The sequence below is a fragment of the Neobacillus drentensis NBRC 102427 genome, assembly GCF_001591445.1.
GTDB classification, from domain to species: domain Bacteria; phylum Bacillota; class Bacilli; order Bacillales; family Cytobacillaceae; genus Neobacillus; species Neobacillus drentensis.
Window position 1 is genome coordinate 1 of record NZ_BCUX01000035.1, and the last position, 49,951, is coordinate 49,951.

The window sequence follows — 49,951 nt, forward strand, 5'->3', positions numbered from 1 at the left end:
TCATGCTTTTGTGTTTTTAGAATGGTCGTTCTCGTATATGAGTCTTGCCTTACTTAAAGCTCTCTCAATGAAGGGATCATGCTTTTGTGCTTTTTAGAATGACCATTCCCATATAGTGAGACTTGCCTATGTCCAAAACTTCTCCTTAAGGAAATCATTACTTGCGTAGTTTTGAGTTGGAAGACATTTTGTTGTACCAAAATTAAATAATAAAAGGAGCACATAAAAATGAAAATTTCTGAACAAGTCGCATTTGTCACCGGCGCGAACCGAGGTTTTGGACGCCATTTAGCACTTGAACTTCTATCCAGAGGAGCTAAAGTTTATGCTGGTGCAAGAAATCCGGAGTCCATTGACATTCCCGGTGTAATTCCTGTAAAGCTTGATATTACCAACCCTCAAGAGGTAGCTGCAGCCGCAATGGTCGCTAAGGATGTTACGCTTTTGATCAACAATGCAGGATCGTCTACAGGTGCTTCTTTGATTGACGGAGATCTCGATAAAATACATTTGGAGTTTAATACGCATTTCTTTGGCACACTATCCATGGTTCGTACTTTTGCACCGATTCTAGCAAATAATGGGGGAGGATCGATTCTGAATATTCTTTCCGCATTATCTTGGGTTAGTTCGGGCACTGTTGGCGCGTATACGGCTGCAAAGGCGGCAGAGTGGGCATTGACGAACGACCTACGTTTAAATCTCTATCCTCAAAATGTGAGAGTAGCTGGATTACATGTAGGCTTCATGGAGACAGACATGACGTCGAGCTTAGAAGTTCCCAAATCCAACCCTGAGGATATCGCAAAAATTGCTATTGATGGATTAGAATCCGACAGCTTTGAAATTGTTGCTGATGACGTGAGCCGAAAGATCCAAAGAGATTTTGCAGGTGGTGTACCAGCGATATACCCACATCTCTCCTAATACAAATTACTAATACAGTGATTTGTCCAAGATTTCAAACAAAAGGTAAAAGGACACACGTATACAAAGGGTAACATAATTTGAAGAGGAGTGTACAAAAATGGATAAATTGTGGAGCAAAACGAAAATTGGAAATTTGGAATTACCTCATCGTTTAGCGATGGCACCAATGACACGTAGTAGAGCGCTAGAAGATGGTACACCGGGAGAACTAAGTTCCCTTTATTATGCTCAAAGAGCATCTATGGGATTAATTATTAGTGAAGGTACACAACCTTCTGATGATGGACAAGGTTACTTATGGACACCTGGCATCTATACTGAAAAGCATATTGAAGGGTGGAAAAAGGTTACGGATGCGGTGCATGAAACAGGTGGATTTATGTATATCCAATTAATGCATGTCGGTCGTATTTCGCACCCTGACAATACACCACATCATCGTCAAGCAGTTGCACCATCTGCGATCGCACCCGGTGTAGAAATGTTTACTGCTAAAGGGATGCAGGAAATACCCGTTCCACGTGAGTTAAGTGAAGAAGATATTCAAACGACAATTGCAGACTTCCGAAAAGCAGCATCTGCAGCTATTGAAGCAGGAGCTGATGGCGTTGAAATTCATGGAGCAAATGGTTATCTAATTAATCAATTTATCGGAGTGAATTCCAATAAACGAACGGATAAATACGGTGGATCAATAGAGAATCGTGCTCGCTTTGCTATCGAAATAACGAAAGCAATCGTTGAAGAAATTGGAGCAGAAAGAACAGGCTTTCGTATTTCACCAGGGACACCTCTTGGTGGGATTGAAGAAGGTGAACAAGGTCCTGAAGTTTATCTCCATCTTGTAAAAGAATTAGCTCAATTCAACTTAGCTTACCTTCATGTTATGCATTTAGGAAACGAAACACTGCTCCATGAAATTCGTTCAATTTGGTCAAATCCATTATTAGTCAATCGAGCTGGTCGAGCTCTAGCAGATATTAGTGTAGATATTGATAATGGCGTTGCTGATACGGTACCAGTCGGTGTATGGTCATTAGCTAATCCGGATTTAGTAGAACGTCTCAAAAAAGGGTTTCCTTTGAATGAAGCAGACCGTACAACATTCTTTGGTGGTAACGGAAGCGTGGGTTATACGGATTATCCTACGATGAAAGAATTAACATCTCAAGAGGGGTAAGTATAGCTTATAGGGTGAAGAATTAGAAATTGTGGGAAACAGCTGTCCTGGTAATTAATATAATAAAAGTTTGTGCCGATTTTTTGGCACAAACTGAAAATCAGTGCTTAACGCATGAATTACGTGTATTTGCAGGCGTTTGGTGCATTCTTGGCTATAACCCTTTCAAGCACTGGTTTTTATTTTGATTCACCTACATTCAACGCTAGAGATTGCATTTCATGAAAAGGTACCAAAAATTGTAAAAGAAGAGGATGGAAAAATGAGAGCTGCTCAAATGCAGAAATATTCAAAAGAAATTCAAGTGGAATTGAATGATGTTGATATACCAGAAATTAATAGCCGAGAGGTACTCGTTAAAGTAAAAGCAGCAGGTGTTAATCCATTAGATATCCTTATTTTAAATGGGACTATTCGAATGATTTCTGATTATGCTTTACCAGTAACTTTAGGAAATGAACTATCTGGTGTTATTGAGGCTGTTGGAAAAGATGTTAAGAACTTCCGCGTTGGTGACCACATATATACGAGGTTACCGGTTAATCAAATTGGAGCTTTTGCTGAATATGCGGCTGTCAATGAAGATGCTATATCGATTATGCCTAAAAATCTATCTTTTATTGAAGCAGCAGCTGTTCCTCTTACTGCTTTAACTGCTTATCAAGCATTGAATGACGTACTCGATGCTGAGCCTAACAAAAAGTTATTTATTCCTGGAGGAACAGGTGGATTTGGTGCAATGGCAATCCCTATCGCCAAGTCAATGGGGTTATATGTTATTACAAGTGGTAGTGAAAGAGGCAGATCACGTACACTGTCGATTGGAGCTGATAGATTTATTAATTATAACGAAGAAAATTATGCCGATGATCTATCTAATATAGATTATGTTATCGACACTTTGGGAGTAAAAGAGATAAAAGCAGAACTTGGTATTTTAAAACCTCAAGGGAAATTAGTATCGTTGAAAGCAGTCCCAAATTATCGTTTTGCAGTGGAGAATAATTTTCCAATGTGGAAAAGATTATTGTTTGGATTAGTGGGTGCTCAAGTAGATTTTTTAGCACGTAAAAATAAAAATGAATATCACTTTTTATTCGTTCAAGCAAGTGGCAGTCAATTACAAGAAATCACTAATCTTGTTGAAAAAGAAAATATCACGCCTTCAATAGATTCAATATATAATTTTACTGACATTAACGAAGGGTTAATTAAAGTTTCTACTGGACACTCACAAGGTAAAGTTATTATAACCTTCTAAACAAAAATTATAGTTGTTAAACTATAAGGGGCTTTCCTTTTATAGATGTAGCTGCCAATAGGGTGGCTTTTTTATTTTATGTTGTAACAGGTGCACCATTCCTGTAATAAAAAAGTGGAATATAAAGTTTGTGATGAAATGTACTTAAAGTAACGGGGGCGATACTTCAAGAAGGAAATCGCCTTTTTCCTTTTCGCAGAAGAAAGATTGTGAAAGTTTGTACTTAAGCTATCGAGCAGGTTAGTTCAAGAAAAAAACACAAAAAGTGTCAATGCCGAGGACTGAAAATGTTATAATTTAGTAAAGGTGTGGTTGTATGAAAGATGAAAATCAACCTTTTAATAATGTAATAGACCATTTTAACGAGATTGAAGGAAACGCTGGTAATCCTGCCAATACTAAAATAAACAAGTTGCCAAAACCATTAAAATACTTCGGATACTTTATGATTGGTTTTATTTCATTATCCATTCTATTAGTGTTCATTTTAAATTTATTTAATTAACTGATACTGAGCTTGGCTGCCATTCTAGGCGGCTTTTTTTTATTAAGCTAACTGGGCAGGTTAGCTTAAGAAGACTTTAATATTTTTACACTTGTTGTGTTTGGGTGCTAAAATAAACAAGGACAACATTGACTACAGCATCAAAATAGAGGTGTAAGAATGAAATTAGATGAGTTTACAATTGGACAAGTGTTTCAAACTAAATCATTAAAATTAACAAAAGAAGATATTATGAGGTTTGCAGGTGAATTTGACCCTCAATATATGCATTTGGATGAGGAAAAAGCAAATCAAGGAAAGTTTGATGGAATTATTGCTTCTGGTATACATACGTTAGCCATTTCTTTCAAACTTTGGGTTGAAGAAGGTTTCTACGGTGAGGATGTCATTGCTGGAACACGGATGAATAATATTAAATTTATTAAGCCTGTGTATCCTGAAGATGAATTACATTTAAACGTTGAAGTAATTGATAAGAAAGCAACAAAAGATGAAACAGGTATCCTCACTGTATCGTTATCTACCTTTAACGATAGAGATGAAAAAGTTTTTGAGGGTGACCTGTCCGTATTGATAAAGCGATAAAGAATAATCGAATGTCTCTCACTAATTTAAGCAAGGATCATACTACGTTACTTAAGGAGTGGTAAAAAATAAAAACGAGAGAGGAAGCTATTAATTACTGTTTGAATTTGGAAAACACATATGAAGACTATCCATTTAAAGATAAGAATTGGACATTAATGCGACATAAAGAAAGTAAGAAAGTCTTTGCCTGGATTTTCAATAGAGAAGAACATATTTGGATTAATCTGAAGTGTGAGGCAGGTTGGTTGGACTTCTATCGTCAGAATTACCCTTCAATAGTTCCAGCTTTCCATCTTAATAAAGAACATTGGAATTCTCTTATTCTAGACGGTACCATTCCAGAGGAAGTTATAACTGACCTGATTAGACGAAGCTATAATTTAACGAATCAAAAAAAGTAATTATCCATTACTAATTGATAAACTTAAAAAATAATTATTTGATTTTAAATGGTTTGCTCTTTTGCAACCCTTTTATATTCAGTAAGTTTGTGAAAAATTTCACTTAAGCTAACGGGTGCGATTGTTCAATAAGGGCAGTAGCTTTCCTTGTTCCACTAACGGGGCAGTTTAGTTGAATAAGTATTCAAAGAATTCTATTAAAAAAACCAACAATAACAGACATTGAAGTGGTAATATTTAATAAAAACGGGGTCGTAGGATGAAATTGAAAAGTGCGGTAATTACTATTATATTTTTTATCTTTCTTGGAGGTTGTAGTGATACGGAAGAACCAAAAATTCAAGATAAAAACCTGGAAGAAGCATCGATGAATTTTGAGATGAACAATGTTAAACCTTTTTTACAACGCATTAGCCCATTAGTTGAATCAGGTTTTTCAACAGAAGAAATTAACCAAGTACAAGAAAAGTTAGAAAAAATGGAACCCGATGATGAGTATGAGATTGGTAGATTCGATATAGTTTATCGAGACAAAAAGACGCCTCTTATCATAAAGGCTTTTATCGATAGTCCTGAAGCACCTGATGTTTATATCTTTACAGAACCTGATTTAGCTAACCAGATACAAGAAGAAATGATTAAGTTTGCAGATGAATTGGAAGCTGGTAATTGAAAACTATGACCTACCTTCTTCAACTAAACCAGCTAATAGTTTGTCAACATTTTTCAATAAAAACTTATAATATTTCATGCTATACTAAATATGTGCATGCCAAATAACCTTCCTTATTTATACTTTTGGAAGGTTTTGTGTTATTTAAATATATTTTTCATTTAGGCTAAATCTTGGAAAGTTGTATTATTTTTTAAAAGTGCATATATCCATTGTAAGAGCTTATTAGCACATGCTATTACAGCTACTTTATAGGGCTTTCCTTCCTCACGTTTCTTCTCATAGAACCCACGTAACCTCTTATTACGCGGGATGATATCATCAGTCGTTTTCTTTTTGCGACAATCACGAATGGCACATCGAACAGCCATATATAGGGCATGCCGTAATCTACTTGATCCTCTTTTAGTTATCCTGTTAACCGTTCCTTTGAATCTACCAGATTCAAAGATACTTGGGTCAATTCCTGCAAATGCAACGAGCTTTTTTGGGTGATTAAACCGATCAATCTCACTAATTTCAGAAAAAATCGTTGCCGCGATTTTTTCTCCGATACCTGGGATTGATTGAATAATCTTATATTCTTCAATTTCTTTTGCCAGAGCATCTATCTCGTCTTCAAGCTTAGATAGGTGCTTTTGGTATTCTAGAAGCATCTCTATATACATTTCTAGGGTTAGAATATGGCTCTGATACAGGGTTTTCTGAAAGGGATTTTGAACTGCGGCAGCTATAAGTTCCTTTGCCTTTGTATTAGTCCATTTACTAGAACGACTTTTACATAGTTCGTCAATCTTAGTGGCTATTGTTTCTTCACTAACTGCTAAGACATCTTCAGAAGTAGGATATTCTAATAAAGTAAGTAAAGAAACCACTGAATATAAGTCCCCAAAAACTCCTCGATATTCAGGGAATACTTGATCAAGCACTGCTTGAAATTGAAGTTTCGTTTGTACATAAATACCTGTTATATTTTCGTGTTGTCTTGTTAGATTACGAAGGTTTAAGAGTTGAATCCCACGTTTTTTATATGGTTCTAACTCCTCTTTATAGTACAGCTGGCAAAGATGATTCGCATCGATTACATCTGTCTTTACCTTTCGTAAGCTTGAGCTCTTTGCCCGATAAGAAATAAGTGGGTTAACGATAATAAGTAAATAACCTCTATCCTCAAAATACTGTACAACAGGTGTATGATAATGTCCCGTAGATTCTAAAACGACCGGAGGTCGTATCCCTGTTACGCTTTCTACTTCTTTAAGAAATTGGTGTAAGGTATCTAGTCCCTCAAGGGTATGTGCTACTTTAAAACTTCCTTTGTATGGGATTTTTTTATCCAAGAAAGCTTGAACCTGACTTTCCTTTTGCTACATCCAGACCAACCACTGGATTCATTATTTATCTCCTCCAAAATAAAATTACCGGTACCCCTAATCCTTCTTGCAGTATCATAGCTTCGCTTGTTATACGAGATCAAAGTCCCAACCAGCCTCAATCATGTTTCTACAAGTAGGGGGCGAACTGTTTAGTTGACGGGATCTAAGCCCCACGGGTGCTTCCGTTCTACCCAGGCTACCGTTATAATAAAACCAAATAAAAAAAGGTCAACCAGAAATATCTGGCTGACCTTATAATACGAACGGGTGCTTTAGTTTAATAAGAATCAGGTATTTCTAATAAAGAAAACTTGCCAATAATGTGGCAAGTTTTGATTTTTATTAGCCATTACCAATACCAAAACTACTGTCATTTCGGCACAAATTTTTAGAAAAGCACCTCAAAAAGGAACCCTTTACGGTAAGATAAGCGCCTTTTAATTTACCCAATTCCTGATTTTTACAGCCCAACGGTAAGATAAACGCCTTTTAATTTACCTCACCCTCGATTTTCACAGCCCTAGGGTAAGATAAACGCCTTTTATCTTACCCAACTCACGATTTCCTCTGCCCTGCGGTAAGATAAACTCTCTTTTCTATCGTTAGTAAACCTTATCACCGTTAAAGATGGAATTCTTAACGACCACATAATCTACATTCCGGATGGCTGCTAATTTATTTCCTCCCGCGTAAGAAATAGAAGATTGGAGGTCTTGCTCCATTTCAATTAATGTTTCTTTCAAAGAGCCTTTGTACTCAACAAACATTTTTTTGCCTTCTACATTTCTCTTTTCCCCTTTTTGAAATTCCGAGGCAGATCCAAAGTATTCTTTATAACACTTACCATCCTTCTCGATGGTTTCACCTGGAGATTCTTCATGTCCAGCAAATAAGGAACCAATCATCACCAAGGCTGCCCCGAAACGAATCGACTTGGCGATATCCCCATGGGTGCGGATCCCTCCGTCCGCAATAATTGGCTTACTTGCCGCCTTTGCACACCATCGCAATGCAGCTAATTGCCATCCGCCCGTCCCAAATCCAGTCTTAATCTTAGTGATACAGACCTTCCCTGGTCCAATCCCAACTTTGGTCGCATCCGCACCCGCATGCTCTAATTCTCTGACTGCTTCAGGAGTTCCGACATTTCCTGCAATCACAAAACTGGAAGGTATGTACTTCTTAATATGCTGAATCATTTTGATAACTGCATTGGAATGGCCATGGGCGATATCAATCGTTATGAATTCGGGTGAAATCTGTTCTTCTGCTAATTGTTGGATGAATCGGTACTCTTCCTCTTTAACCCCAACACTAATCGAGGCCAATAAACCACGGGATTTCATATCTTTGATAAAAGATAATCGCTTATTTGGTTCAAAGCGATGCATGATATAAAAGTAACCATTCTCCGCTAAGTAAATGGCAATCTTTTCGTCAATAATCGTCTGCATATTTGCAGGCACCACCGGCAGCTTAAAGGTATGCCCGCCTAAAGCTACAGTGGTATCACACTCCGAGCGGCTATTTACGACACTTTTTGCCGGAATCAATTGAATGTCTTCATAATCAAATACATTTTCCATTATTGTCCTCCCCGAAAACAAACCGTTGCAAGGATAGGGTTTTCGGTTTCAGTTGGTCTTATGCATACACCTAATTTAATATTCAAAACCAAAGGGATTTTTCAAAAGATAGTGGAAATAGATAGGAGAGGGGATTTAATCCCCTGGTAAAAAGGAGTGGAGAAGACAATGAAATCGAGAGAGGATTATCCATATATTTACTTTTTCGCGGAGCCAAATGTCGTTTTTGTTTATAAAATTGAAGGGGATAGCTATGTCACTGTATCAAATTTGTCGGAGGAAGGGAATTGGGAAACGTATGAGCTCAGTCTATCTGATGAATTTGAGAACTTTAATCATGAAGCAAATATAGCCCTTGAAGGTAGGGGTTATTTTCTCCGCCAGGACGATATCAACTTTATGGCCGGAAAAATCAATCGACTGATTCAAAGTCAGCGAAAAAGAAAAGCCCTTTCATACGAGGAAAAGGGAGCGGTCCATCTTGTTTCTTCCGAATCAACCGCTGGCGCATTAAGATTTGGACTAGACCGGCCAAAGACAGTGATTGCTTTCCACGCTCTTTTTTCCATTGGACCAGTATGGAAGATGGATCAAAAGATCGGCCAAGACTCTCGTCACGAATGGTTGAACGAGAATATTAATATGGAGCAGGCTGAATATGAATTCGAAAATAATTTTTCCAAGACGCTGTTAGAAATAGAGGATATTCCCGAGTTTATGCCTATTTATATTTGGACGGCCAATAATGGCAATGAACAAACGGGTCTCCGTTTTATCCTTCATTTATTAAAAGAGAAAGATAATGATATTTTTTTGATTAATACGACTGAACTTTATCATCAAAAGATCGACCCCGAGAATGAAATGCTCTACTCCAGTATGCTTCATCCCGATCAGTTAAAACTGCTACTAGAACAAGCACAATCTGCAAATCCATTGTCGTATCAGGAACGAATCCAGCTCCAAAGAGAATGGGAAGATCTGGCGCAAACGAAAGATGTCCTTCGCCTATGGAAGAATGGCCGAGTTACCAATGTGACTGAAGATTATTTTGATGCTCTCATCCTAAAGACAATTGACCATTTACATAAGGAGCAGCAAACCAAAGATTTTATTAGGACGGGAAAAGTAATTGGTGAAACGATGCACCAGATGGACGAAATGGTGGGTGACTGGTATCTGGAATATCGAATCAGGCATTTAATTTATAACGGATTCCTGGAGCTAAAAGGGGTACCTAGATCGATGCGGCATTACCGAGTAAAATTACGCGAAAAATAGTTAAGGTGCTGCTTTTATCACTTATTTCTAAAAGGTTGTTTAATTTAACAATTCGCTCAATGAAATAATAATTCGCCCGAAGAGATAAATCGATAAATAATAAAGCTAAATAAAATAGACAGCAAAATCTTGTTCCTTATCAATTTTTTATAAAAGAGTATGAAGTAAGATAAAGTCATACGAAATCAAGGAGGAATGAGAAAATGACGAAAGCAGTTTTTCAATTAGAACCATTAACATGTCCATCATGTATTAAAAAGATAGAAACAACGCTCAATAAAACTACCGGAGTGGAATCTACACGAGTGCTATTTAATACAAGTAAGGTGAAAATAGAATTTGATGAAGTTCAGGTGAAAGCAAGTAAAATAGAGGAAACTATAAAAAAATTAGGATATCCGGTTCTTTCATCAAAAGTTTCTTAATGGGGGGAATAAATGATGGAGACCATTAACAAACATAAAAACCATATCACCGCTATCTCATTTGGTTTGCTCTTGATTGGTTTTTTAGCGAGTATCATGGGAAGTGGTGAAATTAGCGATCTTGCGCTAATCATTGCTACTATTCTAGCAAGCATCCCCATTTTCGTGAAAGCTTACCAAGCATTGAGAATGAAAGCTTTTAGTATTGATTTATTAGTAAGTATCGCCGTACTGGGCGCGGTTTACCTCCAAGACTATACCGAATCGTCTGTGGTCACATTTCTCTTCTTGTTTGGTGACTATTTAGAAGCACGTACATTAGAGAAAACACGCTCTTCATTAAAAGAACTGGTTGATATGGCCCCACAAGAAGCCACGGTCATACGAGGAGGGGAAGCCGTGATCATCCCAGTCGAAGCAGTAGTGGCAGGGGACCAAGTGATTGTTCGTTCAGGGGGGAAGGTTCCAGTTGATGGAAGGATTCTTTCTGGGCAAGCAGCTTTAAATGAAGCTGCGATAACGGGCGAATCTATCCCGGCAACGAAAAGAGCGGATGACCGCGTTTTTAGTAGTACAATGGTAGATAATGGATATATTGAAATTATCGCTGAAAAGGTAGGAAATGACACCACTTTTGCAAAAATTATTGAACTCGTCGAAGAAGCACAGGAGTCAAAAACGAAAACTGAAAAGTTCCTTGATAAGTTTTCAAGTATATATACACCTGCAATCGTTATCTTGTCTATTTTAGTTTATGTGATCACAAGGGATCTAAGATTGGCGATCACCTTTCTAGTAATTGCATGTCCGGGTGCCTTAGTCATCGGTGCACCAGTTTCAAGTGTCGCTGGGATCGGAAATGGCGCAAAAAATGGGGTCCTTGTGAAAGGAGGGGAAATCATCGATACCTTCTCCAAAGTAGATATGATTATTTTTGATAAAACAGGAACACTAACAAAAGGGAAGCCCGAAGTAACAGCTATTAAGACGTTTACTAAAAGGTCAGAAAATGAACTTTTGGGATTGGTTGCTCGAGCCGAGACCATTTCTGAACACCATTTAGGGCAAACCATTGTGAAAGAAGCACTGGCAAGACGGTTACATGTTCCTTTGAATAGTGCACCAGTAATGGGCGAAGTCGTTAAGGGAAGTGGAATCCTCGCAACCATTAATGGCCATACCCTAGCTGTAGGGAACCGTAGATTGATGGATAGTAACCATATACCCCTTTCACAAGAGGCTGCCGAGTATGCGGAAGGTCAAGAAAAAGCAGGAAATACGGCTATTTTTGCAGCAGTTGACGGTGAGTTGGAGGGGATTATCTCGATTGCCGATCAAATTCGAGAGGATGCCCACGCAGCCCTAAAAGCTATGAGAAACAGTGGAATAAAGAAGATGATCATGTTAACGGGTGATAACCGACATACGGCGGAATTGGTAGCCAGGAAATTAGGATTGGATGACTATTTTGCCGAGTTAACTCCAGAAGATAAAGCCAATTATGTAAAAAAACAAAAAGAAGCAGGTCATGTGGTTGCTATGGCAGGTGATGGAATAAATGACGCACCAGCTATTGCGGTGGCCGATATAGGTCTAGCGATGGGCGAGGGTGGAACGGATGTAGCAATGGAAACAGCGGACATTGTTCTTATGGCAGATAAATTAATGCAAATGTCGCATGCGTACTCTTTATCCAAAGCAACGATGCGAAATATGAAACAAAATACCACTCTTGCTGTCTTGACTGTAGTTGTTTTACTAATTGGCGTTTTGATTGGGTCCGTCCACTTGGCCGCTGGTATGTTCATCCATGAAGCAAGTGTATTACTAGTAATTTTGAATGCGATGAGATTAATTCGCTTTAATAATAGAAGAACAAAAGAGTCTAGGAAGGTACCTGTTATCCATCCATATGAAATCTAAAAGCAAGGAGTGAAGGAAATGGTCGAAACGAATTCCAATCACTGTAACAATACCGATTCCAAAGGAACACATAAAGTGTGTGTTTCTTTGGTGCCGATTTTTAATCATTTAGAAGAAAAACAAATGAACGAGATCATGATGACGACAAACTCCGTTTCTTACAAAAAAGGAGAAACTGTTTACCAAGCCGGGGACAAATCAGACTCTCTTTATATTGTAAACAAAGGGAAAATAAGAATTTACCGGTTAGCTGAATCAGGAAAAGAGCAGTTGGTACGTATTCTCAATCCGGGCGATTTTACGGGAGAACTGGCTTTATTTAATGAAGCCCTTCACGAATCTTTTGCTGAAGCAATGGAAGAGACCCAAGTTTGTATGATCAATCGTTCAGACTTACAGGAGTTTCTATTAAAATACCCTTCTATTTCATTGAAAATATTAGCGGAGTTTTCAAATCGATTGGAGCAGTCAGAAAAACAAACGACTCGATTTGCAACCGAGAAAGTAGACACAAGAATTGCTCTGTTCTTAGTAGAATGCCTGCCGAGTGGAGGCCAATCACAAGAGGTTAAACTACCGATGAGTAGAAAAGATTTAGCCTCTTATTTGGGGACGACGCCCGAAACGATCAGCCGCAGGTTAGCTGACTTAGAAGCAGCGGGTTTAATCAAACAAAAACCGCACAAAATCATTGAAATATTAGATTTAGATGGACTGCTCCTTGTGTAAAGGAGCTTTTATTTTGGCTATCCGGCGCCTTTTATTGTCGGACGGCGCTTTGAACTTCAGTCAATGGAAAAATAAAATATGACTTAGGGCGAACAGTGGCTGTAACTGTTCGCCTATTTTCCTTTCTTTTAATCGAATTTGTAAATAGGAAGTCAATTGGCATTGAAATGAAAGTGTTTGATTGTTAGACTAAATTAGAACTTAATCCTATTTTTAAAAGGGGATACATCGATGATAAACGAAGATAATGAATTGAATTTAGTAAATATAGCGATTGAGAATGCTCCTGCCTGGTTAAATGATGACCTAGAATCTATCGCAAAAAAGGAGAAAACCAAACTCAGAATAAGCTTTGTGATTTCCGAACTTTATTCGAGATATACATTTAGCTATCGGCATATTACAGCATCTATGAATCAAAGTTCAGAATGGTCCACGACTGCCCGCGAAAGATTGAACTTCATTGATAACAATATTGACTTGATTCAGTACATGATCAAGAGGATGGAAGAATAATAAAAAAGCTGGTTTCCTTTCTGAACTTAGGAAAAACCAGCCTTTTTATTTGCTCAAACATGTAAAATCTGTTTAACCATTTGGATAGGGTCAGACTCCCATTAAGGTGAGGTAGTGGTAGTCTGCCCTTTTTTTGAAAATTTTAATTCTAGTTTTTCGCTTAAGAAAGTGGAGCCAAGTACCAGGATGCCGCCAATCATTTGTATCCATGTCATGCCTTCATGTAAGAAAAGCGCGGCGATGATTACGGCTGAAATCGGATCAATATAACTAAGCACAGCAATCGTTTGCCCTTTGAGCTCTCGAATCGATGTAAAATATAAAAAATAAGCCAACCCGGTATGCACAATACCAAGGATTAAGATAAAAATAATCGAAGTAGAGTTTAAACCAGTAAAATGAAGATTTCCCTGCCAAAGGATATAGGGAAGCAGGACCAAAGCGGCTGCCATTAATTGCACTAACGTGGTTTCAAACCCGGATAAATTTTTGATGAATTTGTTCATTAAAATCACACTTGCATATAATGCGGCCGCTACAAGACCATAGAGAATACCTGCGATATGATTCTGCGAACTGTCAGTACTACCCGATCCAGGATTAACGATTAAAAATAGACCAATCATTGCGGTGATGATGCAAAAAACTTTTACACTCGTTAGTTTTTCTTTCAGAACCCAAGGTGCTAAAATCATCACAAAGATTGGCGCAAAGTAATAGCTAATGGTGGCATTGGATATCGACGTAAACCGATAGGCTTCAAATAAACATATCCAATTAAGGCCAATCGCCGCCCCTGATAATAACAGCAGCAGGGCATTATCTTTTAATGCTTGATAAGATGGCTTTTGTTTGACAAGGAAACTAACAATCAGCAGAAAGAGACTTCCGATTACCCCTCGTAAGAATGCAATTTCACTTGAAGATAGATCAATCTTTTTGACAAAAACGCCAATGCTTCCAAAAATAAGCATGGTCATGATAAGTCTCATTTTCCCTTTCAAGTCGATTTCCCCCTATTTCTTAATCCAAAAACAAAATGAATTATGTACTTTTATCTGCCTATTAAAAAAGCAAAACTCCTTTATAAAAGAGCTTCCTCTTAAGACAACATATTACCATTATACAAACGGAAGTAGGTGGAATAAAACTCCTCTTTTTAAATAATTGGACAGGTTTAGGTTGTTTGCCTTTACACATAAAGGACTTGCTTCATATTTTAAGAGTAAGTTCATTTATGAAGGAGGATTTACATGCAATTAGATTATCAGCAAGCGCTTCGTTTAAAGGGGCAAATGATAAAGTTTAAAAATAGCCAAGGGGAATGGTCCATTGGAAGAGTTGTAAAGGTAAAAAATGATGGTCTTGAGATTGAAGAATTAAATTCTTCAAGTGCTAATGATGGATACGGATTTGGCTTTTTTAATCGGAGACCGTTTTTTAGACCGCCATTTTTTAGAAGATCATTTTTTAGACCCCCTGTTTTCTTCCCATTTGTTGGATTTGGATTCTCACCTTTCTTCTTTTAATATCTAAAAAAAACATTGGGAGCTAAATCCCAATGTTTTTACTTTCTAAAGAGATGGACTCGACTTTAGTTTTAGGCATTTTAACATTCCCCGTCATAATTCCACCTAAAATAAGAACAACTCCGAGCCATTGTGACAGGCTTACGTCCTCGGCTAGGACAAGTGATGACAAAATAACAGCAACGGGGAGTTCTGAGGCTGTTAATATGGTTCCAAGTCCTGGGCCGATATGCTTCATTCCTATTGAAAATAAAAGCGGCGGCAAGGCTACTCCAAATAACCCAAGGAACAATCCATACGGTGCTACTCCCATTAAAACGGGTAAATGGATTAAATCCGTTGGCGTGAAAAACAAGAAAACAGTAATCAGACCACCAGTGGAGAGCAGAGCGCTTTTCTGTACAGGAGGTGTATCTTTTTCCACCGATCCGCTAACAAAGATGAGAGCGGTATACGTTAATGCAGAAAGCAGTCCCCAAACTGTCCCCCGCCATGATATTTCGACGCCACCTTCAGCAATAACGCCTGCTGCTAGAATGGAGCCAATGATTAGAATACCAATCGAAACTATTTTCCCGTTGCTTGGTATTTTTTTATAAACAATCCACTCAAAAAAAGTGCCAATCCATACAAATTGAAATAAAAAGATGATCGCAAGTGAAGCATCAAGAGTTTGCAGTGACTGATAATAAAATACACCTGTTAAACCAAGTGGGATTCCTGATAAAAGTAATTTACCTATTTTAGATAGCGTCAGTTTTTTCTTTTTCGAAAAAAGAGCGACCACCCATATGAGCAGGGTCCCAAGTAAGTATTGAGATCCTGTTACCTGTGTCACGGTAAAACCGGCCGAGTAAGCAAGCTTTACAAAGGTTGATAATACTCCGTAACAGCATCCTCCTAAAAAAACGATGAGTGCGTACTGCCAAATTTTCATTTTTTCTACTCCTTTCAGTCCATAAAAAAAGCCACACAGCTCTCATGTGAAAGCTGTGTGGCGAAAATAGAGATACCTCTAGAAAAGTCCACGAACAAATAAATTTTGATATTTAATTTAACTTTGTTACTTTAAAACAAATGAAAATGAATGTCAATGAAAATTTCTCTCAAAATAGATCGTCCCTATTGAACGGTCTATTTTGTTATGCCTTCCTAAAAGCCATACCTTCCTTTGTTATAAACATGAATAACGTAAATTGTATGAAATGGATGATTTCAATTCATATTAAATGAAAGGAGGCATCAAGGAAATGAATTTTACTTGGTTATTTGGGCTATTATTATTATCTCAGCAAGTGAATATGCCAGACGGTTTATTAATCACTAACAACGGGCACCCTTTATCGGTTGTTAATTGTACTGATTTATCGATTAACTTACCTGGTCTACCTATTATTAATACAGAAAAATTAAATAAATGTATGGATCAAATTGATAAACATGTTTCGAAAATGCCTAAAAATGCAATGAAAGATGAGTCCGGAAAAATTATACCCGAACAAGTTGGTAATCGCTTATATCGTCAAAGGTTTACAGAAAAAGTTTTTTCTTATTATTTTAACAATGGTTCGTCTAAAATAGAGGTCCCCTTACTTTCCATTTATCCTAGAGTTGACAGTGAATTACTTGGAAATATCCAAAATGAAAAAATTGGAAAATATGTAACATCCTTCAACGCGTCTAACAAAGGACGAACCAATAACATTTATCTTGCAACAGAGGCTATTAATAATTTTGTTCTTTTCCCAGGTGAAATATTTTCCTTCAATAAAGTTGTTGGAAAAAGAACAGCAGGAAAAGGATACTTGCCTGCACCTGTGATCCTAAGAGGAGAATTAGCAAAAGATATTGGCGGTGGAATCTGTCAGGTATCATCTACCCTATTTAATGCAGTAGATAATGCCGGATTAGAAGTTACTCAGCGTTCCTCACACAGCAAAAAGGTAACATACATTCCACCTGGGCGGGATGCCACCGTTAGTTGGAATGGACCAGATTTTGTTTTTAAAAATAAATACAATCAACCAATTCTAATACAATCAAAAACAGAAGGAAACAAGTTAACCATCGAGATATATTCTTCAGATGTCATTAACTATATTCCTAAAAAAGTGCCACACCTTCCTTATGATCAAAATCACCTACCCAAGTAAAGTTACTTGGGTCAATCTTCATATAATAAAGTAAGATTGTTTTTATCTTTTGCACATAAAGGCCCCTAAAACTGGAAAACTATATAAAAGTTGGGGGTGGTTTAAATTGAAGAAAAGAATCGTCAAGACGCTTTTTAAGAAATTCAATACAGAACCACAATTTCAGGAACAGTCCAATACAAAGGATATTGAACGAAAAAAACAAGATATTAGCAGCAATTATGATCAAAATATACAGACATTTAAGTCCATGTTCAGTGTGCCTAAAAATACGGATATCAAAGTTCGCGAGTTTACCATCCGTGCACTCAATCGCCGTGCCTTTATTATTTTCATCAGTACAATGGTTGACGTACAAAGAATTCAGGAAAGCATAGTGGAACCGCTGCTTGAAAATGAGCTGACTACAGGGAAAATAAGAGATATCGTTTCATTCCCAATCGAAAGTACAGCCACCATTATTGGGGAGATTACGGAATTTATAACTGGCGGGATGACGGCACTTTTTATAGATGGAGATAACCAATGCCATTTATTTGAAACAACCAATATTCCCGGACGTTCCATAGAGAAGTCAGATAATGAAGTGATTGTAAAAGGGGCAAAGGAAGCCTTTAACGAAAGAGTCATTGATAATATTGCCTTACTCCGTAAAAAAATAAAAAACGAAAATCTGATCGTGGAGTCTCAGGTTATTTCAAAGCGATCAAGAAACGATGTATTTCTTGTCTATCAAAAGGATCTTGCAAATGATGAACTACTTCAAACCATAATAGATAAGTTAACTTCGCTTGATACCGATAGGATTCTCGATTTAAGTATCCTGGAGCAATATTTAGAAGAACGACCATGGTCGCTATTTCCAACAATACTATATACCGAACGTCCTGACCGTGCCGCCTCATTCATTGAGGAGGGTCACATTGTTATACTCATGTCCAATTCACCAAGCTGCTTGATCCTGCCGGCAACCTTTTGGTCCTTAATGCATTCACCGGAGGATCATTACTTGCGTGTACCGTATGGTAATTTTATTCGGTTATTGCGACTACTTGCTTTTATTGTCGCTGTTTTTTCCTCTTCTTTTTATATTGCAATCACAAACTATCATGTAGGAATGATTCCACCAGATTTGTTAATGGCGTTCGCAGGAACGAGGGAACGAGTTCCTTTTCCATCCATTATTGAAATCTTTATGATGGAATTAGCTTTTGAATTGATTCGGGAAGCTGGATTACGTGTGCCATCCCCTATTGGTCCAACCATCGGGATTGTAGGTGCCTTAATTCTAGGTCAAGCTGCCGTTCAAGCGAATATCATTAGCCCAATTGTCATTATTGTCATTGCCTTAAGTGGCTTGAGCTCATTTATTATTAGTGACTTAAGCATGAATTTTGCGGTTCGCATCACACGCCTTTTGTTAATACTTTCGGCAGGTTTTCTAGGCGTTTATGGGTTGACTGCCTTTTGTATGGCCATTCTCTTTTATTTAGTTTCAATAAAGTCATTTGGGACACCTTACTTTGCTCCGATGACACCGCATTTCTTCTCTTCAAAGGATCTTATAGTTCGTCATCTTCCAATAAAAGAAAGGTTTCGCCCTGGTTACTTAAAACCAAAGGATATGGTTAAACAAAGAAAGGAATAAAAATATATGAAGCAGCAGCTTGGAAAACTTGGCCTTCGTGAATATATTTCCATAGCTATTTTAATGGTAGGTGCAAAGGCGACGGAAGATACACCAATCCATCTATTTAGTAAAGTACAGAACGCATCATGGATGATTCCGATCCTATCAGCAGGGATATTTTTTATTCCGCTCTTTTTATTACTAAAAACCATGACGCTGTTCCAAGACAAAGATTTATTTTCCGTTATTCAAAAATTGCTTGGAAAATACCTTGGTTTTATGGTATGCCTGCTTATCTTTTTGATTAGTTCCTATGCCATTTCGTTTGATACAAGGTCCTATGCAAATATTATCCGAACGTTTTATTTTACAACCACACCGAATCTCATTATCTATGCCCTCTTAATGGTCGTTTGCACATATGGTGCTAGAAAAGGGATCCAGCATATCGGCTCGGTTGCTTACCTTGTCATTTACCTGTCCGTGTTCTCTTTGTGGTTTGCTTTAGTTTTATGTACTCAAAAAAGTACATTTCAAGCTATATTTCCAATCTGGGGCCCTGGTAAATTAGAAATTTTGAAGCAAAGCTCTCAAAAGTTGACTCTTTTTGCTGACTTTTTTCTGTTTACCATGTTGATTCCATTTCTTACATCCATTAAACAATATAAAAAAGGTACGTGGTTTGCCTTTGTATATGTCAGTCTCCAAATTAGTGTGGCAATTCTTATTTACATATGTTTGTTTGATGTAGGTATGGACGGATTAGCTTATCCGTTCCATACAGCTATTCGTTTTATTTCAATTGGTTCCTTCCTGCCAAATGTTGAAATCATCTTTTTTGTCACATGGTTAATGTCTGCTTTTATTCGCTTTACTGCATTTCTCTATCTAAATAGCCTTATGTTCGGTCACCTTTTTAAAATAAAAGACTTTGAATACGTCATTCCATCACTTGCGACCATTTATTTATTGATTGGAAGTATACCTGAAGCAGCAGTTAATGCGAGCACAGAATTCAAAGCGTTATCCCTAAATATATCCGGTCCTGCGTTTGCTGCGATTTCGATCATTTTATGGTTAGCGGCACTGTTAAAAGGAGAATTTAAACGTGAAAAAAACAGGAACAGTATGTAATTTATTAATGTTTCTATTTATTGTTTGCCTATTAACAGGCTGTTGGGATAAAGAGGAATTGGAAGATAAAGCCTATGTGATTGGGTTGGGAATTGATCATTCAAATCATAAAGGACAAATAAAAGTGACGTTGTTACTTGCTAATCCTGAAGTTGGGAGTATGCAAGGCGGCGGTGGTTCGACAGAAAAGCCTAGAGAAATCATCACTTTTGATGCTAATGATTTCATTGCAGCGAAAGGGACGGCCAATGCGATTATTTCACGCAATATTAGTTACGAATTATTAAAAATCATTGTTGTTTCGGAGGAATACGCAAAAGGCTCCGGTTTTCTTACGACTGTTTCCGATGTTCAAAAGGATAAAGAGATTCGACTTGATGGTCATTTAGCGGTATCGAAAGAAAATGCAAGTGAGTTTTTTTTGAAAAATCGTCCAAAAATGGAAACAAGACCACATAAGTACTTTCAATATATGATTAATCATGGGATTGAAAATGGTTTGATTCCAGATTCGACCTTATTTCGTTTTTTTAACACAACCTATAGAGAGACTGAACTCTATTTGGCGATGTACGTATCCGCCGAAAAGAATAAGCATCCTAAAGTACAACGGGAAGATGAATACATGGCGGGTCAAGTGAATGCAACTGGTGAGCTTGATGATACCCAATTTATGGGCGCAGCGGTTTTCAGGAATGGCGTGATGATTGGGAAACTCAACGGTCAAGAAACACGTATAGTTAATATTCTTGATGATACCACGAATATCAAAGATATATTGATCGATTTACCAGATCCTTTTTCGAATAAAAAGAAACAGATCTCGGCTAGAATCTTAAAAACAAAAAGTAATAAAGTAAAAATGAACGTGAAGAGTGCCAGGTTAAAGATTGATATCACAGTACCTTTAAAGATTGAAATTATGTCAAACCCATCCATGGTCGACTTTGCGGAGAAGAAGAACCAACATATAGTAAAAAGACAAATAATTAATCATCTCAAAAAAGTAAATGAAAAGTTTTTTAAAAAAACCCAAACGAAATTAAAAGGTGTACCATATCCCTTATCCATGTATGCACGAAGGTATTTTGGAACCATTCAGGAATATAAAAAATTCAATTGGCGAAAATCGTACGTAAATGCTGATATACGTGTGCACCCCAATATTCAAATTATTGATTATGGGAAACAAACAAAATCACTGAAAAGGTAGGGTAGAAGGATGGGTCTTTTTATTTATGTTAGTCTATTTAGTATTATTGCCTATACTTTTGGATTGGCTGTCTCCTTATGGAAGGGCAAACAAAAGATGAGTGCAGTGGCCGTTTTATTCCTAACCCTTTGTATAGTCATCCTGCCTTTCTTCTCGATATTATAAACTGCGAACGGTGTCAGGCACCGTTCGCAATTCGCTGATTGTAAGTAATAGATATATATTTAAGGGAGCATCTGGTGCTCTTCCTAAGGTACCGGCTCCGCCTACGCCTAATACCATGATAGCCACGCGTGCTATCCCCTCTAACATGTACTATAACGCTTGATTATTAATAAATTATTACCTTGATATTAATATTAGTTAACTTTCCACGTTTCTAAGATCAAATAGCTGATGATTGATCGCAACGGTATGCGGATAGACATCTTTGTACACCTGATAGAATTCTTTATAGCGCTGAACATTTTCTGGTTTTGGTTCATAGACTTTATCGGCTTTTATGAACAACTCTGCACATTCTTGAAGAGAAGAGAACCAATTCAACCCGGCTGCAGCAATCATTGCGGCCCCCATACCTGGTCCTTGTTCATTTTGCTGCTTTACGACTCTTGCATTAAAGACATCGGCTTGAATTTGCAACCATAATTCACTCTTCGCACCGCCGCCAATCGAAATGACGGTGTCGATGGTCTTGCCATAGTTGCGGAAGATTTCGACACTCTCATTAATCGAGAAAACAATTCCTTCCATAACCGCCCGAGTAAAGTCACCTTTTTGGTGAGAGCCATCAATTCCAGTAAAAGTTCCTCTGATTTTTGCATCCGCATAGGGAGTGCGTTCACCAACCAAGAAGGGAGTGAAAATCAGTCCATTTGCTCCGATTGTTGATTGGGCGGCCTCGTCTAGCAGACTGTCGAATGATTGATCCTTGGCGAAGGTGTCCTTAAACCAAGTTAAGCTATAACCGGCTGCAAGGGTGACGCCCATCGTATAGTAGGAGTCCTTTTTTCCATGATTGAAAAGATGAACCTTCCCACCGTAGTTTTTATTTTTATCGTTCTCATAGGAAAGGAACACACCGGATGTTCCGATACTGCAAAGGGCTGTTCCTTCGGATAAAATACCTGCTCCAATCGCACCGCAGGCATTGTCAGCTCCGCCTGCAAACACTTTTGTTGCTGAAGATAAACCAGTAAGTTCTGCAATCTCTGGTAAAAGCGTTCCGACGTAGTCCTCAGTTTCCACTAATGGAGGACAAATGGTGGAAGGGATTTCGAACGTCCGGAGGATATCGGCGCTCCACGACTTGTTAACGATATCTAACATCAGCGTACCAGCGGCATCTGAGTAATCCATGTTTATTTTTCCCGTTAAACGATAGCGGAGATAATCCTTTGGAAGTAGAAATACGTTTGTCTTTTCTAGATTTTCAGGTTCATTCTCTTTTACCCAAAGAATCTTTGGAAAAGTAAAGCCCTCTAGCGCAGGATTCTTGGTAATTTCAAGCAGCTTGCCGCCTAATTGCTGATCTATTTTTTTACATTGTGGCGTGGTTCGGGTGTCATTCCATAGAATCGCATTTCTAATTACTTGATGATTTTCATCGAGTAAAACTAACCCATGCATTTGGCCGGAAAAACTAATTCCCTCAATAGCATCAGGGGGTATGTTTGATTCAGTTGCCAACTGTTGTAAGGCAGCGATAGTTTTTTCAACCCAATCTTCAGGATCTTGTTCGCTATACCCGGGCTGCTGTTGGATTAACGGATAGTCTTTTGAAACTGAATAATTGACGATGCCTTCTTGGTCAACGAGTAGCACTTTAACGGAGCTAGTCCCTAAATCTACTCCAATTACATATTTCATAATGATTCCCTCACTTTTTTATTAAATTTTGCCTTCTATAAACAAACGCCATCCTTCATTTTTTACAAAGGATAGCGTCTAATACTAATTTAAGCTGCTTTTTTCCAAGTCCCTTCCATTTCCTCCAAAGTTTTTCCTTTCGTTTCAGGCACGAACTTCCAAACGAAGATGGCAGAAAGAACACTCATTACTCCGTAAAAACCATAGGTTACAGTGCCGCTATATTCCATCATCATTGGATACGTTGAGGAAATAAGATAGTTAGCGGCCCACTGTGCTGCGACTGCAATCGCAACGGCACGTCCACGAATATTATTGAGGAAGATTTCAGAAATCAAAACCCAACAGATTGGACCCCAAGACATCATAAAGGAAGCAGTATACACGATAATGAAAATTAAAGTACTTACTCCGATTAATTAAAATAGGCTAGACTAGAAACCCCAAACATACCAATAGCCATTCCGACAGAACCAATAGTTAATAATGGTTTACGGCCCCATTTATCGACAGTCATAATCGCTACCAGAGTGAAAACCACGTTGATTAATCCCATAACGGTTGTCTGTAACATCGAAGCATCTTTCCCGGCACCCATGCTTTCAAATATCCTTGGTGCATAATACAAAGCCACATTAATTCCAACAAACTGTTGAAATACCGAAAGCAAGATTCCAATCACGATCACTGTTTTTCCGTATGTAAATAGTTTCTCAGAAGAAGCATCTACTGTTTGTTTAATTTGTTGTAAAATTGACTTTGCTGCGGCAGAGCCATTAATTTTTGTAAGAATAGCAAGGGCCTTATCATCTTGATTTTTCAAAGATAAATAGCGAGGTGTTTCAGGTACCATTAGTAAAAATAACCCAAACAATAGATTTAGTTAACAACATCTACAGCTATCTTAGTGATACTCCAAACTGGATTCGCTGATTGAACCTCGAAATTCGCCGATTGGATGCAAGGATTCGCCGATAGAACCTCAAAATTCGCTGATTGAATGCAAAAATTCGCCGATTGACCCTCAAGATTCGTTTATTGATCCCAAAGATATGCTCATTGAAGAGATATATCGATAAATAATCAAAAATACATAAATGCCGGAATGTATTTTTCACAAAATATCGTTTTTTATGAGTAATTACAACGAAACAGGCAATAAAAAGAGTGCAACTCCGTCTTAAAGAGGTGCACTCCTAGTTAGTTTTCGTATGTACCAAGCTAGTAAGTAATAGATCTATATATTTAAGGGAGCATCTGTTTATCGGGTGCTCTTCCTAAGGTATCGGCTCCGCCTACGCCTAATACCATGATAGCCACGCGTGCTATCCCCTCTAATAGGTACTATAACGCTAAATTATTAATAAACTATGAACTGGATGTTAACCATTAATTAATATTAATATAGGTTATACTGGCCTAAAAACTAATCAAACATTTGATTAGTATAATATCCACTTATTCTAAAGGAATCCAAATTTCCGAGTAGTAATCAGGACCCCAAGGATCTCCTGCAAAATAGACTTCTAAATCAGGTGCGCCCGCATGCTTGTAATCGTTCGATGGAAACCAGTCAGAGTAGATTTGTTTCCATGCATTCTGGATTGCCTCAGGCATGGGGCCATGAACTTCAAATACACCCCACTTGGAAGCTGGTATCTCGAGATTCAATAAACCTTCCGGAGTATCACCGTTATATTCCGTAGCAATCCAGTAATCCATTAATTCTGACTGTGCGTCTTGTTTAACAATACATACCCCAAGGACGCCCTTAATTTCTCCGTTATTCAACTTAAATAATAAGTCATTGGTTCCATCTGCATGAACATCAGCCCACATTTTTGGGATCTCAATTAAGTTCGCTCCATTGACACATGATATCTCACGTTTGATCCCAACCACTTGGAAACTTTCTCTTTCGATAATTTTGTATTTCATCGGTACTGCTCCTCTCCGTGTTATTATCCAGTCCAACACAAATATTTTTTAAAACGGGTAGACCTGATAAGTTAGAATACCAACAATGATTCCTGTAATCAATCCAAAAAATACTTCTGCAGGTTGATGCCCTAACAGTTCTTTCAGCTTTTCTCTGGATTCTGTTTTCTTCAACTTCGGGTTTTTTAAAGTATCAATTAAAAGATTGAAATCGGCTAATAATGTATTTAAAACCTCTGCATGATAGCCTGCATGTCTTCGAACTCCAGTCGCATCATGCATGACAATTAGTGAAACAATCACAGAAATCGCAAATTCATTCGAATGGAGTCCTGAAGTTAATCCAATCGCTGTGGTTAATGAAATAATTGTTGCTGTATGTGAACTAGGCATGCCGCCAGTGCTAAACATCAAGTTCCATTTTAATTCCCCTGAAGCAATATAATGTATCGGGATTTTTACGAATTGGGCAATAAACATGCCTAAAAGGGCTGCTAAAATGGGATAGGATAAAAACATATAAACCTCCTGATTTGGGTTTGTCCTTTGAACTTAAACTACTATTACACAATTTTACCAAATCATACGGAAGCTCGCTATATTTTCCACATGAGGCCTTAAAGGGGAAGAAGCCTCAAACCAAAAATAAGTTTCACCTTTTTGTCAAATATGAGTGGACATTTCTAAAATGAAACCGCTATAATTAAATTATGAAACAACGTACCACGATGTGGAACAAAAAAGAAAACGGATAGCAGTTAAATATAAGGAGATGTATATTGTGGAAACAAGGTACTCAACACACCCAGATTATGCAAAAACATTTACAACAGAAGAACTTCGTAAGCATTATCTAATCGAAGAGTTATTCCTACCAGGTGAAATTAAGCTCGTCTATACAATGGAAGACCGCGCCATCGTTGGCGGCATCACCCCTATGGGAGAGACGGTTTCATTAAAGGGCTATGACGAAATTAAAGCAGATTACTTCTTAGAAAGAAGAGAAGTGGGGATTTTCAATGTAGGTGGAACTGGGAAAATCACTGTCGATGGTAAGACTTATGATATGGAAAACAAAGATTGCTTGTATGTGGGATTAGGGAAAAGAGAATTGCTTTTCAAAAGTGAATCAACCGTAAGTCCAGCAAAGTACTATCTATTCTCAGCGCCAGCGCATAAAGAGTATCCGGTCCAACACGTAGCGTTTAAGGATATTGAGGGTGAACGATTAGGAACGCTTGAAAATGCAAATGATCGAGTGATTCGCCGCATGATTCATAAAGAAGGTATCCAAAGCTGCCAAGTGGTTATGGGTCTGACGCAATTAAATACGGGAAGCGTTTGGAACTCGATGCCAACACATACGCACAACCGTCGAATGGAAGTTTACCTATACATTGATTTAGATGAAAATGCAAGAATGTTCCATATGATGGGTGAACCAACCGAAACTCGTCATCTTGTGATGAAGAACGAACAAGCAGTTATTTCTCCACCATGGTCGATCCATTGTGGCGGAGCAACTAGCAATTATACTTTTATCTGGGCAATGGCTGGAGAAAATAAAACCTACAATGACATGGATCAAGTAACCATGGACCAATTGAGATAATTTGTAAGCGTGTACCATGTAGGCAGCTAAATGGAAAGAAAAATATTAACGAAGAGGTGCATATAAAATGAGTTTAAGAGATTTTTCATTAGATTTTTTTAAGTTAACAGATAAGGTTGCGATCGTGACAGGAGGAAATACAGGTCTTGGTCAAGGATATGCGGTTGCACTAGCTAAAGCGGGAGCCGATTTATTTATTGTTTCTTATGATAGCACATGGGATGAAACACGAGAGCTGATCGAAGAAACCGGAAGAAAAGTATATTTCCACCAAGCAGACTTAACAAAAAGAGAAAACTTACAAACGATTGTTGATACATGTCTAAGCGTTTATGGGAAAATTGATATTTTAGTGAATAATGCCGGAACGATCCGCCGCAGCCCATTACTCGAGTATAAAGAGGAAGACTGGAACGCGGTAATGGAAATTAACTTAAACGCTGTTTACCTTCTGAGCCAAGCTGTTGCCAAAGTAATGGTTGAGCAAGAAAGCGGAAAAATCATCAATATCTGTTCGATGTTATCTTTCCAAGGTGGTAAATTTGTTCCTCCATACACAGCAAGTAAGAGTGCAGTAGCAGGTCTTACCAAAGCCTTTGCCAATGAATTAGGTCAATATAATGTTCAAATCAATGCGATTGCACCGGGCTACGTTGCAACAGCAAATACAGCTCCAATTCGTGCCGATGAAGGACGCAGTGAAGAAATTCTTTCCCGGATCCCTGCTGGACGCTGGGCAAATCCTGCTGATCTAATGGGAGTAGTAGTCTTCTTATCTAGTCAAGCCTCCGACTACATGAATGGTCATATTCTCGCAGTTGATGGCGGTTGGTTAGCACGCTAATACCATTTCACCCGGAAGGATTTGATCTCGTTGATTATTGGCAGATTAAATGACTTAGTCGAAAGCAATACTGTAGCTGAAAAATTGCAATCACAATTACTTTTCTTAAAAGAAGCTGATTTTTCTCAAGCTACTGCAGGACGTCATGAAATTAATGAAGATTTGTTCTTTTTCTTGAACGAATATGAAACAAAAGAGGCAGAAGATTGCTTTTGGGAAGCGCACCAAAAATATCTAGACTTTCACTTTATTTTAGAAGGTAAAGAAAACATTGCTGTTGACCATATTGAGAATCAGAGAGTAATAGAAGCATACAACGCAGAGAAGGATGCCATCTTTTTTGAAGGCAAAGTAAATTCTGTTATTACCATGAACCCTGGAGATGTCATGATCTGTTTTCCTGAAGATTCACATATGGCTGGAGTTATCGCTGAAGAAGCACAAAAGGTTAGAAAAGTTGTCCTCAAGGTAGCCATTTAATTTTGATAAAAATACTTATGTAGACTTGAAAGGTAGGTATTTAACAATGAATATTATGAAGTCAATTAAAAAAATCCCTGGCGGTTTAATGCTGGTTCCTTTATTGCTAGGAGCACTTGTCCATACTTTTACTCCCGGTGCAGGTGAATATTTCGGGGGATTTACGAATGGATTGATATCGGGTACAGTTCCAATTTTAGCAGTATGGTTTTTCTGTATGGGGGCAAGTATCAATATTAAAGCATCAGGTAAGGTTTTATTAAAGTCAGGAACACTTGTCATAACAAAGATAGCGGTTGCATGGATTGTTGCCTCGATTGCGATGCAATTCTTACCAGTTGATGGAATACAAACAGGTATATTTGCTGGATTTACAGTTCTTGCTCTAGTAGCTGCAATGGATATGACCAATGGTGGTCTTTATGCTTCTATTATGCAGCAATACGGTTCAAAAGAAGATGCGGGTGCATTCGTCTTAATGTCCCTTGAATCAGGTCCGTTAGTAACGATGTTGATTTTAGGTAGTACGGGAGTTGCTGTGTTTGAACCGCAAGCGTTTGTTGGAGCAGTATTACCATTCCTAATTGGTTTTGCTCTTGGTAACCTTGATCCTGATTTACGTGAATTCTTCAGTAGGGCAACAGAAACAATGATTCCATTCTTTGGTTTTGCTTTAGGGAACACGATTGACTTGGCAGTCATTGGAAAAACGGGCCTTAGTGGTATATTACTAGGTGTTTTCGTAATCATTATTACAGGTGTTCCATTAATACTAGCTGATAAATTTATCGGAAAAGGGAATGGTACAGCAGGACTAGCTGCATCAAGTACAGCTGGGGCTGCAGTAGCAAACCCAATGCTTATTGCCGAAATGAAACCGGAACTTCTTAATGCCGCTCAATCTGCTACTGCTATGGTGGCAACGTCAGTAATTGTAACTTCGATATTGGTTCCTATATTGACAGCCTATTACTCTAATTACATGAAAAAGAAAAACAAAGAGCACGGACCGAGTGGACATGAAGAACATAAAGCAACTGCTTGATAATAAAATCAAGGGAGACATATTCATCATATGTCTCTCTTTCCATTAATAGGAGGATCGATCACTATGAGTAGAATTATTACTGTGGGAGAACCGATGGCACTGTTTGTAGCGGAACAAGAAGGTTCATTGGAAAACGTAGGGCGTTTTGACCGTTTTGTGGCAGGTGCCGAGGTCAACTTCTCCATCGGTATGTCTCGTTTAGGACATCCAGTTACGTATATAACCAAATTGGGAATGGACCCATTTGGAAAAAATATCGAAAAATTTCTTAAGCAAAATGCAATTGATACCACGTATGTGACCTATGATGTGAACTATTTAACAGGTATGCAGTGGAAGGAAAGGGTCGTAAGCGGTGATCCAGAAGTATTTTCGGCAAGAAAGAATTCTGCTGCTTCCCATATGGATTTGGAAACAATCGCTAACTTAAATTGGGATGGCTTTGACCATATTCATTTAACAGGGATTCCCCCAGCATTATCGGCCGGTTGCCGTGAGATGGTCTATGAACTGATGAAAGAGGCACGGGCGAGAGGTGTGCAAATCTCTTATGATCCTAACTTGCGCCCGGGTCTTTGGCCAGACAAACAAGAGATGGCTCAAGTCATTAATGACCTGGCTTGTCGTGCCGATATTGTTCTTCCCGGCATCGAAGAAGGGAAGCTTTTAACAGGTAAACAGGACGTTCAAGAAATTGCTGATTACTATCACGCGGCTGGGGTAAAAACGGTCGTAATCAAGCTCGGGGCAAAGGGTGCGTTCACAAGCTCCGAAGGCGAGCAATTCTACACCGAGGGTTTCCGTGTAGAAAAAGTGGTTGACACGGTCGGTGCTGGTGATGGGTTTGCTGTCGGAGTGGTCAGCGGAATATTGGAAGGAATGCCGATCAAGGAAGCAGTAAAACGGGGAGCAGCAATTGGTGCACTTGCTGTTATGTCACCAGGGGATAACGACGGATTACCGGATAGAGACAGTTTGGCTGCTTTTATAGAAGACTCTTTGGTCAAGCTTTAACACATGGCGAAATGAAAAAAAGTAAAGAAAAACCATTTTATGGTTTTCTTTACTTTTGTATTTCAATGGAACCGCTGTAACCTAAATTTCTAGAGATGACCAAACTATACTGTTTCATTTTTTCAATTAAAGTATCGTTGATCACTTCCATCGTTATTCGATTTATTGGGCCAGAAATACTAAAGCTAGCAATAATCTTTCCTTTATGATCAAAGATTGGAGCAGCAATACATCTTAAAAATTCTTCATTCTCGACGTTATCTAATGCATAGCCTTGGCTTTTAACTTTTTCAATTTCTTCTAATAAATCTTCTTTAGAAGTGATCGTGGATGGCGTCTTAGGAATGAAGCTCATATTTGAAATGATTTCGTTTGCCTCTTCTTGAGTCATACCTGAAAGTAATATTTTTCCTACTCCTGTACAATACATGGGAGCTCGGCTGCCAATGCGGGAATACATGCGAACGGTTTGTGAACTTTCAATTTTATCGATATAGACCACTTCACCACGGTCCTCGGTGCATAAATGAACGGTTTCGTTGACTTCTCGTGATAATTTTTCTAAAAAGGGTTTTGAAACAGTTACAACATCGGTGTTATTTAAAAGATTTCTAGAAAGAAAGAGGACTTGTAATCCAAGTTTATATTTGTCAGTTTCTTCATCTTTTGTAACATAATTCATATTCGATAACGTAGCTAACAGTCTATGAAGGGTACCTTTGGTTAGTCCAATCTGCTCCGAAAGCCGTGTTATTTGGATGCCATCTGGATATTCAGAAAGCTTGTTTAATATAGTGAGAGCTCTTTCAAGTGATTGAACATTAGACATCGTTTTCTACCTCTTTTTAATAGTTTTCATTTTACATTTTTGAAACACTGTTCTACTACATGATACGGTATGAGAAATCTTTTGTAAATCTTTTGTAAATTTTTAATGCAAATCAAAACTATTTAAAAATAATTTTTCAAAAAATAATTGAAAGAAAGAAGTGACCAATAGGATGAAAAAAATTAATACGTTAACGAAAATTGCAGAATGTGGAGTCGTTGCCGTTGTAAGGGCAGACTCGAAGGAAGAGGCAATAAATATTTCGGAAGCCTGTGTAAAGGGTGGTATTCAAGGGATTGAAGTGACTTTCACGGTAAATGGCGCAGATGAAGTTATTAAAGAATTAGCCAATGTTTATCAAAATAATAACGAGGTGGTTATTGGAGCAGGAACAGTTCTGGATGCAACTACAGCTCGAATTGCGATTTTGGCGGGTGCGCAGTTTGTTGTAAGTCCAACCTTTGACCAAGATACAGCAACACTTTGTAACCTCTATCAAATACCATATATGCCAGGCTGCATGACAATCACCGAAATGAAACGTGCCTTAGAGGCTGGAGTTGATATCGTGAAGCTGTTCCCCGGGAGTGCATTTGGTCCGGATTTTATCAAAGCAGTAAAAGCTCCACTGCCGCAAGTAAATATTATGCCTACTGGCGGTGTTGATTTGGATAATATTGAACAATGGATTAAAAATGGTTGTGTGGCTGTCGGTGTAGGTGGTAATCTAGTAGCGCCGGCTAAAACTGGAGAATTTGACCAAATTACTGCCTTTGCGAAACAATATGTCGAAAAGGTCAAAGCCGCTCGAGGATGATAGGCCTTACACAAGTTTAAGGTTTCAAGTATCTTACCAAAGACATTTTAGTCTTTGGTAAGAGTAATATAATAAGGAGGAATTACGGATGCCAACAAATTTAAAAGACACAACTACATTAAGCAATGGAGTAAAAATGCCATGGATGGGGTTAGGCGTTTTTAAAGTAACTGAAGGTGAAGAGGTTATCCAGTCTGTAAAGGCTGCCATAAAAAATGGATACATAAGCATTGATACAGCGGCTATTTATGGTAATGAAGAAGGCGTTGGTCAAGCCATTAAAGAATCCGGTGTTCCCCGTGAAGATTTATTTATTACGACAAAGCTTTGGAACTCCGAGCAAGGATATGAATCAACCTTAGCAGCATTCGAAACAAGCATGAACAAGCTAGGACTTGATTACTTGGACCTTTATTTAATTCACTGGCCAGGTAAAGATAAATATAAAGAGACATGGAAGGCTTTTGAAAAGCTATATAAAGACGGACGCGTGCGCGCAATTGGCGTAAGTAACTTCTTGGTTCACCATTTAGAAGATTTACTCAGTTCTGCAGAGATTAAACCAATGGTCAACCAGGTGGAATTCCATCCACATTTAACCCAAAAAGAGCTGCTTGCTTTCTGTAAAAATGAAGGCATTCAACTGGAGGCTTGGTCGCCTTTAAAACAAGGCCAGCTTCTCAGTGAACCAGTTCTTGAGGATTTGGCTCATAAATATAATAAATCCGTTGCTCAAGTAATCCTGCGCTGGGATCTGCAACATGGTGTGGTTACGATTCCTAAATCAATCAAAGAGCATCGTATTATTGAAAATGCAAATATTTTTGATTTTGAATTATCTGCTGAGGATATGGAGAAAATCGATGGATTAAATCAAGATAGCCGTGCAGGATCCCATCCTGATACAATGAGTGCCGGCTTCTAACTTAAGAGTTCAAATTGCAAAACGTCTGCCCTTTTCGTTCCCGAAGGACAGACGTTTTTTCTCTTTTTCAAAACAAAGGAAAAAAAGTAAATATGCTATAATGTTCAATATCTTAATGGAGCAATTCCAAACGAATTTGCCTCAGGAAGGAGAACGGCACTTGAACATCCTGTTAAATCATAAGCTCATCCAAGAAATGTGTGGCACTGTCTCCTTCAAACGAGGAGATTATTTTTATCAATCGAAAAAAGTGACTTTTGAGCTATACCTTCCTCATCGTTGTCAAGCAACAGTCATAGGTGACGAGGATTTCCATGTCACGATCGAAACAGGTGCCAATCATCAGATTCGAACGGAATGCACCTGCCCAAAGCTTGCCTCTTTCTCAAAGGATTGTCAGCATATTGCCGCTGTATTAATAGCCGTTTGCGAGCATCAACGCCAAGGCAGCAGACCAACCGTTTCAAATTCAGCCAATCAAGAACTGACGGAAGGGCTACTCCACCTCTTTTCTGATCAGCCAATCCAATCAAGCGGCCATCAACTTCACTTTGAAAAAAGAATAGTCCTTGATATCGAGTTTACCTGTAAACCAGTGGATGTCGGCATGGGAAGATACCTTTTCGCTATCACCATGACACTCGCGTCAACCCCTATCCAAAACATCCGTATGTTTTTGGAGCGAGTTAGTCTAGGACAGACATACTCAATATCCAGTTCATTCACATACGATCCCAAGCTGCAATGCTTTCAAAAAGAAACCAACAGCGTAATCGAGCAACTCATCCAAGTCCTTCGGGATGAAAAGGTTTATCGGGATGTGGATATGGATGCGGTGCCTGACACCAATGAACAGCAGCTGCTGTTCATTCCATCCTCCTCTTGGGAGCGGCTGCTTCCGCTGCTAATTAGGGTACCATTGGTAACGTTGGAGTATGAGGGACAATCCTTTTCGGGACTTCATTTATCGACTGAGTCACTGCCACTAAAGTTTGACTTTACAAAAGGGGAGGAAAACAGCTTTCAACTGACGGTTAAAAACCTCGATCGGATGATTTTCCTAGAGGCCTATCATACGGTTCTCTTTGAAGGGAAATTAAAACAGCTGGAGGTGCAGGACTATCAACGTCTTTCCGACCTCAAAAAGATGTTAGATGCTTCAGGAACCAAGCAAATTCCGATTCCGCAAGAGCAAATTCGCTTTTTCCTGGAAAAAGTGGCGCCAGGGCTGAAAAAGCTAGGGCAAGTGAACATAGCTGAAGAAATCTCGAAGCAATTGCTGAACACCCCCCTAGTAGCTAAACTTTACCTGGATCGTGTAAAAAATCGCTTGCTTGCCGGGCTCGAATTTCACTATGAAAATTGGGTCATTAATCCATTGGAGAATCGAGATCCCCCCGCAGGCTCATTGGTGATTCGGGATGTGGAAAAGGAAGAGGAAATCCTTCAGCTCTTTGAAGATAGCTCATTTGCGAAGACCGACGGAGGATATTATCTCCATAATGAAGAACTAGAATATGAGTTTTTAGCTTACATTGTGCCAAAGCTCCAAAGGCTCGTTCGAATCTATGCAACAACTGCTGTCCGAAATCGAATTTCGAGAGAGAATTTTCGGCCGCAGGTGAGGGTCCGTGTCAAAAAGGAGCGTACCAACTGGCTCGAATTTAAATTTGAAATGGATGGCATCCCTGAAAGACAAATCCGTGAAGTGTTGGCAGCTTTAGAGGAAAAACGGAAATATTATCGTTTGCCGAATGGGTCGCTCCTCTCACTTCAGACAAGAGAGTTCAATGAAATCCAGCGTTTTCTATACTCCCCGCTTGCTAAGAATAAGGATCTCGCCAGCGGTTTGGATTTACCGATTGAACAAAGCTTGCAACTTCTTGATACCGTTGAGATTAGTGATGCGTTCAAGCTAGAAGAATCCTTTCGGCAGTTCCTAGCTCACCTTAAAGATCCCGGCAAGCTGGAGTTCGAGGTGCCAGCCAGTATAGAAGCGACGCTTAAAGACTATCAAAAGCATGGGTTTAAATGGATGAAGACATTGGCCTACTATGGTTTCGGTGGCATATTAGCCGATGATATGGGACTCGGAAAAACCATTCAAAGCATCGCATTTATCGTGTCAGTACAGTCTGATGTCCGTAAAAATAACCAGCCAATTCTTGTGGTATGTCCGTCTTCCTTGACGTATAACTGGCTAAGTGAGATCAGGAAATTTGCGCCCCAGATAAAGGCGATTGTTATTGATGGAACGAAAGCAGAGCGGACCAACCTGCTGAATAAACAGACGGATGCCGATGTATTGCTCATCTCTTACCCGTTATTACGCCGTGAGATTAGCTGGTTTGAAAAGCAAACGTTTCATACGGTGTTTTTTGATGAAGCGCAAGCCTTTAAAAATCCGTTGACGCAAACCGCCCGAGCAGTTAAGAAATTACGGGCCAATCATCGCTTTGCGCTTACGGGCACACCGGTGGAAAATGCCTTGGAGGAACTATGGTCGATTTTCCATGTTGTTTTTCCTGAACTTTTCCTTGGGTTGAAGGAATTCAGTAAACTTTCTAGGAAAAATATTGTCCGGAGAATCCGTCCCTTTTTACTACGCAGGTTGAAGGAGGATGTTCTTGCTGAGCTTCCAGAGAAATTGGAATCGCTGGAATCGGTGGAGCTGCTTCCTGAACAAAAGAAGCTGTATGCTGCTTATTTAGCGAAGCTGAGACATGATACGTTTAAGAATTTGGACAAGGATACGATTCGGAAAAATCGAATCAAAATTCTTGCAGGTCTGACTCGTCTGCGGCAGATTTGCTGTCATCCAGGCTTGTTTGTTGATGGTTATCAAGGGAAATCGGCAAAATTTGAACAACTCTTACAGATTATCGAAGAATCAAAGCTTTCTGGTAGAAGGGTGTTGATTTTTTCTCAGTTTACAAAAATGCTTGAGCTGATTGGCCGTGCGTTAACTGCGAGAAGGTTGCCATTCTTTTACCTGGATGGGCAAACTCCATCAGAAGAACGCGTCGAAATCTGCAATCGGTTTAATCGTGGTGAACGGGATTTGTTCCTTATTTCCTTGAAAGCAGGCGGGACCGGTCTTAATTTGATGAGTGCGGATACAGTCATTTTATATGACACATGGTGGAATCCAGCTGTCGAGGAGCAGGCAGCCGATCGCGCCCACCGGATGGGGCAGCAAAATGTCGTCCAGGTCATCAAGCTGGTTGCTCGTGGGACGATCGAAGAAAAAATGAATGAACTGCAAGATAAAAAGCGACACCTCATCGAAGAAGTTATTGATTCAGATGAAAAAGTCCTATCGACCTTAACGGAAGAGGATATTCGGGAGATTTTGATGATATAAGAAAAGGAGCTGCATGTCAGAATGGGTTCCGTTTCCTATCACAAAACGCTAATTAACAGCTAAATGCATAGCAAAAAGCACCGCTAATGCGGTGCTTTTTGCTTATAAAAAATGACCCAGTTCCTATGAACTTAGGCTACACAACGTAATAATTTCGAAGGCATATTGAACCAAAGCATCTTTTTAGTTGAAGAATATTATTTCTCTTGTAGTAAATATTAAATTTAATACTAATTATAAGGATAATATGACTATGACTGATAAGTTAGAAGCTATTCTGTGGAGTATTGCTCTCCCAGGCTTTACTCAGTTGTTAAACAGAAAATATGTTAAAGGTATCATTTTTATTTTCTTGGAGTTGCTCGTTAATGTTAATAGTCATTTTAACATGGTGATATTATATAGCTTTCAAGGGAATATTAGGGAAGCAATCGAAGCAACAAATTACCAATGGCTAATGTTCTACCCCTGTCTATATATGTTTGCTATGTGGGATGCTTATAAAGATACCGAAGAAGAAACTCCCCCTTATTCATATCTTCCTTTTGTATTTGGGGCTTATTTTGTAACAATTGGCCTTATTTACTCTCCTTCATTTAAATTAGGACAAATTTTACTTGGACCTGTGTGGCTTCCAATTTTGTCTTTAATTCCAGGATTATTGGTTGGGAATTTTATAAAGTGTCTGTTAATACGATTTAAATTTTAATGAAAGTGCTTATTATTGGTAGTAAATATGAAAAATGGAGGATTATATGATGACTCAAAAACAGGCTTTAAGTTCAAGTGAATTAGGAACATTGTGGATGACCTATCAAGAAAAAACAATGATACAAAGAATGCTTGAATATTTTATAGAACAAGCAGATGACAATCAAGCTAAAGAAATTATGCAAAATACTCATATGAAAATTATTAACTGTATTGAAGATATAAAAGCTATCTTAAAAAATGAAGGTGCTGTTATTCCTGTCGGATTTACAGAGCAAGATGTTAATACTGGCGTACCGAAGCTGTATGACAACATGTTTGATATTATGTTTCTTCGTCTTCTTCAAGAAATAAGCATGGGATTACATACACTTCATCTAAATATGTCATATCGCAAAGATATCATTCTTCTTTATAAACAATTAACTGAGTTTACCCAAAGTGGTTACGTTGAATGTGTGGACTATTTGCAAGAGAAAGACGTTTTATCACGTCCTCCTGCTGTAACTATGCCAAAGTCTGTTAAGTTTGTAGAGGGAAAGAATTATATGAGTGGTTTTAACTTGTTTTCTGAAAAACGTGCATTAAATACAGTTGAAGTAGCACATTTATATCACGCAATTGAATCAAATATTATTGGCATGCAATTGATAACGGGGTTCGCACAAGTGGCAAATGAACCCGAAGTAAAAAAATACTTCGTAAAAGGAAAAGAATTAGCTAAAAAAATTGTGACTGATAATACGCAAGTATTTCTTCAAAGTGATATTCAACCACCTTCAACATGGGGGGCAAATGCAACAGACTCAAAAGTAGCTCCTTTTTCAGATAAACTGATGATGTATTGTACCAGCATGTTTTGTAGCTTTGGTTTAGGAAGTAATGCATTAGGAACAGCATTTAGTTTACGAAGTGACCTCCCATTAAAAATGATTAATGAAGCAAAAGACATATTAACTTATGGGCAAGAGGGTGGAAAACTTATGACGAAAAATGGTTGGCTTGAAGAACCACCTCAAATGCAGGATAGGAACGCTTTAACTAAATAATCAAGATGCGATTACTGAAATAATAAAGCTCTCCTTACGATTTAGGAGAGCTTTATTATTTTACTTATAAAACATCTATTCCTTCTTATACTAAACTGCATCGTTAGCTTAGGTACACTTTTTCACAAACTTTATATGATAAGCAGGTATAGACTTCGACTCATACACCGCTGAATAGAGCGCCAGCGCATTTCGTATTTAAGCTCCGATGATATTCAACGATTGGCTGAGACCTAATAACGCAAATTGCCTAATAAATTTAAAGGCGAATAATGCGATAATCGGTGAAAAATCAATTGGACCAAGAGGCGGGATAAATCGTCTAAACAATCCTAAATAAGGTTCGACAACCTTGGAAATCCATAAACCAACCTTAGATGATTGAAATTTAGGAAACCAAGAACCGAAAATAGATATTAAAATTAACCAATAATATGCATCAAAAGCATACTGTCCAATTTGAAAAATAGTAGAGCCCAATATGATCTTCCATTCTATTTTAATTTTTTTAACGTAATAACTATTATACCTATGTATTCATACGATTAACATCCAAAAAGGTTTCAATAGATGAACGAACTTTTTTCTAACAACGGATGTATCCTATTTTTGGTGAAGGAGGTTAAGGACCTCTGGGATAAAATCTGCATAACTGTCGATATGAAAATCAGCCTCAATATTTCGATTTTGAAAGGCAACCGTTTTAATAGTTAATTTACGAGCAGGAATTAAATCTAAGTCACGATCTCCGACGACCAAATCAATCGGGTAACTTTTTAAAACATATTCATAGGAAGAACTATGAGGCTTTCTTGTAAATCCTTGTTCCTCAACCGAGACAATGTCTCGAAAGTATTTTGCTAAGTTGTATTTCTTAAGAAGAAATATAGTGGATTCCTTATCGCGATGTGTCACAATAATATTGTTTTCAACAGAAGATAAAGCTTCCTCAAGATGCTCAAAGGGCTTGCTTTCTGTTTTTGAATAGAAGTTATGTAAGGACTGGTATTCTTCTCTTCGTTTTTCATCAATTCCATAATGTTTAAAGGCTGTTTTTGAATCTTTTTTTAACCAGCTCAGGACCTCTGTCCGATCAAGGTCTTGCTGACTTAATTTGATGAATCCCTCGACAAGTGCCGGATAGGTATCAAAAAGTGTTCCGTCGAAATCCCATAGTATGTAAATAATAATCCCTCTTTTCAGTAACAGCATGATTTTATATTTAATGAGATTACCACAAGATTGCATAAAAAAGAAACCAGCAGGTCCCATCAATGGCTAAAATTTGTTATACTTTTCATAAGTAATGCACATGTTAAAGGATAGAAATGGGGGATAACCATGGCATTTGATAACTCTGTACTGGGGTTACCATATTTTAGCTTAGAAGCAGCCGCAGTCGACAAAAGTCCGAGTGAAATGGTCATTACAGACCAAACCGGGGAAAACTATTACATAGTCAGCAAGGAAGTATATGAGGATGGACCGCAACAAAACGGGTATAAAGTTGTGGTAAACGAAGGAGAGTAATGATACTCTCCTTTATTTATGTTTTTTCTATGAAAACTAGTTGTTTTTGTAAATAATTTGTTCATTTTGCCTATAATGAATTTAAGCGTCTAATATAAAGAATAGGGGGGAGATTTAATGAGCTATCAGCAAAAAACAAAAGAAACGGATCATAGTGTGATTGAGTTTATTGAAAATGTTGAGAATCCGAAAAAACGTGAGGATGCTTATAAATTAATCGATGTTTTTACTGAAACGACTGGATACGAGGCAAAGATGTGGGGGCCAAGTATTATTGGATTCGGTTCCTATCATTATAAGTATGAATCGGGTCATGAAGGGGATGCCCCTTTGGTTGGCTTTTCGCCCCGAAAAGCAAAAATTAGTTTATATTTTGCACCAGGAGAAACCAAGCGTGACGAATTGCTTAAATACTTTGGGAAACACACCACTGGAAAAGGGTGCGTCTACATTAATAAGATAGCAGATATAGATGTCAATGTACTAAAAGAGCTAATTACCCAATCAGTTGAATTTTTGCAAAAAAAATATCTAAATTCGAAAAGCAGTGAGTAAGAAAGAAGCGCTCTTAATTACCGTAAGCCTTCTAAATTCCATAGTAGGGTAAGAAAGAGGTGCTCTAAGTTACCGCGAGCCTTCTAATTTCCGTAGTTGGGTAAGAAAGAAGCGCTCTTAATTACCGTAAGCCTTCTAATTCCCATAGTTGGGTAAGAAAGAGCCTCCCTCCTGAGCGGCCGAAGGCATTTCGCTTTCCGCTGCTGTTGGGAAGCAATATTTTACCCAATAAAATTAGCTAATTCATTTGTGAATTTCTTCTGTTCTTCCCAGAACAAGCCATGGCCGCTGTGTTCGAACCAGACAAGCTTAGAGTTTGTGATTCCCTGACGAAGGACGGAAGCCAATGGCGGCAAACAAATCTGATCATGTTGACCTTGAAGAATCAAGGTGGGCACTCGGATCTTTTTTATATCAGCGAATAAGGTCTCATCTCTTAAAGAAGTCAACAAGCTAGCTGTCGAATGCCCCGCGGCTTCAAGACCTAATTGAAAGAACCAGTCTGAGAAAGGTTTCGTGAGAGCTTGATGAAAGAACATATTGGTTAAGTCAGCAAGCATTTTCGGACGATCATTATAAATCTGCGTCAGCATGGCATTAACATCCTTCGCTTCTAAACCAAAGGGAAATCCGGGCCGCTTGATAAAACTAGGAGCTGCCGCACCAAAAAGAGCTAATTTCGTGACCCCGTAGCCGTTATGACGCCCCATATACCTGATGGCAATTGCACCGCCAACAGAATGACCTGCAAGCGTGAAATTCTGTAATCGAAGTGCTTTAATGATTTGGCGAATATCGTCGGCCAGTCTGTTATAGGAATAACCTTCCCACGGTTTATCAGACTTTCCAAATCCCCTTAAGTCAATTCCAATACACCGATACCCCATGGCAGGAAGGACATTAAACTGATATTCAAATAATTTATGGTTTGCAGGCCATCCATGGACAAAGAGAATGGTCTTACTACTCTTGCGATTAATATCCTCAACATATATATTCACTTCAGGTGCTACTTTAATATAATACCCCAATTGCTATCCCCCCTTTCTAAAGGTATGGAAAAGTCCATTTACAATAAAGCTATTCATGGATAGCTAGGCTAATACATTAATGAACATTTAATTACAAGTCGAAAATTTCCACTTTTTCTTCATTTAATAGTTTAAAATGATAAATGTAGGAGAATGGTAGCACTCTCCTAAATAAAAATATATATATGTGAAATTATGAACAAACTAACTTTCATTCATCAACGAATGTTTTCTGAAAATATTTAATTGGAGCTGGTTACTGAAATGGAGAAAAAGAAAGTTGTCATTATAGGTGGAGGAATCACAGGTTTAGCTACAGCTTACTACTTGCAAAAGGAAATCAAGGAGAAATCTCTGCCCTTTGAAGTGAAACTAATTGAAGCGAGTAATCGTTTTGGCGGTGTCATCAACACCGTGAAAAAGGACGGCTTTATTATTGAAAAAGGTCCAGATTCCATTTTGGCACGCAAAGCGAGTGCACTTAAATTAATTAAAGAAGTGGGTCTTGAAGACAAGGTAGTCGCCAATACAGCCGGGAAGTCCTATATTTATGCTAGAGGCAAAATCCACTCGATGCCTGAAGGAGCTTTCATGGGAATCCCAACCCAAGTTACACCATTTGCGCTGTCTGGACTCTTTTCCCCACTCGGAAAACTACGAGCGGCTGGTGATTTTATTTTACCAAAAGGAAAAGAAAAGGCAGATCAATCGCTCGGTGAATTTTTCAGAAGAAGGCTTGGCGATGAAATAGTAGATAACTTAATCGACCCTTTATTGTCTGGCATTTATGCCGGGGACATTGACCGCTTAAGCTTAATGTCATTGTTTCCGATGTTTTATCACATGGAGCAAAAACATCGAAGCCTTGTACTCGGCTTGAAGAAAACGATGCCAACCCCACCTAAATCGGCTAAAAAGGAACCTTCCAAAAAAGGAATGTTTATCTCCTTATCAACCGGTTTGGAAACGTTAATTGATGAAGTCGTTAAGCGGTTGGACGAAGGAACTGTCAGCAAAGGAACACCGGTTGAAAAGATAGTGAAAGATCAAAGCCGTTATACGATTACCTTAGCCAATGGAACAGTTGAACAGGCGGACAGTGTGGTCATCGCGACTGAACATTTTCATGCCAAAAAAATGCTTTCTGAGTATTCGTTCATGAAAAAATTCGAAGAAATGACTTCTTTTTCAGTAGCCAACGTTGCGATGGCCTTTCCAAAGTCGGCAATTAAACAAGATATTGAGGGAACAGGCTTTTTAGTTTCAAGAAACAGTGACTTTAGAATTACTGCCTGCACATGGACGCATAAAAAATGGCCGGGGACGACTCCAAAGGACATGGCATTATTACGCAGTTATGTTGGTAAACCAAATGATCAAGCGGCCGTTGATTTATCTGATGAAGAAATTATAAATATTGCATTACGGGATTTAAATAAAACGATGAACATAACCGAAAAGCCGCTGTTTCATGTTGTTACACGATGGAAGCAGGCGATGCCACAATATAATGTTGGTCATATTGAACGGATGAAAAGCGTCAAGGAATCACTTACTAAGGAGCTGCCAGGAGTATTTTTAGCTGGAGGTTCCTATGAAGGTGTGGGTATCCCGGACTGCATTGACCAAGGGGAAGCAGCAGTTAAGAAGGTATTGGAGTTCCTGAAGTAGTTTATACGTTGGAGTAGGGATCCGAAATTCCTACTCTATTTTTTATGAAAGTTTTTCTTCTAAAATGGTTAGAAGTTATAATAGAGAGGTAAATTTTCTTCAAGGCATGGGCATGAGAAAGAGCTAACTATATTAATTTATCAAAGGGCGGAGAACAAATTGAAACCGAAAATTTATATTACAAGGATGCTCCCAAATGAAATTATTGATAAACTTTCTGGAGATTTCGATGTGAGAATGTGGGAAGAAGAAGATATCCCGGTTCCGAAGGAAGTATTATTAAAAGAGATAGAAGATGTAGACGGTCTCATTTGTCTATTTACAGAAATGATTGATGAAGAGGTTATAACGAAAGCGCAGAATTTAAAGGTGATTAGTAATGTAGCAGTGGGCTATAACAATATCGATATTGAAGCGGCAGCAAAGAGAGATATTATTGTTACCAACACGCCTGGTGTTCTAACTGAAACGACGGCTGATTTAACATTTGCTCTTTTAATGGCAACTGCAAGAAGAGTTGTGGAAGCTTCCGATTACTTGCGTCGTGGAGAATGGGGTTCTTGGTCGATGATGCAGCTAACTGGACAGGATATTTATGGTGCAACCATGGGGATTATTGGATTAGGAAGAATTGGCGAGGCATTGGTCAAGCGGGCGAAGGGCTTTGATATGAAGGTTCTTTATCATAATCGGACACGAAAACTCGAGAAAGAACAAGAACTGGGAATCCACTATGTTGAGCTAAAGGATTTGCTAGAGCAATCGGATTACGTCTGCTTGCTACTTCCATATAGTCCGGAGGCACATCACTTAATTGGGAAAGAAGAGCTATCCCTTATGAAAAACGATGCTATTCTTATTAACTCGGGTCGAGGAGGGCTTGTTGATGAGGATGCTCTATTTCATGCATTGAAGGAGGGTGAGATTTGGGCAGCCGGTTTAGATGTATTTGAACAAGAACCGGTACCAGTTGATCATCCATTACTCACTCTGCCAAATGTTGTAACCTTGCCTCATATTGGCAGTGCTAGTGTCAAAACAAGAATGCGAATGGCTCATCTAGCTGCTGATAATATGATAAATGTATTAAAAGGGAATGAACCAATTACCCCGGTTTTCTTAATAAAAGCTCAATAGCAACCTTTGCGCGACCAGATGAAATTGATCTATTTATTACAGATGAGGATGTTTCAGAAGACAAAAAAAATTACTTTACATTAAAAAAATCGAAATCGAAATAGCAGAATAATAAAACGTTATATAAAAATTATTCTCTGTAAGCGTTAATAATGTAGAGTGTCAGGCACCACACGTGGACAAATGTCCACGTGTGGTGCCTGACACTCTTTTCCTTTGGTGCGAATGTGTACATTTTGTGAAGGTAAATACTTGAAATGGTTGTGTGAATTATATAGAAAAAATTGAGGTTGAAGCATTGGTAGATATGGATTCTGAAAATTAAGAAGGTTAGAATGAGAGTAATTGCCAAATAAAAAATGATTGTTAAGAGAGCGAAAACAAATTAAACTTAAATAAGCTAATCATTATTGTAAAAGAGTAAATATCATTTTATTAAAAAAGCAAGGTCGCTTTGTTCAGCAGAGTCTGGTCTGAAGCTGGACAATAAAAAAGTTGTACTTCCTAGTTGGTACCTCTATGTAATCAACTTTTATTATATTAAAAAAAGGGGAAATGCAAATGAAAAAGATTAGTTTAGCATGGCAGATATTCATTGGTTTGGCACTCGGTATTATTGTCGGGGCGGTTTTTTACGGTAATCCGCATGTGGCAACCTACCTCCAGCCAATTGGCGATATATTTATTCGCTTAATTAAAATGATCGTTGTTCCTATCGTTATCTCCAGCCTGATTGTAGGTGTTGCAGGCGCTGGTGATATGAAGTCATTAGGGAAATTGGGCGGAAAAACACTGCTCTATTTTGAAATCATTACCACGATTGCGATTGTTGTCGGATTACTGGCAGCTAACGTGTTCCAACCAGGTGATGGCGTAGATAAATCGAAACTTACCAAAACAGATATAAACAGTTATGTTGAGACAGCGCAACATACAGAGTCCCATTCTATGATTGACACGGTTGTGAATATTGTTCCTACGAATATCATTCAGTCCATGGCAAACGGGGAAATGCTTCCGATTATTTTCTTTTCTGTTATGTTTGGACTTGGATTGGCGGCGATTGGAGAGAAAGGGATACCAATTATCAATTTCTTCAGGGGAACGGCCGATGCGATGTTCTATGTCACAAATCAAATCATGAAAGTAGCACCATTCGGTGTGTTTGCGTTAATTGGTGTGACGGTTTCGAAGTTTGGCATCACCTCATTAATTCCACTTGGAAAACTAGTCCTTGTTGTATACGGATCAATGTTTTTCTTCATTCTAGTTGTCCTAGGATTAGTAGCAAAAATTGTAGGATTTAACATTATCAATCTCATTAAATATTTAAAAGATGAATTAATATTAGGATACACGACAGCAAGTTCAGAAACAGTACTTCCGAAACTTATGGAAAAAATGGAGAAACTGGGCTGTCCAAAGTCGATTACATCGTTTGTTATTCCAACGGGATATTCCTTTAATCTGGATGGCTCGACGCTTTACCAAGCGATTGCCGCATTGTTTATTGCGCAAATGTATGGAATTCATATGAGTATTGGACATCAAATCACATTAGTTCTTGTATTGATGTTAACTTCTAAGGGTATTGCTGGTGTACCGGGTGTATCGTTTGTTGTATTGCTTGCTACATTAGGAAGCGTGGGAATCCCTGTAGAAGGACTAGCATTTATTGCTGGTATTGACCGGATTCTTGATATGGCACGTACTTGTGTAAACATTGTCGGAAACTCTTTGGCTGCCATTGTTATTACCAAATGGGAAGGCCATGAGCTTAAAGATTATCAGGAACAAAAGGCAGCTTAATATTTTGAAAAAGGGCATCTCCGAAATGGGAGATGTCCTTTTCATCGATGTAATGGTTTTGAATGTTAAATAAAGTCAGTAATTGTTATTGATGAATTTAAGTTCTGCGTACTAGGACCATGTCGACAATCCAGGTTATAGAAATAATATTTCCAAAACCAACTTGACAGGTAGGAAAAGTCAGAATAAAATGTAAATAATTCAAAGAAAACAATTAAATAAATATTAAGCTGATTGGAAAACCAAAGGCTTATACTCTTTCATCAGGGGTATAAGCTTTTTTTATTAGAAAGGGGACTAACTATGATATTTCCGATTAGTAAGAGCAGTCCACATTGTTGTATCTTCAAGTTTATGTAGGGATATAAGGTCTTTTTTTACTATAAAACCAAGTAATCTTATGTGAAATTAGGAGATTGAGAGAGGATGATATTATGGCAATCGTGGATCAAACAAAAGCAAACTATATTCTATCGATACTTAAGGGTTTGGAGTATGGTTCTGTAGTCATTACTGTTCATGATGGCACCATCACCCAAATTGATAAAACAGAGAAAACTAGATTTGCACTAAAAAAGAGTACTTCTAAAGATAATGCTAAGAATAAGTAGTTTTTTAAATAAAAGGAGGAAATGACAAATGAAATTAGCTTATAAATTTACAACGGTACTTATGCTCATCGCCCTTATTCTAGCTGGGTGCAGCAGTCAGTCTAGTAATCAAGAAACTAAGAAAAAGGATGGGGGAACCAAACAAGAGGCAGCAAAATCGAAAGAACCTGTTCAATTATTAAATGTTTCCTATGACCCTACCCGGGAGCTTTATGAAGAGTTTAATGGAGAATTCGCTAAGTATTGGGAAAAGGAAAATGGCCAGAAGGTGACCATTCAACAGTCCCATGGCGGCTCAGGGAAACAAGGGCGGGCTGTTATTGATGGGCTTCAGGCAGATGTTGTGACGCTGGCATTGGCATATGACATTGATGAGATTGCCAATCTTGGCGGCTTACTTTCGAAGGATTGGCAAAAGAACCTGAAGGATAACTCGACTCCGTACACGTCGACGATTGTATTTCTTGTTAAAAAGGGCAATCCAAAGGGTATTAAGGATTGGGACGATTTAACGAAAAAGGGCACTTCCGTTATTACCCCAAACCCGAAGACGTCTGGCGGAGCTAGATGGAATTACTTAGCAGCTTGGGCGTATGCAAAGGATAAATATAATGGTGATGAAACGAAAATTAAGAAGTTTATGAGCCAACTTTATAAAAATGTGGAAGTTCTAGATTCGGGCGCACGCGGGGCAACCACTACTTTCGTGGAACGAGGCATTGGTGATGTCTTGATTGCCTGGGAGAACGAGGCGTTCTTGACACTTAATGAATTAGGCAAAGATAAGTTTGAGATTGTTGTTCCATCGATTAGTATTCTGGCCGAACCACCGGTTGCCGTGGTGGATAAGAACGTCGATAAAAAGGGAACCAGAGAGGTAGCAGAGGCCTATTTGAACTATTTATACAGTGATGTAGGTCAGGAGATTATCGCAAAAAATTACTATCGTCCACGGAATCAAGCGATTCTTGACAAGTATGCAGATGTGTTTCCAAAAATTAATCTAGTGACAATTGACAAAGATTTTGGCGGATGGAAAAAAGCACAAGAGACGCACTTTAATGATGGCGGGACGTTTGATCAGATTTATCAGCCGTAATAAGCTGTAAAGTTAGTAATGGGTGTCCTGAACTATAAGGAATTTGGGATGCCCTCCATGTATCTTATCCGGAAGGGGTCAACCTCATGGCTCGTTTAGCAGGTTTGAAAATGAAAAGAAATAGTGTGCTGCCGGGCTTCGGCCTTTCGCTAGGATTTACGATGTTTTATATTAGTCTCCTTGTCATTCTGCCATTATCGATGATTTTTATTAATTCTGTAAGTGTTGAATGGTCGAAAATCTGGGGGACGATTTCTGATCCAAGGGTGGTTGCCTCCTATAAACTGAGTTTTGGTGCCGCCTTCTTAGCGGGCTCTATTAATGTGATCTTCGGTGTACTCATCGCATGGGTGCTGGTCCGTTATCCGTTTCCTGGCAGACGAATCATAGATGGGCTGGTTGATTTGCCGTTCGCTCTACCAACAGCGATTGCCGGGATTGCATTAACCACTTTGTATACGGAAAATGGCTGGGTTGGGCAGTTTTTAAGCTTTAAGGTGGCGTTTACTCCGCTCGGGATAACACTAGCCTTAACGTTTATCGGTCTGCCTTTTGTGGTCCGTACCGTGCAGCCCGTTTTGCAAAGCTTGGAAAAAGAAATGGAAGAAGCCTCTGCAAGTTTAGGAGCGAACCGTTTACAAACATTTATAAGAGTTATTTTTCCTGAATTATTGCCGGCTGCACTCACCGGTTTCGCGCTTGCCTTTGCTCGTGCGCTTGGGGAATATGGGTCGGTAGTCTTTATTGCCGGAAATATGCCGATGAAGACAGAAATTACCCCGCTGTTAATCATGACTAAGTTGGAACAATATGATTACGCAGGTGCAACAGCTATTGCAGCAGTTATGCTGATTTTTTCCTTCACAATCCTGCTTATTATTAATATCTTACAATGGTGGACAAATCGGAAATTTATTTAGTTTTTAATTCAACTATTTGGTTCAGAAGGAGGTACATATGGCCGGAAATGTTCCATTGCAATTTACAAATCCACCACTTCAAACGACAGCCGGCAATTCTGAGCCGCGACTCGTGCGCTGGATACTAATCACACTTGCACTAGCGTTTCTAGGTTTGTTTTTGGTGTTACCCTTGGTTGCCATTTTTATAAAAGCCTTTGATAAGGGGATCGCCGTCTTTCTTGAAGCGATTAGCAACCCAGATGCTTTATCTGCAATCAAGTTAACGTTAATCATTACTCTAATCACTGTACCACTCAATGCCATCTTTGGTATTGCTGCGGCCTGGGCCGTAACTAAGTTTAATTTTAAAGGAAAAAGTCTGTTGATTACGATTATTGACCTCCCATTTGCGATCTCGCCGGTTATCGCCGGATTGGTATTTGTCCTATTATTTAGTGCGCATGGCTTATTTGGACAATGGTTAATCGATCATAATGTCAAAATTATCTTCGCTGTACCGGGAATCGCGCTGGCCACACTCTTAGTGACGCTGCCTTTTGTTGCCCGGGAACTAATCCCGTTAATGCAGACCCAGGGGACGGCTGATGAGGAAGCATCGTTGACGTTAGGAGCGAGCGGTTGGAAGACCTTCCTTTTGGTGACCCTGCCGAATATAAAATGGGGATTATTATATGGAATTATTCTCTGTAGTGCTCGAGCGATTGGGGAGTTTGGAGCCGTTTCGGTTGTGTCAGGGCATATCCGGGGTATGACCAATACGATGCCGCTCCATATTGAGATTTTATACAATGAATATCAATTCTCGGCAGCTTTTGCGGTTGCTTCCTTAATGTCATTATTCGCCATTATCACTTTGGTCGTCAAAAATATCATTGAATGGAAAGCCAAGAAGTCTTTTGAACCTGAAGAAGGAGTACATTAAAATGAGCATTCAAATTCAAAATATCTCAAAATCATTTGGAAACTTCCAAGCCCTTGATGATATTAATTTTGATATTCAAACAGGGGAGCTCATCGCGCTTCTTGGTCCGTCTGGTTCCGGGAAGACATCGCTGCTAAGAATCATCGCAGGCTTAGAAAAGGCTAATCAGGGAGCTATTCTGTTTGGGAAAGAAGATATCACTCATATCAGCACAAAGGAACGGAAAGTAGGATTTGTGTTTCAGCATTATGCCTTGTTCCGTCATATGACTGTTTTTGAAAATGTAGCGTATGGATTAAAAGTCCGGCCAAGAAAAACGCGTCCTTCCAAAAATGAGATAAAAGAAAAGGTCATGGAATTACTGAGTCTAGTAAAACTAGAGTCCTTTGCTGACCGATACCCATCCCATTTGTCCGGGGGTCAGCGGCAGCGCGTGGCATTAGCAAGAGCACTAGCTGTTGAGCCAAAGGTTCTCTTGTTAGATGAACCGTTTGGCGCATTAGATGCCAAAGTTCGGAAAGATCTTCGCCGATGGCTAAGAAAGCTCCATGATGATTATGAGATTACGAGTATTTTTGTGACACACGACCAGGAGGAGGCGCTCGATGTTGCCGACCGAGTGGTTGTGATGAATGAAGGAAAGATTGAGCAAATCGGTACGCCAGAGGAAGTCTATGAAAACCCAAACAGTCCGTTTGTATATCACTTTTTAGGAAATGTTAATTTGTTTAAGGGGCGCCTTCATGGCGGGAAATTACGTCAGGGTGATTTTGTAGTTGATGCTCCTGAATTCTTGGGGACAGAGAATACCGAGGCGGTTGGTTACGTTCGGCCGCATGATATAAGCATCGAAAGAAAAAGAAGCGTAGATTCCGTTTCTGCAAAAATTAACTACATTCATTTAGTCGGAGCCGCCGTACAGCTCGAACTGATTCGCAGAGACAATGACGAGTACCTAGAAGTAGAATTAACTAAAGAGCAATATCGAAACCTTAAACTAAAAACAGGCGAAGAAGTGTTTGTAAAACCAAAACAACTAAAGGTCTTTATACCCGAGGATTACTCAATTTAAAACCAATGGTGCCTGACACCATTGGAAACCACACCTAAAAGACGAGCTTGAATTCAAG

The 49,951-nt window shown here is 38.7% G+C and carries 49 protein-coding genes and 2 pseudogenes; 38 read left to right on the forward strand and 13 right to left on the reverse strand.

Annotated elements, in window-relative coordinates; translation table 11 throughout:
• Window positions 1-228 precede the first annotated feature (228 nt).
• From BDR01S_RS16730 to BDR01S_RS16760, 7 genes are all read left to right on the forward strand, one after another.
• Window positions 229-927, forward strand: a complete 699-nt coding sequence (locus tag BDR01S_RS16730; protein WP_066250726.1) for an SDR family oxidoreductase — start codon at window positions 229-231, stop codon at window positions 925-927.
• Between the two features lie 100 nt (window positions 928-1,027).
• Entirely contained in the window at window positions 1,028-2,110 is a 1,083-nt protein-coding gene (locus BDR01S_RS16735; RefSeq protein ID WP_066250729.1) for an alkene reductase, read from the forward strand.
• 262 nt (window positions 2,111-2,372) lie between these two features.
• Entirely contained in the window at window positions 2,373-3,371 is a 999-nt protein-coding gene (locus BDR01S_RS16740; RefSeq protein WP_066250732.1) for an NADP-dependent oxidoreductase, read from the forward strand.
• A gap of 316 nt (window positions 3,372-3,687) precedes the next feature.
• A complete protein-coding gene (locus BDR01S_RS26075) occupies window positions 3,688-3,876 on the forward strand; it encodes a hypothetical protein (RefSeq protein WP_066250735.1) in 189 nt (62 codons plus the stop codon).
• Between the two features lie 159 nt (window positions 3,877-4,035).
• Window positions 4,036-4,461 (forward strand): MaoC family dehydratase, encoded by a 426-nt coding sequence (locus BDR01S_RS16750; RefSeq protein WP_066250738.1) that lies wholly within the window; start codon window positions 4,036-4,038, stop codon window positions 4,459-4,461.
• A gap of 68 nt (window positions 4,462-4,529) precedes the next feature.
• Window positions 4,530-4,865 (forward strand): MmcQ/YjbR family DNA-binding protein, encoded by a 336-nt coding sequence (locus BDR01S_RS16755; protein ID WP_066250745.1) that lies wholly within the window; start codon window positions 4,530-4,532, stop codon window positions 4,863-4,865.
• 259 nt (window positions 4,866-5,124) lie between these two features.
• Entirely contained in the window at window positions 5,125-5,538 is a 414-nt protein-coding gene (locus BDR01S_RS16760) for a hypothetical protein (protein ID WP_066250748.1), read from the forward strand.
• A gap of 161 nt (window positions 5,539-5,699) precedes the next feature.
• On the opposite strand, the pseudogene BDR01S_RS16765 reads toward BDR01S_RS16760, so the two are convergent.
• Together BDR01S_RS16765 and guaC are read right to left on the reverse strand one after the other, a co-directional pair.
• A pseudogene (locus BDR01S_RS16765) lies at window positions 5,700-6,933 on the reverse strand (IS110 family RNA-guided transposase).
• 583 nt (window positions 6,934-7,516) lie between these two features.
• Complete coding sequence (guaC, locus tag BDR01S_RS16770; RefSeq protein WP_066250751.1) at window positions 7,517-8,500, reverse strand: GMP reductase; 984 nt, start codon at window positions 8,498-8,500, stop codon at window positions 7,517-7,519.
• 156 nt (window positions 8,501-8,656) lie between these two features.
• Between guaC and BDR01S_RS16775 the strand changes: the two genes are divergently transcribed.
• The 5 genes from BDR01S_RS16775 (at window position 8,657) to BDR01S_RS16795 (ending at window position 13,374) form a co-directional block, all read left to right on the forward strand.
• The gene (locus BDR01S_RS16775) at window positions 8,657-9,781 is read left to right on the forward strand and encodes a DUF1835 domain-containing protein (protein WP_218007879.1); all 1,125 of its coding nucleotides are present in this window, start codon (window positions 8,657-8,659) and stop codon (window positions 9,779-9,781) included.
• 203 nt (window positions 9,782-9,984) lie between these two features.
• A complete protein-coding gene (locus BDR01S_RS16780) occupies window positions 9,985-10,206 on the forward strand; it encodes a heavy-metal-associated domain-containing protein (RefSeq protein WP_066250759.1) in 222 nt (73 codons plus the stop codon).
• Window positions 10,207-10,218: 12 nt separating this feature from the next.
• On the forward strand, window positions 10,219-12,129 hold the full coding sequence (locus BDR01S_RS16785; protein WP_066250762.1) for a heavy metal translocating P-type ATPase: 1,911 nt from the start codon (window positions 10,219-10,221) through the stop codon (window positions 12,127-12,129).
• Window positions 12,130-12,147: 18 nt separating this feature from the next.
• Window positions 12,148-12,858, forward strand: a complete 711-nt coding sequence (locus tag BDR01S_RS16790; protein ID WP_066250764.1) for a Crp/Fnr family transcriptional regulator — start codon at window positions 12,148-12,150, stop codon at window positions 12,856-12,858.
• A gap of 231 nt (window positions 12,859-13,089) precedes the next feature.
• Complete coding sequence (locus BDR01S_RS16795) at window positions 13,090-13,374, forward strand: hypothetical protein (RefSeq protein ID WP_066250767.1); 285 nt, start codon at window positions 13,090-13,092, stop codon at window positions 13,372-13,374.
• Window positions 13,375-13,475: 101 nt separating this feature from the next.
• Here BDR01S_RS16795 and BDR01S_RS16800 read toward each other — a convergent pair whose 3' ends face one another.
• On the reverse strand, window positions 13,476-14,378 hold the full coding sequence (locus BDR01S_RS16800; protein ID WP_157406199.1) for a DMT family transporter: 903 nt from the start codon (window positions 14,376-14,378) through the stop codon (window positions 13,476-13,478).
• Window positions 14,379-14,627: 249 nt separating this feature from the next.
• Between BDR01S_RS16800 and BDR01S_RS16805 the strand changes: the two genes are divergently transcribed.
• A complete protein-coding gene (locus BDR01S_RS16805; RefSeq protein ID WP_066250769.1) occupies window positions 14,628-14,903 on the forward strand; it encodes a hypothetical protein in 276 nt (91 codons plus the stop codon).
• A 22-nt stretch (window positions 14,904-14,925) separates the two neighbouring features.
• Here BDR01S_RS16805 and BDR01S_RS16810 read toward each other — a convergent pair whose 3' ends face one another.
• A complete protein-coding gene (locus BDR01S_RS16810; RefSeq protein WP_066250772.1) occupies window positions 14,926-15,840 on the reverse strand; it encodes an EamA family transporter in 915 nt (304 codons plus the stop codon).
• Window positions 15,841-16,153: 313 nt separating this feature from the next.
• Here BDR01S_RS16810 and BDR01S_RS16815 point away from each other — a divergent pair, with 313 nt between their 5' ends.
• From BDR01S_RS16815 to BDR01S_RS25840, 5 genes are all read left to right on the forward strand, one after another.
• Entirely contained in the window at window positions 16,154-17,056 is a 903-nt protein-coding gene (locus BDR01S_RS16815; protein ID WP_066250774.1) for a VanW family protein, read from the forward strand.
• Between the two features lie 106 nt (window positions 17,057-17,162).
• Window positions 17,163-18,704: a spore germination protein gene (locus tag BDR01S_RS16820; protein WP_066363261.1), complete on the forward strand. Its 1,542-nt coding sequence runs from the start codon at window positions 17,163-17,165 to the stop codon at window positions 18,702-18,704.
• 6 nt (window positions 18,705-18,710) lie between these two features.
• Entirely contained in the window at window positions 18,711-19,820 is a 1,110-nt protein-coding gene (locus tag BDR01S_RS16825) for a GerAB/ArcD/ProY family transporter (protein WP_066250776.1), read from the forward strand.
• A complete protein-coding gene (locus tag BDR01S_RS16830; RefSeq protein WP_066250779.1) occupies window positions 19,795-21,033 on the forward strand; it encodes a Ger(x)C family spore germination protein in 1,239 nt (412 codons plus the stop codon). The genes BDR01S_RS16825 and BDR01S_RS16830 overlap by 26 nt, the downstream gene beginning before the upstream one ends.
• Before the next feature lie 9 nt (window positions 21,034-21,042).
• Window positions 21,043-21,198 (forward strand): hypothetical protein, encoded by a 156-nt coding sequence (locus BDR01S_RS25840; protein ID WP_157412950.1) that lies wholly within the window; start codon window positions 21,043-21,045, stop codon window positions 21,196-21,198.
• Here the strand turns inward: BDR01S_RS25840 and BDR01S_RS26530 are convergent.
• From BDR01S_RS26530 to BDR01S_RS16850, 5 genes and pseudogenes are all read right to left on the reverse strand, one after another.
• Entirely contained in the window at window positions 21,193-21,324 is a 132-nt protein-coding gene (locus tag BDR01S_RS26530) for a hypothetical protein (protein ID WP_268874693.1), read from the reverse strand. The genes BDR01S_RS25840 and BDR01S_RS26530 overlap by 6 nt on opposite strands.
• Window positions 21,325-21,396: 72 nt before the next feature.
• On the reverse strand, window positions 21,397-22,902 hold the full coding sequence (xylB, locus tag BDR01S_RS16835; RefSeq protein ID WP_066250782.1) for a xylulokinase: 1,506 nt from the start codon (window positions 22,900-22,902) through the stop codon (window positions 21,397-21,399).
• An 89-nt stretch (window positions 22,903-22,991) separates the two neighbouring features.
• Window positions 22,992-23,779 (reverse strand): annotated as a pseudogene (locus tag BDR01S_RS16840) (sugar porter family MFS transporter); the annotation flags it as partial.
• Between the two features lie 581 nt (window positions 23,780-24,360).
• Entirely contained in the window at window positions 24,361-24,840 is a 480-nt protein-coding gene (locus tag BDR01S_RS16845) for a GyrI-like domain-containing protein (protein ID WP_066250785.1), read from the reverse strand.
• 48 nt (window positions 24,841-24,888) lie between these two features.
• Entirely contained in the window at window positions 24,889-25,359 is a 471-nt protein-coding gene (locus tag BDR01S_RS16850) for a divergent PAP2 family protein (RefSeq protein WP_066250787.1), read from the reverse strand.
• 262 nt (window positions 25,360-25,621) lie between these two features.
• Between BDR01S_RS16850 and kduI the strand changes: the two genes are divergently transcribed.
• The 5 genes from kduI (at window position 25,622) to BDR01S_RS16875 (ending at window position 29,838) form a co-directional block, all read left to right on the forward strand.
• Complete coding sequence (gene kduI, locus BDR01S_RS16855) at window positions 25,622-26,452, forward strand: 5-dehydro-4-deoxy-D-glucuronate isomerase (RefSeq protein WP_066250790.1); 831 nt, start codon at window positions 25,622-25,624, stop codon at window positions 26,450-26,452.
• Window positions 26,453-26,519: 67 nt separating this feature from the next.
• Window positions 26,520-27,296 carry a 2-dehydro-3-deoxy-D-gluconate 5-dehydrogenase KduD gene (gene kduD / locus BDR01S_RS16860; RefSeq protein WP_066250793.1) on the forward strand — a complete coding sequence of 259 codons (777 nt, stop codon included), beginning with the start codon at window positions 26,520-26,522 and terminating at the stop codon, window positions 27,294-27,296.
• A gap of 30 nt (window positions 27,297-27,326) precedes the next feature.
• Window positions 27,327-27,776, forward strand: coding sequence for a NanQ anomerase/TabA/YiaL family protein (locus BDR01S_RS16865; protein WP_066250795.1), 450 nt, complete (start codon window positions 27,327-27,329; stop codon window positions 27,774-27,776).
• Between the two features lie 46 nt (window positions 27,777-27,822).
• The gene (gene kdgT / locus BDR01S_RS16870; RefSeq protein ID WP_066250799.1) at window positions 27,823-28,821 is read left to right on the forward strand and encodes a 2-keto-3-deoxygluconate transporter; all 999 of its coding nucleotides are present in this window, start codon (window positions 27,823-27,825) and stop codon (window positions 28,819-28,821) included.
• A 66-nt stretch (window positions 28,822-28,887) separates the two neighbouring features.
• Window positions 28,888-29,838 (forward strand): sugar kinase, encoded by a 951-nt coding sequence (locus BDR01S_RS16875; RefSeq protein WP_066250801.1) that lies wholly within the window; start codon window positions 28,888-28,890, stop codon window positions 29,836-29,838.
• Between the two features lie 49 nt (window positions 29,839-29,887).
• Here the strand turns inward: BDR01S_RS16875 and BDR01S_RS16880 are convergent, their stop codons facing one another.
• Window positions 29,888-30,667: an IclR family transcriptional regulator gene (locus BDR01S_RS16880; RefSeq protein WP_066250804.1), complete on the reverse strand. Its 780-nt coding sequence runs from the start codon at window positions 30,665-30,667 to the stop codon at window positions 29,888-29,890.
• Window positions 30,668-30,839: 172 nt separating this feature from the next.
• Between BDR01S_RS16880 and BDR01S_RS16885 the strand changes: the two genes are divergently transcribed.
• The 5 genes from BDR01S_RS16885 to BDR01S_RS16905 all read left to right on the forward strand — a co-directional run bounded on the left by BDR01S_RS16885 (window position 30,840) and on the right by BDR01S_RS16905 (window position 37,533).
• Entirely contained in the window at window positions 30,840-31,484 is a 645-nt protein-coding gene (locus tag BDR01S_RS16885) for a bifunctional 4-hydroxy-2-oxoglutarate aldolase/2-dehydro-3-deoxy-phosphogluconate aldolase (protein ID WP_066250806.1), read from the forward strand.
• Window positions 31,485-31,572: 88 nt separating this feature from the next.
• A complete protein-coding gene (gene pgoN / locus BDR01S_RS16890) occupies window positions 31,573-32,409 on the forward strand; it encodes a glyoxal/methylglyoxal reductase (protein WP_066250809.1) in 837 nt (278 codons plus the stop codon).
• A 160-nt stretch (window positions 32,410-32,569) separates the two neighbouring features.
• The gene (locus BDR01S_RS16895) at window positions 32,570-35,773 is read left to right on the forward strand and encodes a DEAD/DEAH box helicase (protein WP_066250812.1); all 3,204 of its coding nucleotides are present in this window, start codon (window positions 32,570-32,572) and stop codon (window positions 35,771-35,773) included.
• A 247-nt stretch (window positions 35,774-36,020) separates the two neighbouring features.
• Window positions 36,021-36,482 carry a hypothetical protein gene (locus BDR01S_RS16900; RefSeq protein ID WP_066259668.1) on the forward strand — a complete coding sequence of 154 codons (462 nt, stop codon included), beginning with the start codon at window positions 36,021-36,023 and terminating at the stop codon, window positions 36,480-36,482.
• A 49-nt stretch (window positions 36,483-36,531) separates the two neighbouring features.
• Window positions 36,532-37,533 (forward strand): DUF3231 family protein, encoded by a 1,002-nt coding sequence (locus BDR01S_RS16905; protein WP_066250815.1) that lies wholly within the window; start codon window positions 36,532-36,534, stop codon window positions 37,531-37,533.
• 198 nt (window positions 37,534-37,731) lie between these two features.
• On the opposite strand, the gene BDR01S_RS16910 is transcribed toward BDR01S_RS16905, so the two are convergent.
• On the reverse strand, window positions 37,732-38,013 hold the full coding sequence (locus BDR01S_RS16910; RefSeq protein WP_066363263.1) for a YggT family protein: 282 nt from the start codon (window positions 38,011-38,013) through the stop codon (window positions 37,732-37,734).
• Between the two features lie 123 nt (window positions 38,014-38,136).
• Window positions 38,137-38,781 carry an HAD-IA family hydrolase gene (locus BDR01S_RS16915; protein WP_235846594.1) on the reverse strand — a complete coding sequence of 215 codons (645 nt, stop codon included), beginning with the start codon at window positions 38,779-38,781 and terminating at the stop codon, window positions 38,137-38,139.
• Window positions 38,782-38,874: 93 nt separating this feature from the next.
• On the opposite strand from BDR01S_RS16915, the gene BDR01S_RS16920 reads away from it, so the two are divergent.
• Both BDR01S_RS16920 and BDR01S_RS16925 read left to right on the forward strand, forming a co-directional pair.
• Complete coding sequence (locus tag BDR01S_RS16920; RefSeq protein ID WP_066250821.1) at window positions 38,875-39,063, forward strand: hypothetical protein; 189 nt, start codon at window positions 38,875-38,877, stop codon at window positions 39,061-39,063.
• 117 nt (window positions 39,064-39,180) lie between these two features.
• Window positions 39,181-39,618: a DUF1801 domain-containing protein gene (locus BDR01S_RS16925; RefSeq protein ID WP_066250823.1), complete on the forward strand. Its 438-nt coding sequence runs from the start codon at window positions 39,181-39,183 to the stop codon at window positions 39,616-39,618.
• Between the two features lie 221 nt (window positions 39,619-39,839).
• On the opposite strand, the gene BDR01S_RS16930 is transcribed toward BDR01S_RS16925, so the two are convergent.
• On the reverse strand, window positions 39,840-40,649 hold the full coding sequence (locus BDR01S_RS16930) for an alpha/beta fold hydrolase (protein ID WP_066250826.1): 810 nt from the start codon (window positions 40,647-40,649) through the stop codon (window positions 39,840-39,842).
• A gap of 264 nt (window positions 40,650-40,913) precedes the next feature.
• On the opposite strand from BDR01S_RS16930, the gene hemY reads away from it, so the two are divergent.
• The 8 genes from hemY (at window position 40,914) to BDR01S_RS16965 (ending at window position 49,893) form a co-directional block, all read left to right on the forward strand.
• Entirely contained in the window at window positions 40,914-42,320 is a 1,407-nt protein-coding gene (gene hemY / locus BDR01S_RS16935; RefSeq protein WP_066250828.1) for a protoporphyrinogen oxidase, read from the forward strand.
• A gap of 159 nt (window positions 42,321-42,479) precedes the next feature.
• Window positions 42,480-43,457, forward strand: coding sequence for a 2-hydroxyacid dehydrogenase (locus BDR01S_RS16940; RefSeq protein WP_066250831.1), 978 nt, complete (start codon window positions 42,480-42,482; stop codon window positions 43,455-43,457).
• Window positions 43,458-44,018: 561 nt separating this feature from the next.
• Window positions 44,019-45,266 (forward strand): cation:dicarboxylate symporter family transporter, encoded by a 1,248-nt coding sequence (locus tag BDR01S_RS16945; RefSeq protein WP_066250834.1) that lies wholly within the window; start codon window positions 44,019-44,021, stop codon window positions 45,264-45,266.
• Window positions 45,267-45,700: 434 nt separating this feature from the next.
• The gene (locus BDR01S_RS24985) at window positions 45,701-45,877 is read left to right on the forward strand and encodes a YezD family protein (protein ID WP_066250838.1); all 177 of its coding nucleotides are present in this window, start codon (window positions 45,701-45,703) and stop codon (window positions 45,875-45,877) included.
• 28 nt (window positions 45,878-45,905) lie between these two features.
• Window positions 45,906-46,976 carry a sulfate ABC transporter substrate-binding protein gene (locus BDR01S_RS16950; RefSeq protein WP_066250839.1) on the forward strand — a complete coding sequence of 357 codons (1,071 nt, stop codon included), beginning with the start codon at window positions 45,906-45,908 and terminating at the stop codon, window positions 46,974-46,976.
• A gap of 86 nt (window positions 46,977-47,062) precedes the next feature.
• Window positions 47,063-47,896, forward strand: coding sequence for a sulfate ABC transporter permease subunit CysT (gene cysT / locus BDR01S_RS16955; RefSeq protein WP_066250842.1), 834 nt, complete (start codon window positions 47,063-47,065; stop codon window positions 47,894-47,896).
• A 37-nt stretch (window positions 47,897-47,933) separates the two neighbouring features.
• Window positions 47,934-48,821 carry a sulfate ABC transporter permease subunit CysW gene (gene cysW / locus BDR01S_RS16960; protein ID WP_066250845.1) on the forward strand — a complete coding sequence of 296 codons (888 nt, stop codon included), beginning with the start codon at window positions 47,934-47,936 and terminating at the stop codon, window positions 48,819-48,821.
• Between the two features lies 1 nt (window position 48,822).
• On the forward strand, window positions 48,823-49,893 hold the full coding sequence (locus BDR01S_RS16965; protein ID WP_066250847.1) for a sulfate/molybdate ABC transporter ATP-binding protein: 1,071 nt from the start codon (window positions 48,823-48,825) through the stop codon (window positions 49,891-49,893).
• The last annotated feature ends 58 nt before the right edge of the window (window positions 49,894-49,951 follow it).

Bases quoted from the DNA above. Each gene is read 5' to 3' on its own strand.
- BDR01S_RS16730 (WP_066250726.1), top strand. From the start codon at position 229: ATGAAAATTTCTGAACAAGTCGCATTTGTCACCGGCGCGAACCGAGGT.
- BDR01S_RS16735 (WP_066250729.1), top strand. From the start codon at position 1,028: ATGGATAAATTGTGGAGCAAAACGAAAATTGGAAATTTGGAATTACCT.
- BDR01S_RS16740 (WP_066250732.1), top strand. From the start codon at position 2,373: ATGAGAGCTGCTCAAATGCAGAAATATTCAAAAGAAATTCAAGTGGAA.
- BDR01S_RS26075 (WP_066250735.1), top strand. From the start codon at position 3,688: ATGAAAGATGAAAATCAACCTTTTAATAATGTAATAGACCATTTTAAC.
- BDR01S_RS16750 (WP_066250738.1), top strand. From the start codon at position 4,036: ATGAAATTAGATGAGTTTACAATTGGACAAGTGTTTCAAACTAAATCA.
- BDR01S_RS16760 (WP_066250748.1), top strand. From the start codon at position 5,125: ATGAAATTGAAAAGTGCGGTAATTACTATTATATTTTTTATCTTTCTT.
- guaC (WP_066250751.1), bottom strand. From the start codon at position 8,500: ATGGAAAATGTATTTGATTATGAAGACATTCAATTGATTCCGGCAAAA.
- BDR01S_RS16780 (WP_066250759.1), top strand. From the start codon at position 9,985: ATGACGAAAGCAGTTTTTCAATTAGAACCATTAACATGTCCATCATGT.
- BDR01S_RS16785 (WP_066250762.1), top strand. From the start codon at position 10,219: ATGATGGAGACCATTAACAAACATAAAAACCATATCACCGCTATCTCA.
- BDR01S_RS16790 (WP_066250764.1), top strand. From the start codon at position 12,148: ATGGTCGAAACGAATTCCAATCACTGTAACAATACCGATTCCAAAGGA.
- BDR01S_RS16795 (WP_066250767.1), top strand. From the start codon at position 13,090: ATGATAAACGAAGATAATGAATTGAATTTAGTAAATATAGCGATTGAG.
- BDR01S_RS16805 (WP_066250769.1), top strand. From the start codon at position 14,628: ATGCAATTAGATTATCAGCAAGCGCTTCGTTTAAAGGGGCAAATGATA.
- BDR01S_RS16810 (WP_066250772.1), bottom strand. From the start codon at position 15,840: ATGAAAATTTGGCAGTACGCACTCATCGTTTTTTTAGGAGGATGCTGT.
- BDR01S_RS16815 (WP_066250774.1), top strand. From the start codon at position 16,154: ATGAATTTTACTTGGTTATTTGGGCTATTATTATTATCTCAGCAAGTG.
- BDR01S_RS16825 (WP_066250776.1), top strand. From the start codon at position 18,711: ATGAAGCAGCAGCTTGGAAAACTTGGCCTTCGTGAATATATTTCCATA.
- BDR01S_RS25840 (WP_157412950.1), top strand. From the start codon at position 21,043: ATGGGTCTTTTTATTTATGTTAGTCTATTTAGTATTATTGCCTATACT.
- xylB (WP_066250782.1), bottom strand. From the start codon at position 22,902: ATGAAATATGTAATTGGAGTAGATTTAGGGACTAGCTCCGTTAAAGTG.
- BDR01S_RS16845 (WP_066250785.1), bottom strand. From the start codon at position 24,840: ATGAAATACAAAATTATCGAAAGAGAAAGTTTCCAAGTGGTTGGGATC.
- BDR01S_RS16850 (WP_066250787.1), bottom strand. From the start codon at position 25,359: ATGTTTTTATCCTATCCCATTTTAGCAGCCCTTTTAGGCATGTTTATT.
- kduD (WP_066250793.1), top strand. From the start codon at position 26,520: ATGAGTTTAAGAGATTTTTCATTAGATTTTTTTAAGTTAACAGATAAG.
- kdgT (WP_066250799.1), top strand. From the start codon at position 27,823: ATGAATATTATGAAGTCAATTAAAAAAATCCCTGGCGGTTTAATGCTG.
- BDR01S_RS16875 (WP_066250801.1), top strand. From the start codon at position 28,888: ATGAGTAGAATTATTACTGTGGGAGAACCGATGGCACTGTTTGTAGCG.
- BDR01S_RS16880 (WP_066250804.1), bottom strand. From the start codon at position 30,667: ATGTCTAATGTTCAATCACTTGAAAGAGCTCTCACTATATTAAACAAG.
- BDR01S_RS16885 (WP_066250806.1), top strand. From the start codon at position 30,840: ATGAAAAAAATTAATACGTTAACGAAAATTGCAGAATGTGGAGTCGTT.
- pgoN (WP_066250809.1), top strand. From the start codon at position 31,573: ATGCCAACAAATTTAAAAGACACAACTACATTAAGCAATGGAGTAAAA.
- BDR01S_RS16900 (WP_066259668.1), top strand. From the start codon at position 36,021: ATGACTATGACTGATAAGTTAGAAGCTATTCTGTGGAGTATTGCTCTC.
- BDR01S_RS16905 (WP_066250815.1), top strand. From the start codon at position 36,532: ATGACTCAAAAACAGGCTTTAAGTTCAAGTGAATTAGGAACATTGTGG.
- BDR01S_RS16915 (WP_235846594.1), bottom strand. From the start codon at position 38,781: ATGCAATCTTGTGGTAATCTCATTAAATATAAAATCATGCTGTTACTG.
- BDR01S_RS16920 (WP_066250821.1), top strand. From the start codon at position 38,875: ATGGCATTTGATAACTCTGTACTGGGGTTACCATATTTTAGCTTAGAA.
- BDR01S_RS16925 (WP_066250823.1), top strand. From the start codon at position 39,181: ATGAGCTATCAGCAAAAAACAAAAGAAACGGATCATAGTGTGATTGAG.
- hemY (WP_066250828.1), top strand. From the start codon at position 40,914: ATGGAGAAAAAGAAAGTTGTCATTATAGGTGGAGGAATCACAGGTTTA.
- BDR01S_RS16945 (WP_066250834.1), top strand. From the start codon at position 44,019: ATGAAAAAGATTAGTTTAGCATGGCAGATATTCATTGGTTTGGCACTC.
- BDR01S_RS24985 (WP_066250838.1), top strand. From the start codon at position 45,701: ATGGCAATCGTGGATCAAACAAAAGCAAACTATATTCTATCGATACTT.
- BDR01S_RS16950 (WP_066250839.1), top strand. From the start codon at position 45,906: ATGAAATTAGCTTATAAATTTACAACGGTACTTATGCTCATCGCCCTT.
- cysT (WP_066250842.1), top strand. From the start codon at position 47,063: ATGGCTCGTTTAGCAGGTTTGAAAATGAAAAGAAATAGTGTGCTGCCG.
- cysW (WP_066250845.1), top strand. From the start codon at position 47,934: ATGGCCGGAAATGTTCCATTGCAATTTACAAATCCACCACTTCAAACG.
- BDR01S_RS16965 (WP_066250847.1), top strand. From the start codon at position 48,823: ATGAGCATTCAAATTCAAAATATCTCAAAATCATTTGGAAACTTCCAA.